The sequence below is a fragment of the Gammaproteobacteria bacterium genome, assembly GCA_019748175.1.
Classification (GTDB): domain Bacteria; phylum Pseudomonadota; class Gammaproteobacteria; order JAIEPX01; family JAIEPX01; genus JAIEPX01.
The window spans coordinates 1-57671 of sequence record JAIEPX010000016.1 but is presented as its reverse complement, the minus strand read 5'-3'; the positions used below and the strand labels follow the sequence as shown (position 1 = coordinate 57671).

Annotated in this window: 43 protein-coding genes and 5 tRNA genes (1 of these 48 running past the window's edge); 28 read left to right on the top strand and 20 right to left on the bottom strand. The window is 39.6% G+C overall.

Going from position 1 to position 57671, the window contains the following annotated elements:
* Together K2X50_08230 and K2X50_08225 are read right to left on the bottom strand one after the other, a co-directional pair.
* Nucleotides 1-117 carry the 5' portion of a mechanosensitive ion channel family protein gene (locus K2X50_08230; GenBank protein ID MBX9587229.1) on the bottom strand. 684 nt of this gene lie to the left of the window's left edge, so the window shows 117 of its 801 coding nt (coding positions 1-117); it begins with the start codon at nt 115-117; the stop codon falls past the left edge of the window.
* 4 nt (nt 118-121) lie between these two features.
* On the bottom strand, nt 122-445 hold the full coding sequence (locus K2X50_08225; protein ID MBX9587228.1) for a ferredoxin family protein: 324 nt from the start codon (nt 443-445) through the stop codon (nt 122-124).
* A gap of 214 nt (nt 446-659) precedes the next feature.
* Between K2X50_08225 and K2X50_08220 the strand changes: the two genes are divergently transcribed.
* Together K2X50_08220 and grxD are read left to right on the top strand one after the other, a co-directional pair.
* On the top strand, nt 660-1307 hold the full coding sequence (locus K2X50_08220) for a TRIC cation channel family protein (protein ID MBX9587227.1): 648 nt from the start codon (nt 660-662) through the stop codon (nt 1305-1307).
* Nucleotides 1308-1684: 377 nt separating this feature from the next.
* A complete protein-coding gene (grxD, locus tag K2X50_08215; protein ID MBX9587226.1) occupies nt 1685-1999 on the top strand; it encodes a Grx4 family monothiol glutaredoxin in 315 nt (104 codons plus the stop codon).
* A gap of 187 nt (nt 2000-2186) precedes the next feature.
* Here the strand turns inward: grxD and K2X50_08210 are convergent, their stop codons facing one another.
* A complete protein-coding gene (locus K2X50_08210) occupies nt 2187-2369 on the bottom strand; it encodes a hypothetical protein (protein ID MBX9587225.1) in 183 nt (60 codons plus the stop codon).
* 71 nt (nt 2370-2440) lie between these two features.
* On the opposite strand from K2X50_08210, the gene K2X50_08205 reads away from it, so the two are divergent.
* From K2X50_08205 to K2X50_08195, 3 genes are all read left to right on the top strand, one after another.
* A complete protein-coding gene (locus K2X50_08205; GenBank protein MBX9587224.1) occupies nt 2441-5926 on the top strand; it encodes an FAD-dependent oxidoreductase in 3486 nt (1161 codons plus the stop codon).
* A gap of 63 nt (nt 5927-5989) precedes the next feature.
* A complete protein-coding gene (locus K2X50_08200) occupies nt 5990-6937 on the top strand; it encodes a formate/nitrite transporter family protein (GenBank protein ID MBX9587223.1) in 948 nt (315 codons plus the stop codon).
* 68 nt (nt 6938-7005) lie between these two features.
* A complete protein-coding gene (locus tag K2X50_08195; protein MBX9587222.1) occupies nt 7006-7812 on the top strand; it encodes a DUF2797 domain-containing protein in 807 nt (268 codons plus the stop codon).
* On the opposite strand, the gene K2X50_08190 is transcribed toward K2X50_08195, so the two are convergent.
* Genes K2X50_08190 through K2X50_08175 form a run of 4 tightly spaced genes read right to left on the bottom strand, consistent with a single transcriptional unit; the run spans nt 7784 to nt 10337 of the window.
* The gene (locus tag K2X50_08190) at nt 7784-8245 is read right to left on the bottom strand and encodes a thioesterase family protein (GenBank protein ID MBX9587221.1); all 462 of its coding nucleotides are present in this window, start codon (nt 8243-8245) and stop codon (nt 7784-7786) included. The genes K2X50_08195 and K2X50_08190 overlap by 29 nt on opposite strands.
* Nucleotides 8242-9066: a LuxR family transcriptional regulator gene (locus K2X50_08185; GenBank protein MBX9587220.1), complete on the bottom strand. Its 825-nt coding sequence runs from the start codon at nt 9064-9066 to the stop codon at nt 8242-8244. The genes K2X50_08190 and K2X50_08185 overlap by 4 nt, the downstream gene beginning before the upstream one ends.
* Nucleotides 9067-9079: 13 nt before the next feature.
* Nucleotides 9080-10093, bottom strand: coding sequence for a ketoacyl-ACP synthase III (locus tag K2X50_08180; protein ID MBX9587219.1), 1014 nt, complete (start codon nt 10091-10093; stop codon nt 9080-9082).
* Nucleotides 10077-10337: an acyl carrier protein gene (locus tag K2X50_08175; GenBank protein MBX9587218.1), complete on the bottom strand. Its 261-nt coding sequence runs from the start codon at nt 10335-10337 to the stop codon at nt 10077-10079. Before K2X50_08175 ends, K2X50_08180 begins: the two co-directional genes overlap by 17 nt.
* 407 nt (nt 10338-10744) lie before the next feature.
* Here K2X50_08175 and K2X50_08170 point away from each other — a divergent pair, with 407 nt between their 5' ends.
* The 3 genes from K2X50_08170 (at nt 10745) to K2X50_08160 (ending at nt 15964) form a co-directional block, all read left to right on the top strand.
* Nucleotides 10745-11149 carry a hypothetical protein gene (locus K2X50_08170; protein ID MBX9587217.1) on the top strand — a complete coding sequence of 135 codons (405 nt, stop codon included), beginning with the start codon at nt 10745-10747 and terminating at the stop codon, nt 11147-11149.
* A 226-nt stretch (nt 11150-11375) separates the two neighbouring features.
* Nucleotides 11376-14960: a hypothetical protein gene (locus tag K2X50_08165; GenBank protein MBX9587216.1), complete on the top strand. Its 3585-nt coding sequence runs from the start codon at nt 11376-11378 to the stop codon at nt 14958-14960.
* 212 nt (nt 14961-15172) lie between these two features.
* The gene (locus tag K2X50_08160) at nt 15173-15964 is read left to right on the top strand and encodes a sulfite exporter TauE/SafE family protein (protein ID MBX9587215.1); all 792 of its coding nucleotides are present in this window, start codon (nt 15173-15175) and stop codon (nt 15962-15964) included.
* 14 nt (nt 15965-15978) lie between these two features.
* Here K2X50_08160 and K2X50_08155 read toward each other — a convergent pair whose 3' ends face one another.
* The 3 genes from K2X50_08155 to K2X50_08145 all read right to left on the bottom strand — a co-directional run bounded on the left by K2X50_08155 (nt 15979) and on the right by K2X50_08145 (nt 20528).
* On the bottom strand, nt 15979-18174 hold the full coding sequence (locus tag K2X50_08155; protein ID MBX9587214.1) for a hypothetical protein: 2196 nt from the start codon (nt 18172-18174) through the stop codon (nt 15979-15981).
* 285 nt (nt 18175-18459) lie between these two features.
* Nucleotides 18460-19863 (bottom strand): two-component sensor histidine kinase, encoded by a 1404-nt coding sequence (locus tag K2X50_08150; GenBank protein MBX9587213.1) that lies wholly within the window; start codon nt 19861-19863, stop codon nt 18460-18462.
* Complete coding sequence (locus K2X50_08145) at nt 19860-20528, bottom strand: response regulator transcription factor (protein MBX9587212.1); 669 nt, start codon at nt 20526-20528, stop codon at nt 19860-19862. Before K2X50_08145 ends, K2X50_08150 begins: the two co-directional genes overlap by 4 nt.
* Nucleotides 20529-20868: 340 nt before the next feature.
* Here K2X50_08145 and K2X50_08140 point away from each other — a divergent pair, with 340 nt between their 5' ends.
* The 3 genes from K2X50_08140 (at nt 20869) to K2X50_08130 (ending at nt 29029) form a co-directional block, all read left to right on the top strand.
* Nucleotides 20869-25728 (top strand): NAD-glutamate dehydrogenase, encoded by a 4860-nt coding sequence (locus tag K2X50_08140; GenBank protein MBX9587211.1) that lies wholly within the window; start codon nt 20869-20871, stop codon nt 25726-25728.
* 20 nt (nt 25729-25748) lie between these two features.
* Nucleotides 25749-26660 carry a haloalkane dehalogenase gene (locus K2X50_08135; GenBank protein ID MBX9587210.1) on the top strand — a complete coding sequence of 304 codons (912 nt, stop codon included), beginning with the start codon at nt 25749-25751 and terminating at the stop codon, nt 26658-26660.
* Between the two features lie 191 nt (nt 26661-26851).
* The gene (locus K2X50_08130) at nt 26852-29029 is read left to right on the top strand and encodes a TolC family outer membrane protein (protein ID MBX9587209.1); all 2178 of its coding nucleotides are present in this window, start codon (nt 26852-26854) and stop codon (nt 29027-29029) included.
* Nucleotides 29030-29075: 46 nt separating this feature from the next.
* Here K2X50_08130 and K2X50_08125 read toward each other — a convergent pair whose 3' ends face one another.
* The 3 genes from K2X50_08125 to K2X50_08115 form a co-directional block, all read right to left on the bottom strand.
* Complete coding sequence (locus K2X50_08125) at nt 29076-29732, bottom strand: murein L,D-transpeptidase catalytic domain family protein (GenBank protein ID MBX9587208.1); 657 nt, start codon at nt 29730-29732, stop codon at nt 29076-29078.
* Between the two features lie 238 nt (nt 29733-29970).
* A complete protein-coding gene (locus tag K2X50_08120; GenBank protein ID MBX9587207.1) occupies nt 29971-30912 on the bottom strand; it encodes a L,D-transpeptidase family protein in 942 nt (313 codons plus the stop codon).
* A 103-nt stretch (nt 30913-31015) separates the two neighbouring features.
* Complete coding sequence (locus K2X50_08115) at nt 31016-31687, bottom strand: Bax inhibitor-1/YccA family protein (GenBank protein MBX9587206.1); 672 nt, start codon at nt 31685-31687, stop codon at nt 31016-31018.
* Nucleotides 31688-31812: 125 nt separating this feature from the next.
* Between K2X50_08115 and K2X50_08110 the strand changes: the two genes are divergently transcribed.
* The 3 genes from K2X50_08110 to uvrC all read left to right on the top strand — a co-directional run bounded on the left by K2X50_08110 (nt 31813) and on the right by uvrC (nt 34743).
* Nucleotides 31813-31903 (top strand) — tRNA-Ser (locus K2X50_08110).
* 349 nt (nt 31904-32252) lie between these two features.
* Nucleotides 32253-32918 carry a UvrY/SirA/GacA family response regulator transcription factor gene (gene uvrY, locus K2X50_08105; GenBank protein MBX9587205.1) on the top strand — a complete coding sequence of 222 codons (666 nt, stop codon included), beginning with the start codon at nt 32253-32255 and terminating at the stop codon, nt 32916-32918.
* Between the two features lie 4 nt (nt 32919-32922).
* Nucleotides 32923-34743 (top strand): excinuclease ABC subunit UvrC, encoded by a 1821-nt coding sequence (uvrC, locus tag K2X50_08100; GenBank protein ID MBX9587204.1) that lies wholly within the window; start codon nt 32923-32925, stop codon nt 34741-34743.
* A gap of 108 nt (nt 34744-34851) precedes the next feature.
* On the opposite strand, the gene K2X50_08095 is transcribed toward uvrC, so the two are convergent.
* Nucleotides 34852-35568: a LuxR family transcriptional regulator gene (locus K2X50_08095; protein ID MBX9587203.1), complete on the bottom strand. Its 717-nt coding sequence runs from the start codon at nt 35566-35568 to the stop codon at nt 34852-34854.
* Between the two features lie 180 nt (nt 35569-35748).
* On the opposite strand from K2X50_08095, the gene K2X50_08090 reads away from it, so the two are divergent.
* The 13 genes from K2X50_08090 (at nt 35749) to lpxK (ending at nt 46379) form a co-directional block, all read left to right on the top strand.
* Nucleotides 35749-36318: a DUF2975 domain-containing protein gene (locus tag K2X50_08090; GenBank protein MBX9587202.1), complete on the top strand. Its 570-nt coding sequence runs from the start codon at nt 35749-35751 to the stop codon at nt 36316-36318.
* 9 nt (nt 36319-36327) lie between these two features.
* The gene (locus K2X50_08085; protein ID MBX9587201.1) at nt 36328-36540 is read left to right on the top strand and encodes a helix-turn-helix transcriptional regulator; all 213 of its coding nucleotides are present in this window, start codon (nt 36328-36330) and stop codon (nt 36538-36540) included.
* 158 nt (nt 36541-36698) lie between these two features.
* Nucleotides 36699-36977 carry a hypothetical protein gene (locus K2X50_08080; GenBank protein MBX9587200.1) on the top strand — a complete coding sequence of 93 codons (279 nt, stop codon included), beginning with the start codon at nt 36699-36701 and terminating at the stop codon, nt 36975-36977.
* Between the two features lie 142 nt (nt 36978-37119).
* On the top strand, nt 37120-37686 hold the full coding sequence (gene pgsA / locus K2X50_08075; protein MBX9587199.1) for a CDP-diacylglycerol--glycerol-3-phosphate 3-phosphatidyltransferase: 567 nt from the start codon (nt 37120-37122) through the stop codon (nt 37684-37686).
* A gap of 32 nt (nt 37687-37718) precedes the next feature.
* A tRNA-Gly gene (locus K2X50_08070) sits at nt 37719-37794 on the top strand.
* Between the two features lie 62 nt (nt 37795-37856).
* A tRNA-Cys gene (locus K2X50_08065) sits at nt 37857-37930 on the top strand.
* A gap of 5 nt (nt 37931-37935) precedes the next feature.
* Nucleotides 37936-38025 (top strand) — tRNA-Leu (locus K2X50_08060).
* 87 nt (nt 38026-38112) lie between these two features.
* Nucleotides 38113-39366: a lipoprotein-releasing ABC transporter permease subunit gene (locus K2X50_08055; GenBank protein ID MBX9587198.1), complete on the top strand. Its 1254-nt coding sequence runs from the start codon at nt 38113-38115 to the stop codon at nt 39364-39366.
* The gene (lolD, locus tag K2X50_08050; GenBank protein ID MBX9587197.1) at nt 39359-40096 is read left to right on the top strand and encodes a lipoprotein-releasing ABC transporter ATP-binding protein LolD; all 738 of its coding nucleotides are present in this window, start codon (nt 39359-39361) and stop codon (nt 40094-40096) included. Before K2X50_08055 ends, lolD begins: the two co-directional genes overlap by 8 nt.
* Before the next feature lie 239 nt (nt 40097-40335).
* Complete coding sequence (locus K2X50_08045) at nt 40336-40545, top strand: hypothetical protein (protein MBX9587196.1); 210 nt, start codon at nt 40336-40338, stop codon at nt 40543-40545.
* Between the two features lie 591 nt (nt 40546-41136).
* Complete coding sequence (locus K2X50_08040) at nt 41137-43521, top strand: DNA internalization-related competence protein ComEC/Rec2 (GenBank protein MBX9587195.1); 2385 nt, start codon at nt 41137-41139, stop codon at nt 43519-43521.
* Between the two features lie 69 nt (nt 43522-43590).
* Nucleotides 43591-45390 (top strand): lipid A export permease/ATP-binding protein MsbA, encoded by a 1800-nt coding sequence (gene msbA / locus K2X50_08035; GenBank protein ID MBX9587194.1) that lies wholly within the window; start codon nt 43591-43593, stop codon nt 45388-45390.
* The gene (gene lpxK / locus K2X50_08030) at nt 45390-46379 is read left to right on the top strand and encodes a tetraacyldisaccharide 4'-kinase (GenBank protein MBX9587193.1); all 990 of its coding nucleotides are present in this window, start codon (nt 45390-45392) and stop codon (nt 46377-46379) included. The genes msbA and lpxK overlap by 1 nt, the downstream gene beginning before the upstream one ends.
* Before the next feature lie 12 nt (nt 46380-46391).
* On the opposite strand, the gene K2X50_08025 is transcribed toward lpxK, so the two are convergent.
* The 4 genes from K2X50_08025 to K2X50_08010 all read right to left on the bottom strand — a co-directional run bounded on the left by K2X50_08025 (nt 46392) and on the right by K2X50_08010 (nt 53030).
* Nucleotides 46392-49808 carry a hypothetical protein gene (locus tag K2X50_08025; GenBank protein ID MBX9587192.1) on the bottom strand — a complete coding sequence of 1139 codons (3417 nt, stop codon included), beginning with the start codon at nt 49806-49808 and terminating at the stop codon, nt 46392-46394.
* Nucleotides 49809-49946: 138 nt separating this feature from the next.
* The gene (locus K2X50_08020) at nt 49947-51638 is read right to left on the bottom strand and encodes a hypothetical protein (GenBank protein ID MBX9587191.1); all 1692 of its coding nucleotides are present in this window, start codon (nt 51636-51638) and stop codon (nt 49947-49949) included.
* An 81-nt stretch (nt 51639-51719) separates the two neighbouring features.
* Nucleotides 51720-51795, bottom strand: a tRNA-Asn gene (locus K2X50_08015).
* Nucleotides 51796-51848: 53 nt separating this feature from the next.
* Nucleotides 51849-53030 carry a pyridoxal phosphate-dependent aminotransferase gene (locus K2X50_08010; protein MBX9587190.1) on the bottom strand — a complete coding sequence of 394 codons (1182 nt, stop codon included), beginning with the start codon at nt 53028-53030 and terminating at the stop codon, nt 51849-51851.
* Between the two features lie 194 nt (nt 53031-53224).
* On the opposite strand from K2X50_08010, the gene uvrB reads away from it, so the two are divergent.
* Entirely contained in the window at nt 53225-55234 is a 2010-nt protein-coding gene (uvrB, locus tag K2X50_08005; protein MBX9587189.1) for an excinuclease ABC subunit UvrB, read from the top strand.
* Nucleotides 55235-55247: 13 nt separating this feature from the next.
* Here uvrB and birA read toward each other — a convergent pair whose 3' ends face one another.
* The gene (gene birA, locus K2X50_08000; protein MBX9587188.1) at nt 55248-56231 is read right to left on the bottom strand and encodes a bifunctional biotin--[acetyl-CoA-carboxylase] ligase/biotin operon repressor BirA; all 984 of its coding nucleotides are present in this window, start codon (nt 56229-56231) and stop codon (nt 55248-55250) included.
* Nucleotides 56232-56462: 231 nt separating this feature from the next.
* Nucleotides 56463-57671 (bottom strand): FAD-dependent oxidoreductase (locus tag K2X50_07995; GenBank protein ID MBX9587187.1); only part of this gene is annotated, 1209 nt, incomplete at its 5' end.

Sequence of the window (57671 nt, the reverse complement as noted above, 5' to 3'; positions counted from 1 at the left end):
TTTTTCGCTTTTTCGAGCGAGGAGATTGGCTAAGTAGTACCCAATTACAAAGAGGATGATTGCTCTTAGAAAGGGGAGCAACCAGGCGAAATCAGAGATGGTTACGTATTTGTTCATGGGCTTATTCTTCTAGATGCTGAATTTTGTTGGGCACGTCTTTCCAATCGTCTGCATCGGCCGGAGGATCTTTTTTGACAGTGATCGCAGGCCAATTTTTGGCTAGCTTTGCGTTAAGTGCGATGAATTGTTTTTGGTCTTCTGGAACGTCGTCTTCTTCAAAGATAGCATTGACGGGGCATTCGGGTACGCAGAGGTTACAGTCGATGCATTCATCAGGATCAATGACGAGCATGTTGGGGCCTTCACGGAAGCAGTCAACGGGACACACTTCTACGCAGTCCATGTATTTGCAACGAATGCAATTATCGACGACAACAAATGTCATAGTTACGCCTCATCGTTATTGATCTGCGGCGGATTATATCTTATGAAAGGCGTCGCGTCTTTAGTTCTGAGAAGTTTTGTAACAGGTTGCGAAACAACTTCTTATGGGTATACAGCACCAAAAAATGCCTGTGTAGTTAATTACATTCTGGACTTGACCCCTTCATTCGTCAATAATATATGTAGTCTGCTACACAAAAGGTATAAAGACAATGATGCTTGACTGGAACAGCATTACATACACTATTTCAATGGCTGGCACGGTCGCGTTTGCTGTCACCGCAGTATTGGCTATTCGCCGTGAGAGCGGCATTGATATTGTTGGTGCTATTTTTCTCGGTCTGATTACTGCAACAGGCGGTGGAACTTTGCGTGACTTAATTCTAGGTGTGCCTGCATTTTGGTCTCAGGATATAGCCTATATTTGGGTAGCTGTATTGGCTTCGATTGCAGCACTTTATGGTCGCGGTTTTTTTTCCCACCGTTACCTTTTCGCTTTCATGCTGTATCTCGATGGTTTGGCCGTCGCGCTATTTAGCATTCAAAGCACGGGAAAAGCGTGGGCGCTCGGATTTGGGCTGCCGGTGGCGCCAATTATCTTAGGTGTAATAACCGCAATCGGCGGCGGAATTATACGCGATCTACTCGCCGGCCGTACTACTTTGGTGATGCGACATGAAATATATGCAACGCCAGTAATCCTGAGCAGTACCGCTTTTGTCATGGTGTTAAATTACTTCCCAGACTATAGAGTATTTGGTGGCTTCTTATGCATATTGTGCGCATTTACCCTACGAGCAACTGCCATTTACTGGAATCTCTCAATGCCTGCCTTCGCTATAAAAGCTCAGGATCAGAATTAAAAGTAAACTTTTAGTGAAGAATTCAATTTTTCCTGATACCCATTCACTATAGATTAAGAATAAATAATAGTTACGTTAGAGCGAAAAATACACCCCAGCACGTGCCGTTTTATCAGGAAATTTCTTGGCGATAGATAGGAAATTCAAGGATGATCCCCCAAAAGCACAAAAGAAGGATAAGGTATTATGAAGCCTTCTTAAGTTTTGTGCGTACTATCAGGCCTAAGTTTGACACACCGGTTTGTTGCGGTAAAAAAATTAATTATCCTGGGTGGAGTAGGCTAAGAATCTGTCTTTGGTAGCTCGAGAAGCCTGGGTGACAAAACAAGGGAGATAAAGGTATAATGCGAGTTTATGACTATAAATGAGGTACGCACATGACTATCCGACAAACCATTGAAAAGCAGCTATCTGAGAATCTCGTGGTTCTTTATATGAAAGGCACGGCGGCGTTTCCGCAGTGCGGGTTTTCGGGCAAAGCTGTTCACTTGTTGCGCCAGTGTGGGGTTGAGTTCATGACGGTTAACATTCTCGAAGATGATGAAATTCGTCAGGGAATAAAAGAGTACGGCAACTGGCCAACGATTCCTCAATTGTATGTGAAGGGGCAGCTGATTGGTGGCAGTGACATCATGCAAGAATTGTATGAGAACGGCGAATTGCATAAAATATTAGCTAAGGCAAACGTTTAAGAGAAGCCCGTAATATATTGTTTTCAAAGCGTTTTATTTGCCCCAATGGCATGGGGACAAAAGAAAAGAGGGTGGTTCTAAGTTTTGTGGATTCTAAATTTCAATCAGCATCACTGTTCGAAGTACCAGTTTTCCACTAGAGCCTGTCGGACTTAGATCTGACCCCTTTTCCTGAGACACATTTCTCTTAGAATTTTTCCCAGAGTCCATCTTCTTTCTTTTTCTCAACAGGCTCATCACGCAGTTTATAAATTCGCTCATACTTTTTAATTTCAGCCAGCTGTGACTCAGATTTAGGATAAGTCTGATCAAAAGTCGTTAGCATCTTATCGATTTCGCTAACGAATCCAACAATTTTACGACGAATCATAACTACATTCCTCTGTGGCAGTGAACCTTATTGTAGCGTAGAATACCGACTTTTATGTCAAAGATAAAGCAATGGCAGAAACGAGACTACAATTTTCAGGCTATGAATTTGCACAACTATTTGATGCAGCGCACTTAGCACGCCTTGACGCAGAATTCATTGCCTCACTAAAAGCGAAAGATAGCGCACTTTGTCAGCAATTGCAGGATTATAGAAGCCAATCTCAACCATTTACGCGAGAAGACACCAGTCAGCTATTAATCTCCGCTGCCGAACACCTTAGCGCGTTTTTAACAGCTTTCTTCAATATCGATCAACCCGTAGAAAACTTAAAATCGACTATTCTCAGAGACGCTGTTATCTTTCAATTTAAAGAAAATATTGTACTTCGAATGGCGAAACGAAAGGTTTCCAATCATAATATTAAGGTATCTTTTAATGATTTAAATCAGTGGGTTATGGATAATATTGAAAGTGATTTCGATATTGAATGGGGCGTTGCTGAATTTGCAGTGAACTTATTAAAAACGGAATCACCTGAGATTGAGCGACTCGTTGATTGGTGTGTGTTAGCACTCTCAACCGATGAAGGCCAACAAGCTGTCCAAGGGTGGGCGAGTTTTAAACTTCCCGCAAAACTCGACTATCAAAACCTCGTCAATTTAGATCCAGTCCCCGAAGATCCTTATCAACGAGTAGAGGGACCCGAATCTCATCAGCGTCAACGCGATGGATTTTCGCTGACTGATGAAGGCATGTCGCGACGAGAAGTGCTGAGCGAGGTTCATTATTGTGTGAACTGTCACACCAATGAGGGCGATTTTTGTTCGCAGGGCTTCCCAGTAAAAAAACGTGAACCAGAGTTAGGACTAAAGAAAAATCCTCTGGATGAATACATGACGGGTTGCCCACTCGAAGAAAAAATCTCCGAAATGCACGCACTTTATCGCGGTGGAGACGTGTTGGGCGCGTTGGCCATGGTGATGGTCGATAATCCCATGTGCCCTGCGACCGGCCATCGAATTTGTAATGATTGTATGAAAGCCTGTATTTATCAAAAACAAGATCCCGTCGATATTCCTCAGATTGAATCACGAGTGTTGAAGGATGTTTTATCACTGCCTTGGGGCGTCGAAATTTATGATTTATTGACTCGATGGAATCCTCTGCGAAAAACGCAATGGGTCATGAAGCCCTATAATGGACTAAAAATCATGGTGATGGGTATGGGTCCTGCAGGTTTTACTTTAGCTCATCATTTGACTATGGAAGGCTGTGCAGTGATTGGTGTTGAAGGATTAAAAATCGAACCGGTTGACAAAGACACGGTCACGCAACCCATACAAGATTTTGCCAGTATCAAAGAAGATCTTTCCGAAAGAATCCTGGCTGGATTTGGGGGTGTTGCTGAATATGGCATTACCGTACGTTGGGATAAGAATTTTCTCAAATTAATCTATTTGTGTTTATTACGACGACCTTATTTTTCAGTGTATGGCGGTGTTCGTTTTGGTGGGACATTCAACGTCGAAGACGTTTGGGAGTTAGGGTGTGATCATTTAGCCGTTGCTGTTGGGGCAGGGCTTCCAAGAGAGCTTAATATTCCAGGCAGTATGGCGACAGGTATGCGTCAAGCCAATGACTTTTTAATGGCGCTGCAACTGACGGGCGCTGCAAAAAAATCCAGTTTAGCGAACTTGCAAGTGCGAATGCCCGCAGTGATTATTGGGGGTGGTCTTACTGGTATTGATACTGCAACGGAAGTACAAGCTTATTACATTACTCAGGTCGAAAAAATTCTCGCTCGTTATGAAATTCTTGTTCAAAAATCGGGACGAGAAGTAGTGGATCAACATTTTCCTGAGGTGGACGCAACAATTTTACAAGAATTTCTAGCTCACGGACGTGAAGTTAGAGCTGAACGAGAAAAAGCCAATCAAGAGGGGCGTGCGCCCGATTTTATTCGTTTACTGCGTGAGTGGGGCGGTGTGACCATTGTTTATCGTCGTAAACTTCATGATTCTCCTGCTTATCGACGTAATCATGAAGAAGTCGAAAAAGCGCTGGAAGAAGGCATTTTTTATGCTGAATCCTTAAATCCCGTTGCCGCTCGCTTAGATTCGCAGGGGCATGTAACTGCCCTCGTGTGTGAGCGTGTTGACGAAAATTCCAATGAAGTGGTACTACCCGCCCGTGCAATTTTAGTTGCCACTGGGGCTAAGCCGAATATTGCTTATGAATTCGAACACCGAGGTACTTTTCATCGCGAGGGTATGGAGTATCGAGCGTACTCTGAAAATGAAAACGGGCACTTGCACGATGCAGGTCCACCCTCCCAAGAGCATGTTAAAACAAAAGAATTTGGGGCGTTTACCAGTTATCAACAGGAGGGATATCGTGTTTCATTTTTAGGTGATACGCATCCGGTTTTTCATGGTAGTGTGGTCAAGGCGATCGCTTCGGCGGGTAGGATTTATCCTAAAATAATCAAGTCGTTACAAGTTAAAGATAAGAATATACATGATATTTCTGACTACGAGAATTTTGAGAAAAAAATACAGAATTTATTCACTGCGACTGTGACGAAAGTGAAACGCCATACGGCTACTGTTATTGAAGTTGACATCTATGCACCCATGGCAGCTCGCAATTTTAAACCGGGGCAGTTCTACCGTGTTCAAAATTATGAAACTACTGCGCCTCTCGTAGGAGGGACGCGATTGCAATCCGAAGCGATGGCGATGATCGGAGCGAAAGTAGATAAAGAAACAGGAAAAATCGCCTTAATGGTTTTTGAACAGGGTGCGAGTTCGCGATTATTTGCTATGTTTAAACCGGGTGATCCTATTTCGATTATGGGGCCCACGGGTGTTCGCACAGAAATTCCTAAAGATCGTGGAACCGTCATGGTGATCGGGGGTCGAATGGGCGCTGCGCATATCCAAGCGGTAGGTCCTGCTCTCAAGGCGGCCGGTCATCGTGTTATTTATATCGCGGGTTTTCGCAATCATGAAGAAGTGTACTGTCAAGATGAATTGGAATCTGCGGCTGATGCGATATTTTGGATTACTGAACAGGGTGAGCCTGTGCCCTCGCGTCGACCTGTTGATGTCAGTGCAACAGGTGATTTTTTAACCTTACTTGTTCAATATGCGAATGGAGAATTGATTCCTAAAAAACCTTTAGGGATTGGTTTTGATGAGGTCAATCGAGTATTAGTAATAGGTACGAAAAAATTAGTTAAAATAATTCAAACTGCTAGGAGTAATGAGTTAAAAACATTTTTTAGGGCGGATACGCAATTTATTGCTTCAATTTATGGTCCTATGCAGTGTATGCTTAAAGGGGTTTGCGCCCAATGTTTACAGTGGCAAGTGAATCCGTTGACGGGGCAAAGAACCAAAGCCGTTTATGCGTGCTCATGGCAGGATCAACCATTGGATATTGTTGATCTGGATAATTTGAGTGAACGATTGGCTCAAAACAGCACGCAAGAAATTTTATCGAACCTTTGGTTGGATTATTTGTTTGCCGAATATAACGTCGAACGAGTGTAATTATCTTTCAGTGTAATTCCAAATAGGAAGGAATAGCTGATTAACTTTTTAAGGAAGGACTTTATGCAATCTTCACAAAATAGAGGCAATTCTCCGCGTAGAAATCCGAATGATCGTGGTGAGCGAGGCGAGAGAGGTGATCGAAATACGTCGCACAGACCACAAGGAGGTTCTGGTCGACCACCTTATCGTCGTCACAATCGACCCAGTAATAATATTGCTTATGAAATTATTCAAAGTGGAACACGCCGTATAGGTGGTGGTTCATACATTCTGCAATTACTGTTATCACTATTAGGTGGTGGATTAATGGCGGTCGCAGCAGTAGTGGCGCTTCAATTAGCCGGAACTGCAGAAAATCCAGTATGGCAGCAAGTTGCGCTATCGTTTGGTTTTACTGCCGGATTATTTTTAGTATTGGCAAGCAACAGTATTTTGTTTACCGAAGTGAATATTCTGGTCCCTTCTAATTTATACGGCGTGAAAGTGGGATCGGGTTTTATTCGGTTATTTGTATTTTGGATATTGGCTTGGATTGGAAATTATTTCGGTGTGTTACTTGGAGTAACGCTACTAATAATCGCAGGGACTCATTTTACTCCGAGTGCTGCGAGTGTAGCGGTGGTCAAATCAATCGCCAGTCTACGATTATTGTCTGAGCCCAACGGCCCTATGTTCGGAATGATTCCATTATTCGTCTCAGGTATATTGGCGAATTGGGTAATGGGGATTGCGACATTTTTTGCGACCTATAATCGTGTCGCGATGGGTAAAATCTTGTGCTTACTTTTTGGTGTGGCGGTCATTACGCTCGCGAACTTGCAATATTTCCCCATTAACGTGGCCTTACTTGCAGTCGCACAAATGTCAGATCCTTCGCTTAATATGTGGCACATTGTGATTAATCATTTAGTGCCAATCAGCTTGGGTAATTTAGTGGGCGGTGCATTTTTAGTTTCCATACCACTTTTAATGCAAATTCGACGTCCTAACCCTAAAGCTTCATCGTAAGATGTTAAGATTTTCTTTTCGCAATGAGGGGTATTAGAGGTGATGCTGTGAAAGGTAAATTACATAAAATGCGCACGGTCTATGAACAGCCCGTGCGCTACGAGCTTCTTCTTGATGATGAGTCCATCATTCTCAATGATTTTTTGGGTCATCATGTGCATTTATCCCATACAGGAAACATTTTTTGTGTACAATGTGGACGTAAAACGAAAAAAAGTTTTCAACAAGGCTATTGTTTTCCGTGCTTTCGTCGCTTAAACGAATGCAATCTATGTATGATACATCCTGAGAAGTGCCGTCATGATCAAAGCATTTGTGATCCCAATGATTGGGTGCACGCGAGCTGTTTTGTTCCACATGTGGTTTATCTAGCCAATTCATCAGGATTAAAAGTAGGGATCACTCGACAATCACAAGTGCCCACACGATGGATAGACCAGGGGGCCATTCAAGCTTTACCGATTTTTTCTACTAAAAACCGTTATCAAGCGGGTGTGTTGGAAGTAGCCTTTAAAAAATTTGTTGCTGACAAAACTAACTGGCGTACCATGCTCACTCAAGATAATTTAAAAATTGAATTAATGGCCGAGCGCGATCGCTTACTCAAAGAAGCAGCGAGCTCTATAGAAAACATTCAAGCCAAATTTCCCGTTGGCGATATTCAATTATTAATAGATGAGACCGTCCAAGAATTTCTATATCCCGTCATCGAATATCCCGAAAAACTTCGCGTCTTCAATTTAGATTCCAATGCCATTGTCAGCGGGCATCTTCAAGGCATTAAGGGTCAATACCTTATTTTCGAAGAAGGCGTCATCAATGTTCGCAAATACAGTGGCTATGAAGTCATGCTAGGTGAGAGCTGTTGTGGTTAATGCTCGACCCCGATTCTTTATGAGTGTCTAGCACAGCCTTTTTAAAACCCTCAGGTACTTTAGTTGTTTTTCTTTCATCATAGTTATAGTAACAATATTTGTCCTTTACTAAGGAGGCTGTTTTATTAATGTGCATATTTTTAACTTTATATTCGAATGAACAAAAATATTCATGTTCAAAAACAATAGAAACCTCAACTAATAGCTTGTCGCCCAAAAGGCATTGGTTTCGAATTTTTGCTTCAGTGTTGACTAAAATTAACCCCGTATTATTTCCATCCAAACTTTTCTCAGTTAAGCCAAGTGCATTTAATGTTTTTTTTCTAATGTCTCCCAATAACACCACAAGAGAAATAAAACTTAAGTGATCACCATCGTTTATGTGAGATTGCTGCACTTCTAGCGTGTAGTGAAAAGGCTGAAATAATTTCATAACAATGCCTTACTAAGCGCGGCGCGTAAAGAGCGCCTAGAATTGCATTGGAGTTTTTGCATAACAGATTCGATATGTGTCTGCACCGTTCTAAAAGACATGCCGTGTGACAAAGCAATTTCTTTTGAAGAAAAACCGCATATATAATCACGTGCACAAACATATTCTTTGTTAGTTAAGTAGTTTTTTTCATCTGGAGCGCCTAAATAATATTTTTTTACTTTCATATTCAATAAATAGCTTTCAACTATTTTTCTGTTGTAACAATAGTTATCCATATCAAACGGATTATTTTCATCTTTGCTAAGATTATTTGGCAATATTATTTTATCATCATTGGCTTCTTTAATTATATCTCTTCCTTGTTCCTTGAAGTAATAAATAAATGATCTGAGCAGGTCTAGATTGTTAATAAAGAAATTTAAAATCAATGGGTTGTTCTTATAGCCAGCGAAAGAATAATAGTCATTGTGCGTTTCGTTATATTCAATAATTATAATGCCATGATCGTAACCATAATATTCGCGTAGATTTTGTATAAGCCTGTTCTCCGGAAAAGAAGCCCATAAAATGTAGCTAAAGCCATCTAATTGTTCGAATAAATTCTCATTATATAGGAATTTGTTTTTGTAATCTTCGCTATAGAAAAAATTTGCCCAGTCCCCATCACTCGATAACGACGTGTGAGAGAAATCCTTATTAAATCTACTATAATTGAAATATGAAACACCAAATCGTTTAAATAAATCTGAACAAATCTCCTGAATGAAACTTGAAGAATTAATTGCCACATGTTTTTTTTGAATGATGAGATTTCCCATTGCTCAGTCCCATCTATTGTGTATGGAAAACAGTGCTGGTAAGAATATCGGTAAAACAATCAAATGCTAGCACTCCCCATGAATGTCCTGCGCCAAAACCAACTAAAATTAGTCTCTTTCCGGATGCGTTATTGTTAATTAACGGCGTCAACTTTTCTGTAATCGTCAAAGGTATTGATGCTGAACTCGTGTTTCCATACTCTTCATAACTCGTTATTACTTTACTTGACGGTATACCAATTTTTTCAACTATTGAATCAATAACTAAAGCGCTTGCTTGATGAAAAAGCCAGAAATCTACTGAATCGATACTCCAATTTAATTTATTTAAAATAGAAGACACTAATTTTGGCACTTTTTGTAATGCAAATAAAAAAATATTTGGCCCATTCATTTTTAAAAAGAAATCATTTTTATTATCGCTGACATATTTTCTAGACCCTCCTGCTGGAATGTGCAACGATGCAAACCCATTTCCATCTGTGCCAAGAATAAAATGCAGCGGCAATGCTTTTGGAGTATATTCAAGAGCGGTTGCGCAAACGGCATCACCAAAGAGACTATTTACAGATTGATCATCTTTTGATATCAACTTGCTTGAGGTGTCGCCAGTGAGCAGCAATACTCGTTTTAACCCATTTTTTCGAATTAATGATGATGATAAATAAAGACCATACAAATATCCAGAGCAACCTAAATTCACATCAAAAGCAATACAATTTTCTGATAAACCCAGCCTTGATTGCAATAAACAAGCCGTCGCGGGTATTAGATAATCAGGGGTTTGTGTCACAAAAATTATACAATCGATGCTCTCTTTTTTCCATTCTAATTTTTCAAGCAAATCTTGGCTCGCAAGTAACGCCAAATCAGATGCACATACATCGTCACTTGCTATGTATGCTTTTTTCACACCTGTGGGATTTTTCGATCGTGTTCTATTTTCATTGTGAGAAAACTCAACAATATTTTTAGGCAGTGCGGTACTAATACCAGCTATAGACACTGAGTTAATTTTGTTTAACACCACCTAATTCCTTCTCGATTACATTAAATAATTCTTTGATTGTTGTGCAAAAGGAAAATTTGTCAGGGCTTAACAGGTCACCGTAAAGCTTATGGATAATGGTTAAGATTCGAATGAAAGCTAGTGAATCCCATAGGCCATTAGTATCCAAAAGATAATCATCAACTAATGCGTCGGTGTTTTCTTCTAATACGTTCCCCAGCTCAGCAATAATCTCTTCTCTATTTTTTTTACTAATTGTCATTTGCTTCTCCATTGGCGTTATAAAAATAAATTGCAATTGAAAAATATGTAAATATAGCAAGCTAAGTAACTGCAGTTCCAAAAGGTAATTATATTAAGGTGTGAGTATTCGGTAATATTTATATTAAAATGGCAAAATATTTTATATTACCTTCCCTGTTCACCTATTGGTGAAAATAATACCACGAGTTTTAGCTAAAGTAAAAAGCGGTGTCGCGTCTTGAGTTGTGAGAGGTTTGAAAAAATAGCAGTTAAACTCGATAGAAACCAAGAGTAAACCTATTAAATACAGTAAATAAGTCAGTCTAACAATTAAAGATACGACATCGTAGATCTCGATCCTTAAGATTATGTTAATAATTAAAAGGTAAGAATAGAACTTCCTTAGTCAATTAGTGGAGAAATCAAATGAAGAACGTATTAAAATCAATACTAATTCTGTCTTTAGGTAGTGTTTTCAATACCGCTTTTGCTACAGATCATGGTGGATATCCAGCTAATTATTGGTCTTTGCATAATCATTGCGTAAATCCTGTGTTATTTGTGATTAAGAATGAAGCTGGGCAAATTGAGTTAGAAAAGCTTTTAAAGGGTGGTGAAGGCTATCATCAACAAATGGATCATGGGCATACCATGTTTGAAACAGAGTATAAAATGACTTATGAAACATACCTTGTGGGCAATAAAAACACTTTAACACCCATAGATAATTTGTATTCAAATTCTTGGGATGGTTTCGTAGGTACAATCCACGTAAATGCTCCGTATTTCTATTATAATAAATCGCTCGACAATACGGGTTGTATGCCATAATTTACGAGTCCTATAAGCAGTTGGCGTGTCAATAAATTTACTGCCATTGGCACACCCTCTGCTTTTTACTCGTGGCTGTAATGCTTTACATAAGCTAGGTCGTAGTATCATTAATTGTTAGAGTGCTTCAATATCAGACCCTTAAAAAACAATAAAATACTTGCAAATTATAGCCTATAATGGTATATATGAGGTCAATTATAATGAACTCAGTGTGGCCTAGCCTATGAAAGTGAAAGAAACCGTCGAAAAGGCTCAAAATCCTCCTAAAGGACCAGCTCAACGTTGTGCTGCCTCTGTAGTTGCCGTCCGAGTTAATAAGCATAACTGGGTCCTGCAGTTCTCTCATGCGCACTTTGCCGAAGCACTTTTTGATCTGTTGATACAAAGACTACCGCTTCTCAACACTGAATATCCAAAAATTAATTATAATGAAGTGGAATTGACCGGCGAACAATATTTATTCTATCAACGCCAGATTATGCAGGAAGATGGAGAAATCACTACCCGCTATTTAGATGAGAGTTTGTTAAAAACACTGCGAGCGGATGAATTTGATTTTAGTCTAGATTTTATGCGCGGAATTATTCCTGGAGAAAAGGGCGCACGACGTTACCAGAATCTACGACCAACACCTCGTTCACAATATATTATCAGACCTAACGGTAATGTTTCTTTGAGACATCATAAAAAATCGATGTATACACCAGAAGAAAAGAAGTGTTTTTCTCAAATTCAGTCTAGCACGTTAATCGATGAATATGCGTTAACTGGGGCTTTTGGCATTCTCAGAGACAAAAGGGCCCATAAAGTTTATGGATTGATGACGCACATAGCCGATGTTCGTATTAGTCGCGCCTTGCTTAATGATGGCGGTACAGTCGTACGCCCATTTGAATCTCGTTACCTTACGTTTGCAGAAACACTTAGCACTAACTTACAATGCTATTCAGATGAAAAATTCATTGAATTTAAAGTAGCCAATATCAGAGAAAGACAAACGCGCAAGTTTTTTCAGAGAACCAATGAAGTATTAGCTCGCTTATCCTTTAATCCGCATAGAAGCGTAGTATGTATTTGTTCTGACACGCTTGAGGCTCGTTTACTAGCGTATGATTTTTCACTTGAATTACTGGAACATTATGCTATTTATGCAGAGAGCACTGGTCGAAAATTAAATCCACACTTCAAAATACCCATTATTTTTTATGTTTCCAAAAACACCAAAACAGACCAGCCAAATGAAGCCAAACATGATTTGTGGTTCTATACGGATGAAATGCTCAAAAAGGATCAAGTTGAAGCATTGGAAATATTCCAAGACGAAGCGCGAAGAGCAGAGCACTACCGCCAACACAATTACGAATTTTTATTGGGACTGCCTGAGATCACTCGAGATATATTGTTAGATGAATGCCTAGGTGAGCCCCTCGCTTTCGCTATGCTCAAAGCAGGCTATACACGTATATTGTTGCGATTATTACGCCCCACACATGCGAAATCAACTCTACGCGGAGAACTATTTGATGCACTGATTGCTTCTCCAGCTCATTACTTTCAACGAAATGATCCCATTATTGCAAAACTAATCTTACTGGAAGCTTTCGATTTGGCTGACAAACTGCTTCTTGCTACTAGCTCAAAAAAAGAGGAGGTTAGAGTTTCTCATGATGGCATTATATTCAACGGTGAATTATTAGCAGATTTCCTTATTAAAAATGGCAACCCTCGCCAGCTCAATTACATGGGCCTGGAGAATATGCTTATTAAAGCTGCCGAAAAAGGCTTCTGGGTTACTGTTAAACTTTGTTTGAAAGAATATTCGCTAACTAATAAATCAATTTTAGATCAATTGTTGCACTTCGCACAAAAGCAGAAGCAGCACTCAGAAAGTACGTTTATCATGACAGTAGGATTAGTGACATCGGTAAACGATAATGTTGTAGTCAGGGAAGCCGCAGATAGAGAAGATTGGTTGCAAGTCCGTTTACTGATTCAGAATCCTAATATCGTCATCCACAAATCAATGTACGACTATCTTTTGATTGAAGCTGTTAGTTGCGGCGAGGAAGTACTGGCTCGTTCATTATTACAAGCTGGGGCCGAACCTAGCTGGCGCTATGATGACCCTAAATATTATTTGTGCGGCACACTCTATTATGCTGTCAGCCATAACTTAATTAAGCTACTTCCGTTGCTCATTGAATATGAAAAGCAATGCCAAGATGAATATTCTGCAGATCGAAATTTATTCGCTCTCGATGTGGCTCGTTGTAAGCAAAGTAAAGCAGTTGATCTACTTGAAAAAAACATAAACACCGCTGCAGTCTTCGATCCTGCAAATCCCGAAAAAAGTATTTGCAGACTGGTATTACAAGCGCTTTCAGTAGAAAAGTTCGGCATTGCTGAGTGGCAACTACTTAAGTATTGTCATCAGTTCCAGCTACTGCCCGAAAATAATGATAATTTTGCAGATGCTTTACGAATAATAATGAAGCATTTTATTGAGATTATGAAATCAATGCCGTTTTTGAATTTCGAAAATATTATTATTTATATCGTAAAAGAATTTCTTTATAATGGAGAGGTCTGCGCATTCGCTTCCTTGGTGAGCTCACCCGCTTTTAACGATAGTCATCCTAGTCGGATTTATATAGAAACTCTTACTTATAAAATCATACTAGAGCAACTGAACTACTCTAATAACATTCCTCTGATCAGAAAAATTAGCGAGCATTTATGTGCCCTTCCTGTTGATCAAAATACCTGTTCACATAAGTTATTATGGGGTGAAGCGCTTTCAAAAGCGTTCAAAGAAGAGATTGAGAGATTGCCGGGCAGTGAAAATAGAGCTATTTGTCTTATAGAGCTTGGTGTCTTTTTGTCGGGTTGGGAGCTAGCTAGCGCTTTTAGTAAAGCATTAGCGACTAATGCTAATAAACTGGCTAGGTATATTGTAGAGGATTGTGTACTAGATAATATCGATAAAAAACCGTATCTACTAAACATCTTGATGAGCCGAGCAGAGCATATTGAAACATTTTATCCGCACCTTGGGCAAAGTATTACGCTCAGTCATTTGGATCTATTTGTACAAAATTCTCGACAGTCTAAGGAAGTATTAATAAAGCTACTGCAGAGTATTGATCAAAAACAATATTGCAATAATTCTCATCTGTGGGTTTACTATAAAGTTTTTAAATTTGGCTTTTTTAGTGATGATTTTCAAGTTCAGCAACAATTAATGAGCATGTTAAGTCCTTCGCTGATAAGACATATGATGCTAATTTTTCTGTTGGAAAGTTATTGTAAGAGAGGGATTGTAGGCAATGCTTCTATCGTCAAAACAAGACCTAATATCTCACAAGCAATAGCATCCAAATATGATCTTTATCAGTTTTATCCTGCAGATGATAAATTCACGCAAAAGGATTTTGAAATTCTCGATATTCTTGAAAGCTATTTTGTGAATATAGACGAACCATCGGAAGAATCAATAATAAATAATACTTTTACAAAAGTTCTAAGAATCCTCGAAAGTACATTGGGGTCGTCTACTTATATCTTGCGTTTATTTGGAGCAAAGAGCTCAAATGATGCGGCAAGATGTCAATATATGCAGAAAATTGACCAGGAATTAAGCAAAGTGGAAAAAAATCGACATCATCAAGAATTTCTATCAGAGCTTATTTCTGCAGAAGTGTTCCCTACAAATGATTATTTTAGGTTATATCTCACTGCCATTATAGCTTTATTAGTTGTAACCGCAGTCACGTACTCATCCATCAACTCGTACTCTCCGAAAATATAAATGGGTATAAGGCGTCGCGTCTTGAGTTGGGAAAAGACTTAGTTGTATATAAATATCTAAATACAACAGAATATTTGCGGTTTTGATCTCAATAAATCATGAATTTGGCAAAGCCGATAACAACTCAAGACGCGACGGCGTTTCTACGATTTGCTTCGTTATCACCATTGCCTTATGATTCAACTTAATTTTGAAAACGGATTATTTCAATGCTGGAAAATATACTTTTGTTTGCTGTCATAGGTTTCTTAGCTCAGATTGTTGATGGCGCTATTGGTATGGCCTATGGGGTGATCAGTACCACAGTATTATTAAGTATCGGAATACCTCCTGCCGTTGCGAGTGCTGCAGTGCATACTTCTGAAATTGTAACAACGGGAATTTCAGGATTTTCACATGCGATGTTTAAAAATATAGATTACGCACTTTTTCGCCGCTTAGTTCTACCTGGGATTATCGGCAGTATTTTAGGCGCTTATATTCTCACCAAAATACCCTTGCAAATCGCAAAACCTGTTATTGCAAGCTATTTACTTATCATGGGGCTTGTTATTTTGTATAAAGCAATGAAAGGTGAAAAATTTTTACAATTTATCCAATCTGTAATTTCAACGAAAGTATTAAAAAACCGATTGCCATCTGAACATGCTATTGGATTAACGCCGCTTGCGTTAACAGGTGGATTTTTCGATGCAGCGGGTGGTGGAGGCTGGGGACCCATCGTTACATCATCATTGCTTGCTCAAGGCACAGCGCCGCATTATACGATCGGCTCTGTTAATTTGACTGAATTCTTAATAGCAGTCAGCTCTTCAGCCACATTTTTTTTGACCATCAACATTATTCATTGGAATATTATACTAGGATTGATATTGGGTGGATCAGTTGCTGCACCCATTGCTGCGTATATGGCGAGACGAATTCATCCTAAATTAATTATGTTGTTAGCAGGAAGCACAATTATTCTTCTCAGTTTAAGAACTTTAATTATCATGCGCGGATAAAAATATTCACGTTTTTAACAAACAAAATCGCGAGGTGCTGGCACAAAAGTGTCATCTCGTTGTACCTCAATAGCTTCAGCTTTAATCCACTGAAGTGGACGGCGAGATTTTGAAAGGTCATTTGCAGGAGTCCAGGAAGGATCTTTGATAAATCCGTTTGATTCGGGTAGAGGAGTGTGCTTATTTTGTTCGATGATGCTCTTTGCCCGCTCGTGGGCATTTTTTGTTTCAACACGGCAATCCCAGAGAGATTCTTTGTCGGCTATAGATTTACCAGCGCTTTCGATAGTGGCTAAATGTTCATTTCTGTAGCCTTTAATGAGATGTCGGATGGCAACCTTCATCGCGACACCAGCGAGTGATGTGATTCCAACAATCAGCGCAGCTTCGGTGGCCACGATAGAAGTAATTCCAAGGATAAGAAATATTGTGAGTGAAAGACCGAAACCAAACGCAATACCTTGGACCACATCTTTAAAATTAATCGCGATGAAATTAATAACGGGAGAAATAAAATTGTATACTTTGTTATTGAAGGTAATGATTTTTCCTGAAGAAGAGGTAATCACAGGACTATATAAAGCTGTATGGGCTAGTGATAGTGTAAGCTCTTTACTATTCAGGCTATCGGCTTGAGCACTAAAAAGAGAGAGTAGTTCCATATGAATTTTTTTTAATTCGTTTGATGTGTGTTGGTTCCTAGCATTTGATTCTTCAAAAGATCTCAGTAGCTGCTTGAAGTCTTCGTAATCACTATTCAGGTCGTCTAAAATTTGAGAGGTCGTTTTTTCTTTTAGTTCAGATTCTAAGTCTTTTATAGTCGGAAATTTTGTTTGCCAGTAATGAACCTTTTCAGCCGATATGCTGAGATTAAGGTCATTAATAGTTTGAGTTTCACTTTGATGTTTTACCCAATTATTCCAAATTTTGAAAGCAATATGAAAGAATAAAAAACACCCGCCTATAACAAAGACTGGGTATAACGGTAAAACTAATCCAGCAAAACCAATACCTGCAAAAAGGCTTGATATCGCTGCGAAACCTCCGCGTGCTAATAGCAATGTGGGAAAAATAAAATCTGAAGCTCGACGAATCTTATGTGATTGTTGTTTTAATTGTGCGACTTCGCAATAATCTTTTTCTGATAAAGTTGGTTTCTCTAATTGAGCAGGTGGTTGTTGATCAACTTCAGACTTAGCTTCTGATGTAGATTCATTCGATAGTTCCTCAAGTTCATTGAGCGTCATAATTGTGCTACGAAATATTTCGGCAACTCGGTGCTGATTTTTAAGTGTTAAATGCGAGCTTGCTGCTGTTCTAAGGTTGTTTTTGTGTTTTCGTTTTCGATCAAAATATTTATCGATTTTATAGCCAACAATTGCGCCAATAACTGTTATAAACGAAATTCCAATTAAACTCCAAGGAAAAAGTGCGGTGACCGTTGCAGTTGTTAATGCTGTTGTCAAAATGAAAATGGTTACACCACCGGCTGTTGCGGCACCTGATAGTGCTGATTTATAATATTTTCGAAGATTACTTAAGAAGCTTTGCCATCTTGTCGGCTGAATATCATGAACCGGAGTGAAAAACTCTTTTTTACAGGCTTCGTTTAAAATTTGAACTAAGCCGGGATTTTTAAATTGACTGACTTCAGAGGTATATTTTAAATCGAGTGATTCTAATAGCTCAGAACATTTTCTTGGGTGTAACTCTGAGGTTTGCTTCGCTTTTTCTTGCGCGCGCTGATAGTAATGACCTAGGCATTGTGAAATTTCTTCAACTTTATGTGTTTGCAATAGGGTAGTAATGTCGATTACTTTGTTGTCTTCTTCGAAGCCAGGTAGTGTGAAAGACAGGTACGTAAAGTAGTTGTCGGTGATCATTTTACGTTCTAATTCTAATAGTCGACGTCGTTGAAGTTCGACGTCATTGACTGTAGACCTGATTTCAATGAGAAGGTAGCTCACGCCTACAAAAATACCTACCAGGTAAACCGGTACGAGAGGTATTCTGAGACCGTAGGCTGCAGCGGCAGCAATATTACTGAAGCCAACACCGAAGCCTTCGTACGTTACCGATATAAAGGCGAGTGAAAATGCTGGATCGCGATAATTGCCATCGAGGTTTTTTTCTAAGGTCTCTAGCTCTATGTGCCTACTCTTTTGCATTATAACCAAACCATCATTATCAGAATCGAATAATCCTAGCATAGAAAATGTTCATTCACCACAGTTCAGTCACCGTCGATAACATCCTTATCCACAGTTTCTACTATTATTTAGTACAGAGGGCTGCGAGATTAATGATTGAGGCTAATTTGGGGTGTGGGCCAATGTAACTCATTGATTTTATTTAGAAAATAACACTGTTCAAAATTTGACCAATTTGTTCAGAAGCCTGAGACTTTGAGAGGATAACCGACTTATTCTTGCCTTATCCACAAAGTTATCCACAGGTTCTGTGAGTAACTTTGGTTTGTATTTAGAAACAACTACTTAGAGAACGACTTCTATAGGGAACTTAACAGTGACCACTAAACCTGATCCTTCCTCAGGCTTTCCAAGAACGATTTCGGCGTTATGTAATTCAACAATTTGGGCCACAATTCCAAGCCCCAAACCACTACCTTGTGCTTTGCTACCCAATACCCTAAAGAATCGCTCAAATACCCTTTCACGTAGTTCAGGTGGGATACCTGGGCCATTGTCAGACACGACTAAATTAGCCGTATGGGCGTCGATATTAACGTAGACTTTTATCATGCTGCCTTCAGGGCAATACCGAATCGCGTTATCAACAAGATTTCTGATCAATATGCTGATTGCAGGGGCATTACCCGGAATTGTGATGGGCTCTACCTCGGCTATGAGCTCTATGTCGATATTTTTTTCTATAGCATGAGGTACCATTTCAGCAATTTGAGTACGTGCTTCTAAAACTAAATCAACTTTATCAAATTGCTGTAGAGTGGCTTGAGGGACCATACGGCTCATCGTCAGAAGTTGTTGAACCACATGTGAGCTGCGGTCAACACCCATCAAAATTTTATCTAATGCATTGCGTAGTTCAATTGGATCTTGAATATTAATAGCGACCTGAGTTTGAGTTTTTAAAGCGGCGAGCGGAGTGCGTAATTCATGAGCAGCATCTGCGGCAAAACGTTTTTCACGTTCAAAGGCATCACGTAATCGGCCAAATAATTTATTCAACTCATCTATCAGAGGTTTGATTTCAGCCGGGATAGCTTCGATATTTACTGCCTCAAGTGAACTCGGTGTTTTTTGTCGGACTTCGTTTGTAACTTGACGAATACTATCGAGTCCTCTACCCACAATAATCCAAATTAAAATCCCGAGAAAAGGATAAGTAATGAGCATAATAAAAATAGAGTCTTGAGTTACACGTCCTTCTAATTCTTCTCTAAAATCACTTCGTTCACCCACATCGATTCTCATTCCTGTTTCAACATCAACATTCGTAAAAACATGCCATAGCTGTCCATCTACCCAATTCGTGCTGAATCCTGAAATATTTTTAGCCAGTGGAACGAGTGGAGCAGAATGAGATTTCAATAACAGCTTCCCTTCTTTATCCCAAATTTGAAATTGAATTAATTCATACGATTTACCGTACATTTTTGTTTTTGTTCGTTGATAATAATCGCGAGCAACATCCGGTAAACGATCGATTTTTTTTTGAATTTTTTCAATGTTCTGAGTGCTCGATCCATCGCCCGTAAAAGATTGAATTGTTAAAGCTGCAAACGTTAACTGTGCATTTAAATGACGTTGGAGATCTTTGTGTTCGAGAAAAAGATTACCGATAATAGCTAAAGAGGTAATCAAGGTAATGCTCAACAATAAATTGATGAGCAAAAATGTCCGAATTGAAGGGGTCATTTCGGTTTATCAACCATATATCCAACGCCTCGGATTGTGCGAATAAGGTGACTACCAAATTTTTTGCGTAAATTATGAATGTGCACTTCGAGCGCATTACTATCAATTTCATCACCCCAACCATAGAGCGAGGAGGTCAAATGTTCTCGAGATAAAACGCGTCCTGCATTTTCTATTAATTTTAAAAGTAGGACAAATTCACGACGAGAAAGTTTAATATCTTGGTCATTGAATGTCACTGTATGGGCAGCAGGATCAATAATGATATTTTCATGTTCAATTTTGGGTGCTGCTCGTGATGTCGTTCGACGTTGTAAAGCCCGCATACGTGCACATAATTCATCAAGGTCAAAAGGTTTAACAATATAATCATCGGCTCCAGCATCAAGACCTTTTACGCGATCTTCAATTGTTTCACGCGCTGTTAATACAACTACTGGGGTTGCAATATTTTTTGAGCGAACTGTTTTGAGTACTTCAAGCCCCGATTTTCGTGGTAAACCGATATCCAAAACGACGATATCGAAAGTCTCACCTTCAGTGAGTAAGGCCTGTTGTGCAGACTGACCATCTTTGACCCAATCGACAGTGTAACCGTATTGTGTTAAACCATTTCGTACGACCTCACCCAACATCTCGTCATCTTCAACCAATAGTACTCGCATATTTTATCCTAAATGTTAGAAATACACACTATATTATATCCCGCATCTCTAATTCTGGCTACATTAACCTAGGTTCTGTACTTGAAATCTACTGCGAGGCCCGAATGCACTGAGTCTAAAGGCTTTTTGAAGTATGATATCCAAACATCACGTTATATCAATAAATAGCGAAAAAAAATTTATAATTAGAATAATTAGGCACGATACGAAGGTGAGCGATTAGGGCGTGAAAATTGAGGCGATCTACGCTATGCTTATCACTAGAGAGAGTCAGTCGTGAGCAACGATATTCGTTGATTTCTGACCTAGGGGAATATATTTAATAGATGAAGGAAATACGATGACAGCTGAGAGTGCGCGAAATCGCCAAAATATTATTGATGCCATTATTAAATCCGCAAAAAAGCAATTTCCAGCGAAGAAATTGTCACTTCTAACGACGTTTGTTCAACAATTTTTTTCAAATGTACCTCTAGAAGATTTAGAGGCCAGAAAGATCGAGAGTTTATACAGTATGGTTATTTCCCAATGGGATACGATCTATCAGCGGGAAGTAGAAGAATGTAAAATACGTGTTTTTAATCCTACAGAAATAACAGACGGCTGGTCTTCGAGCTTTACAGTCATTCAAATAAATCAATTAGATATGCCATTTCTTGTCGATTCATTACGAATGGAGTTGATTCGATTAGGGTACAGTACGAACTTGATTATCCAATTAGGTGGAATGCAAATACGTCGTAATGCTAATCATCAAATTGTTGAATTACTGCCTTTCGATTCAAAAGGTGAAGAGGTTCATTTCGAAGCTGCAATCTATATCGAAATCGAAAAAGAACACGAACCTGAAAAATTAAAATTTATCGAAGAAAATCTCCACCGAGTTCTCAATGATGTAGCTCTTGCTGTTAAAGATTGGGAAGCAATGCGTACACGCTTATACGATGCAATTGCTGAACTTGATAAAGAAGAAATCCCACTGGATCACGAAGAAATTGATGAAGCTAAGGCTTTCTTACATTGGTTGGTGAATGATCATTTTACCATGTTAGGTTATAGAGATTACAGCTTAACCGTACGTGGTAAAGAAACAATGCTTGAAATTGTTCCGAATTCTGGACTTGGTGTGTTGAGAGACGAAAGTAAAAGTAAAAAAAGCCGTAAATTATCTGAATTACCTACCGCAGCTCGTCAACAAGCACTATCAAAAGATATTTTGATTATTTCTAAAACGAACACTCGATCAACAGTACATCGTCCTGTTCATACAGACTATGTGGGTGTTAAACGTTTTAACAATAAAGGTGAAATTATTGGAGAAAGACGTTTTATTGGTCTTTATACCAAAGACGCTTATCACGATAACCCTCAGGAAATTCCTCTCCTTCGTCGAAAAGTGGCTTTAATTCTGAAAAAATCCGGTGTGCTGCATCTTGGGCATTCTGCAAAAGACATGATGAATATTTTAGAAACTTTTCCTCGTGATGATTTATTCCAAGGGTCGATTGAAGACCTCAGCGAGATGGCATTAGGAATCTCGCAACTGCAAGAACGCCGACGTTTGCGGTTATTTTTACGCAAAGATGCTTATAATCGCTATGTTTCGTGCCTTGTGTATTTGCCTAAGGAAAAATTTAACACTAGTCTTATTAGTCGAATGCAAGATGTATTAATGGAACAATTGGAAGGTACTGAAATCAGTTATTCCACTTTTTTCCCAGAATCTATTTTAACGCGAATTCATTTTGTGGTACGAACTGACCCGAAGAAAAAATTATCCATCAATACTAAATCGATAGAAGAAAAATTAGTTCAAGTGACTCAATCATGGTATGACAGAGTCAAAGTGCGAATGATAGATAAATTTGGTGAAGAAGACGGTGAAAAACTATTTCATCTATATAGTCACGCATTTCCGGCAGGGTATCGTGAATCCTTCAAAGCAAGTTCTGTCTTGTATGATATTAGTCATATTGAACAATTACGCCAAAATATCGATTTGGCTATGACATTTTATCGCCCAAAAAATACAGATCCTGGTGTATTTCGTCTTAAAACGTTCCGATACGATGAAAATATCCCACTTTCAGATGTGATACCAATGTTGGAAAATATGGGATTACGTGTTCTGAGTGAGCAGCCATATCAACTTCTAGTCGAAAATCGATCTGTTTGGCTTAATGATTTTCTTATGTACTATCCTGAAACGCATCCTATTGATGTTGAAAAAGTTAAAGATCGTTTTCAAGAGGCATTTTACGCTATTTGGCTCGGATTATCAGGCAACGACAGTTTTAATCGATTAGTTTTAGCCGCAGAATTAACGTGGCGTGAAGTTATAGTTCTTCGCGCGTATGCAAAATATTTACATCAAGCTCGATTTCTATTTAGTCAACATTATATTGAGCAAGCCTTTACGAATAATCCTGGCATTGCGCGATTAATAGTTGAATTTTTTCATGAACATTTCGATCCTAGTTTGGAAAAAGGACGGGCAAGTCGCATCATTCAACTTGAAAAAGGTATTTTGCATGCTCTGGATCATGTCACAAGTCTCGATGAAGAAAGAATTTTTAGTCGTTATATAGCCTTAATTAAAGCAACATTGCGCACGAATTATTATCAGCTCACCACTGCGGGTAAAAATAAAGATTATTTATCATTTAAACTTGATCCTAAGAACGTCCCAGATTTACCACACCCTTTACCGATGTTTGAAACCTTTGTTTATTCTGTCCGATTTGAGGGCGTTCATTTAAGAGGCTCAAAAGTTGCTCGTGGTGGAATTCGTTGGTCAGATCGACGAGAGGATTATCGCACGGAAGTATTGGGGTTAATGAAAGCTCAATCAGTTAAAAATGCTATTATTGTTCCTTATGGTGCTAAAGGAGGATTCTATCCCAAAACCTTACCCGCTGATGCGACTCGTGAAGAAATTATGCAAGAAGGTATCCTTTGTTACCAAAATTTCATTCGTGGATTGTTAGATTTAGTGGATAATCTTGATGATGGAAAAATAACTACTCCCGCAAATACTGTTCGTTACGATGAAGACGACCCATATCTTGTTGTTGCAGCTGATAAAGGAACTGCAACGTTTTCAGATATCGCTAATTCAATTTCTGCAGAATATAGTTTTTGGTTGGGTGATGCTTTTGCATCAGGTGGTTCGGCCGGATATGACCATAAAAAAATGGGTATTACAGCCAAAGGTGCTTGGGAATCTGTTAAAAATCATTTTCAGGAGTTGGGTGTTGATACGCAGAAGGAAGATTTTACCTGCGTTGGGATTGGTGATATGTCAGGTGACGTGTTCGGAAACGGCATGTTACTGTCTGAGCATATTAAATTAATCGGTGCTTTTAATCATCTGCATATTTTCCTGGATCCAAATCCTGATCCGGCAGTGAGTTTTAAAGAACGTAGTCGATTATTCAATTTACCTCGCTCGCAATGGTCAGATTACAATAGCGAATTAATTTCTAAGGGTGGAGGTGTATTTGTACGTAGCGCGAAAGCTATCAAATTATCATCTCAAGTACAAAAAATGCTAGACACGGATAAAGATACCATCGAACCGAATGAGCTGATTCGACTATTATTAAAGGCAAAATACGATTTGTTATGGAATGGTGGTATTGGTACGTATGTTAAAGCAAGCATTGAGACCGATGCACAAGTGGGTGATCGTACCAATGACGCATTAAGAATTAATGGTAGTGATTTACGTTGTAAAGTCGTTGCAGAAGGTGGAAATCTCGGTTTTACACAATTAGCACGCATTGAATACGAATTAGCGGGTGGTCGAATTAATACTGATTTTATCGATAATTCTGGTGGTGTTGATTGTTCTGACCATGAAGTCAATATTAAAATACTTTTGGATCGTATTGTTGCCGCTGGGAAGCTTACACTCGATCAACGGAACAAATTGTTGTCTAGCATGACGGATGAAGTGTCAAAAATTGTTTTGTTTGATAATTATTCTCAAGCTCGCGCGATCACGATGGCAGTTAAACAATCCGCAGAATACTTAGAATTATATAGACAATACATGGATTTTTATGAACAGAGTGGTCGCTTGCCACGTGCTCTTGAATTCTTGCCGGATGATAAAATGTTAGCCGATCGGAAAGCTGATGGTCTTGCGCTTACAAGACCCGAAATTGCTGTTTTAATGGCCTACAGTAAAATGATTCTTAAAGAACAGATTTTAGCGTCAGATTTGCCTAAAGATCCAATTTTATTGCCTTATCTGGAATCGGCTTTTCCAAAACCGTTGTCAACAAAATACCTTGATGAAATGAAGCAGCATCGATTGTTCCGTGAAATCATCGCTACACAATTAAGTAATGATTTAGTGACCAGTTTAGGGATCACTTTTACCTTTCAAATGCAGGATGAAACAGGTGGTTCAGCTGAAAGTGTCGTTCGCGCCTATGTGACAGCAAAAGAAATTTTCGGCATGAGTGATTATCTCAAAGCCATACAGTCACTAGAATATAAAGTGGGAGCTGATGTTTTATACGATATGTCACTGAATGTTACTCAATTAATTCGTCGAGCAACTCGATGGTTTTTAAGAAATCGACACGGCCACTATAATATCCAAGAAACCGTAAATCAGTTTAAAAAACCCTTGCAACAACTTTCAGAATCACTACCAGAACTCCGAAGCGGTAAAGCAAAAACACATTATAATGATAAATTGCAAAATTTAACAAAATCAGGTGTCCCTCGAGAGATCGCACGACTGTTTGCTTCCTCAGGAGATATCTTATCTTTATTAAATATTGTTGATGCGGTGTCAGGCAGTAAGGCTGACCTCATAACGGCAGCTGGGCTACACTTTATGTTGATTGAGCATCTTGATCTACGTTGGTTCCGTGAGCAAATTAACTCATATCCAATTACGAATCATTGGGGTGTTTTAGCTCGCGCTGCTTATAAAGCGGATTTAGATTCACTTCAAAGGGCAATTTTGATGAGCGCTATTTCGACTTATTCAAAAGGTACTAATCTCCAACAGCATGTTAAATCGTGGCTGAATAAGAAATCTGGGCACGTAAAACGTTGGGAAGCAATGGTTATTGATTTGCGTAATAGTTCAATCTATGAATTTTCGATGTTGACTGTCGCTATGCGTGAATTAGTCGAATTGGCCCGTTCGAACGATAATGCTAATGAAAAGGCTAAATAATCGGCGGAGGGAGGCATTCAATGCAAAAGACTCAACTAACAAATGAATTTGTATTTCAATCCCACTTTAAAGACATTGAAGGACAGAAAATTCACTATGTCGATGAGGGTAGTGGTGACCCTATAATCTTTTTACACGGAATTCCAACGTGGAGTTATTTGTGGCGCAATGTAATTCCTGTTATCTCTCAAAAATACCGATGTATTGCACCCGATTTAATCGGTATGGGTCTGTCTGATAAACCGGATATTCAATATACCGTATTTGATCATATACATTGTATGACTCAATTTCTTGATTCCTTTGATTTTGAGAAGTTCACATTAGTCATGCACGGGTGGGGATCCGTGATTGGTTTTCATTACGCCATGCAACATGAAAAACGAATTAAAGGTTTAGCTTTTTTAGAAGCGCATATTCGGCCCGTGACACATTGGGACGCATTGTCATTGCCTGTTCAACAATTTTTGTCGCTGATTCGTGATGAAGAACACGGTAAAGTCGAAGTTCTTGAAAATAATTATTTGATCGAAACCATTTTGCCTTCCGGAGTCTTAACTCCTTTGAGTGAAGATATTATGGCTCAATATCGAAAACCTTTTCCCAATGTCGCTTCACGCAAGCCGCTTCTGCAATATATTCATGATTTTCCAAAAGGTAACGGCGAGCCTGTTGATGTAGTGGCCTTGATCCGAGAATATTCTAATCGTTTGAAAAATTCTGATGTGCATAAGCTAATGTTTTATGGCGTTCCCGGTTTCATGACGAATATCGAGGATGCTCAGTGGGCTAAAGAAAATTTCTCGAACCTTGAGCTCATTGATTTAGGTGAAGTGATGCATTTCGCACAAGAATGTTCCCCCCTAACAATGGCGAATGAATTTTTGGAATGGTACGAAAATATTCCTGTCAAAATCGAGGCTCAATCTTAATCAGATTGCTGTTTGTTAACTTATTGATTTTAAAGAAACTTTCCTGCCCCATTGGAATAGTTTAATACATTATCTATGTCATCAATTTTGCCCTTGTAATGCTGATGTTTTCGTTCAGCAATAAAGCTTGACTCACCCATAAAAATGTGTAACATCGTTGCGAGTTTCACAACTAAAAAGGGATTTTCTGCATGAAAAGTATTTCATCAAAAGCATTATTGCTTACTGCCGCTTTCACCTTAGCCACTTCTTTTTCTTTGTCAGTTCACGCTATAACTCTTCGAGATACTGTTCAAGAAACCGTTATGTCGAACCCCGATGTACAAGTTTCTATGAAGGTTAAAAGAGCTTCGAATGAGCAGGTGAATCAAGCTAGAGCAGGTTATCTTCCTACTCTTAACGTGAACGCAGCCTACGGACGTGAAAGATCAGAAAACCAACAAAATAGAGTAAACGGACCTAATATTAAGACGAACTTATGGCGCAGAGAGCTTGGTGTGGAATTGCGGCAAAATCTTTTCCGTGGATTCGATACATGGTATGAAATGAAACGTACCAAAGCGAAAACAGATGCCGATAGTTATTTAGTTTGCGCAGCCGCTGAAGATCAAGCACTTCTTGCAACTCAAGCCTATATCAATGTTCTAAGAGATCGCGAACTTGTACAAGTGGCACGACGAAATCTACGTGCTCATGAAGGCTATCATTCAATGATTTCTCAGCGTGGTAGATCGGGTGTCGGTCGTGAAGCGGATAATCATGAAGTGAGTGGTCGATTGGCTCTTGCTAGATCCAATTTATTCGCCGTTGAAAACGATTTGGCAAATTCTGAAGCATTCTTTTTCAGAGTGACAGGCATGCACCCAGCCCAGCTATCATTACCTACAACACCCGGAAGACCATTAATTCCAAGTTCATTGGATGAAGCAGCAACCATTGCATTACGTTACCATCCGAAAATGCGCAGTGCTGTGGTTGATGTTGAAGAAGCCCGTGCACAGCATAATGTATCTCATCGAACGGCATTCCCAGTGGTCGATATTGTTGCAGCCGCTGAAAATAATCGGGATGTCGATGGAGTAGAAGGACCTGATAAATCCTTCCGCGTAATGGGTGAATTCCATTATAATTTATTTAATGGCGGAGCTGATGTAGCACGTCAACGTGAAACAGCGTATTTAACACAAGAAGCTGCTGACATTCGCAATCGTACTTGCAGGCAAGTGATTGAGAACTTACGATTATCGTGGAACGCCATGTTAACGTCTGAAGACCGATTGCCTTCTTTAAGAGAGCATTCGTTAGCGTCTAAAAGATCCTTGGGTTCTTACAACGAGCAATTTAAATTAGGCAAACGTGAATTGCTGGATGTACTTGATACAGAAAATGAAAATTTTGCCGCAGATTCTAATTTTATTCGTGGTTGTTACGATGCATTATATTCTCGGTATCGAGTGCTCGATGCTATGGGGCAATTGGTAAACTATTTACATGTTAATTTACCTACTGAAGCTCATGAGCTGTATCACACCTATCAAGAAATTGCGAGCCCAGCACGTTCTGGTCGCCAATATGATGCTGGTTTAGAACAACAAGATTTTCCATCGAAGTATTATCATAAACAAGAACCTATTCATCGTAATCAACCCTGTAATACTTTAAGTTGTGCTGGTGTTATTACTCGTCGATTTACTGGTAAACGGCTTGATGGCGCATTTGGTTATAAAGACGGTTTGCATTCTGTAGTGATGCATGAGGAAAAGAAAAAAAATCAAAAAGAGCCTAAAAAACTTAAAGCAAAAGCTCATCGAAAACATCATGATGCTCATGTAAAAGAAAATGCATTGCAATCAGTTGCACCTGAAAAAGAGATTCAAAATTTGCCTGTGAATGAGTCTAAAGAAGCGGAGAAAAGTACGGCAGCACCGGTTGAGCCAACCAGTAATGTGGTTGTGAGCCCGAGTGCAGAAAAGAAAGAAGTTAAAGCAAATGAAAATAACGTTCCTGAGTCAACAACAGTAACGTCTCAGCCCGAACCTACTGTTCAAACAGAAGCTGAGAAACCTGTTGCTAAAGAGGAACAGCCTAAACGTGCTGAGGCTGCAGCAGATAAACATGCTAAAGCTAAGAAATCTTGGGCGGTTAAAGTAGGTACTTATACTTCTGATAAAGAAGTAGAGAAGTCTATCGAAAAACTTCAAGACAAAGGTTTTGATGGTTTCGTAAAAGAAATCAAAACGCCTGACAATACAACAACAGAAGTTTATGTAGGACCCACGAAGCAAAAAAGCTCAGCGGAAAATCTCTATCATAAACTAATGCAATCGAATATTTCTGGATCTGTTGTTCCTGTCGAAGACAGCGAATAAGACTTTAGGAGTTATCGGGAAAGGGGTCAGGTGACCCCTTTCTTTTTTATGCTCTTAGAAACTGAGAATGACTTAGCCAATTATGATCTGGATAATACGCAACTAATACTGAACCACCTTTGATAGTGTTAATCACATATTTTGCCAATCGCGCTGGAACAGCAGGGCAGCCCCAACTTCGTCCAATATGATGTGCGCCTTCATTAACATACCAAGCACCGTGCATGACGATGGAACGGCTATAAGCATTAGCATTAAATCCACGCTCTAACCCTTTGAGTCTTAGAGAAAAACCATTATGCCCATCATAGGTGGTATCAGTCACATACACCCCTAAACTCGACTTGTGGGTACCGGGCTGGTCTGAGAAGCTTCTAGCATACAGATCGCCTGTTTGAGCCCCATGACTCACAACTGTGTTCAATAGCAGTTTATTGTGCTGAAGGTCTAGCACCCACAATCGGCGACTCGTTGAAGGCATGGAATAGTCAATAATCGTTAAGATATCGGAATGTGTGAGGCCGCGTAGCTTAGCTTTTAAATGGGCATTATAGGCCAATGTAGCGACATTACTGTTAAGACCAGTAGGTCGGCTGCTGGTCAGTATGCTGGGTTTGGAATGGAATTGAACGGCTGAATAGCTAGCAGGAGACGTAAGGGCACAAATTGTTAAAAAAATGGCAAAAAATAACTTATTAACCATAGGATTTTACCTTTAATAGAGTTTAGTTTATTTATTTGACACTCTGGGGGTGAAAAACCCCTAAAAACAGCGTTTTTAGCGAGAGCCATCCTGTTTAGAGAGGGGCATATCTGGCCTTCTCTATTATTTTATCCGGAGACCATTTTACCAGATCTGGCGAGGATTGCAACCCTTTAAGCCATGCTAAACCCTTGATAACTTTTATAAGGCAGCTATCAAGGGAGGGCTAAGAAATTTGCTAATTATTAGTAGCTATATCGTTATGTGATTTTTCACTAATAGCAACCGGAACTCCGAGCTGATGCTGAATTGCTTGTTCGACGAGATCCCAATTAACCTTGACATCATGACCTTTCACAGCGTCTCGAATCGCGTCGTCTGCAGAAATAATATTAAAATGACTGATAGGGTCTGAAATATTGACGGGGACATGTGCTTCAATGTAGAGCTTTCCATCATTCCAACCTATTTTATACGGATAGTGAATGATACGCACTTTTTGGCCAATATTGACGTTGTTAAAGAGTTCTTCAATATCAGGAGACATGAGTCTAATACAGCCAGAACTAACGAGCTTGCCAACGCTCCATGGTTGATTGGTGCCATGAATCAAGTAGCCGGCTTTTTGCATATAAATAGCGTACTGACCTAATGGATTGTCAGGCCCTGGGCCCATATATTCAGGGAGTTCTTTACCTGTTTGTTCGAATACAAAATCGCGAATAGAGTTCGGAACAAACCAGGTGGGATCTTTTTTTTTGTTCACTACGACACTATCCACAATAGGAGTTCGCCATTCACGACGACCTAAACCGACAGGATAAGTGTAAACATATTTTTTATCGGGGCTAAAATAATAGAGGCGGAGTTCTGCTAGATTGATCACAATACCATCACGAAACGGAGGAAGAACGTAAGCAGTTGGGATGACGATGCGTTCACCTCGGTGTATACGTTGAGGGTTAACATCAGGATTGGCTTCCATAATTTCGTGCCAACCAATATTGTAATCGTTCGCTATTTTTAGGAGCGTATCACCAGATTCAGCTTCAACAGTAATGACTTGCCCAATAACATCTGATCCTTTGGGTGGCATCGGATAGGTTGTGGCTGAACTTCCTGTGGTCCACAACAAGCTAAATAATACTAATGTTACAATCTTTGAAGACCACTTGTGCATAACGGTTATTCCTTATTCCAATAAAGAGTCAGGTAATCAATGTGAGATCGCTCCCACATTGATTACAGATAACCTTCAATAGAGTAAAATCGAGCGCTAGAAATTAATCCCTTCTTCCAGCAAAGAAACTGAGAATCTGCAACAAACTAATGAACAAATTAAAGAGAGAAACAAATAATGACACGGTAGCCATTATGTAATTTCGTTCACCACCTTGAATGATCAAGCTCGTCGTAAATAGTATATATCCTGATGAAATTACGGCAAATGCACCCGAGACAATGAGTTGGAGCATAGGAAGATTGAAAAATATATTGGCGATTCCTGCTAAAAATGCAGCAGTTACTGCAATAAATAAAAACCCACCCATAAAGGTAAAATTACGGCGACTTGTAATGACGTACGCTGATAAAGCAAGAAAAATAAGACCCGTAGAGCCTAGAGAGGTCATGATTAATTGGGCACCATTAGAGTATCCATGTATGGTCATGTTAAGAACGGGACCTATTGTGTAACCCATAAATCCTGTGAATGCGAAGCAGCTAACAATTCCCCATACTGAGTTTTGCAAACGAGTTGTTAGATAAAGTAAACCGAACATGCCAACCAGAGTTAATATAAAGTTAGGCTGTGAATTAATGCTCATTGAAAAATAGGCAGTAATTGCACTGAATAGCATTGTCATACCTAATAGCATATAGGTATTTTTTAAGACGCGGTTGATAGACACATCCGACGCTTGAATCGTTGCCATTGGTTGAAATTGTGGGTTCATTGTCGTCTCCTTAAGATTGAGAAACTATTATAGCATAACAAAATGTAAAAAAGAAATTGAGTCATGGACACGATGTATGATAGATTGCCTTGGTGAATTTGCCTGAGTATACTATCTGGTTGACGGGAGAGGTGGCTGAGCGGTTGAAAGCGGCGGTCTTGAAAACCGTTGAGGGGTATCCCCCCTCCCAGGGTTCGAATCCCTGCCTCTCCGCCATTTTGTAAGGTCTCAACTCACGTTGAGATCTTACAAAATGGGAGATGTAGGGCTCGAACCTGCTTAGAAAGGGGTTCGGCAAAATTGTAGGAACAATTTTGCAAGAGCGAAGCGAGCCCGAAGGGTGAAGATCAGGATGATCTGAATAATCCCTGCCTCTTCGCCATTTAGAAAAGTGTCAACATAGTCGATACTTTTCTAAATGCAGAAGGGCGGGAAGAGAACCCGCTAGAAGGGGTTAAAATTGTTTGTGAAGCAATTTTGACTCTATTTTTAAGAATGCTGTGTATGAATCCTTATAGAGGGTTTATTTAAATAGGTTGTTGTACTTACGTCTCGGAGAAATCACTTGATAAGAACACTAATCGTTGACGATCATAACTTGGTTCGTCATGGCATACAAAGTATGCTTAATGGGGTGGAAGGAATTAAGGTTGTTGGTGAAGCGCTAAATGGCGAAGACGCAGTAAAACTCGCAAGAGAAGTTCGTCCAGATGTTGTTCTGATGGACCTGAAAATGCCCGGAATTGGCGGTCTAGAAGCAACACGTAAACTACTTCGTATCGATCCTGATATCAAAGTTCTCGTTGTGACAGTGTGTGATGATGACATTTTCCCTGCTCGTTTATTACAGGCTGGCGCTTCAGGGTATTTAACTAAAGGCGCTAAAAAAGACGAGCTTATCCAAGCAATTCGAGCTGTACATTCTGGCCAACGTTATATTAGTCCTGCAATTGCACAACAATTAGCATTTAAGCATCTGACAGATGCGGATGATTCTCCAATAGAATCACTCTCTGAGCGAGAATTGCAAGTGATGTTGATGATCGTTAATGGGCTGCGTCCTGCAGAAATTTCAGAGAAATTATGCTTAAGCCCTAAGACTGTGAATAGTTATCGATATCGTTTATTCGATAAACTGAAAGTGAAAAATGATGTTGAGTTAACACTTTTAGCTATTCGACATGGCTTGATGGATTCTCAAGACGTAAAAACGACAGACGACGAAAGCTAGGTTCATGACGGAGTTTGATCCGAAAGCACTGCTTAAAAATCTTGCTTCGGCTCCTGGTGTTTATCAAATGTTTGATAAAGCTGGTGATGTTATCTACGTTGGTAAAGCTAGAAATCTCAAGAAACGTGTTTCGAGTTATTTTTCTCGTACACTCCAAGATCTTAAAACTCAATCACTCGTTGCAGCTATTACCAATATTGAAGTCACGTTAACTCGAACTGAAAACGAAGCATTACTGCTAGAAAGTAATCTCATTAAAAAATACTTGCCCCGCTATAATGTTCTTTTGCGTGATGATAAATCTTATCCGTATTTATTTTTATCTGCCCATTCAGAATTTCCTCGTCTTGATTTTCATCGAGGCGCAAAAAAAGCCAAAGGAAAATATTACGGACCTTATCCGCATGGTGGTTCAGTGCGTGAAACGTTGTCTTTGCTGCAAAAACTGTTTAAATTACGACAATGTTCAGATGCTTTTTTTCAAAATAGATCTAGACCTTGTTTGCAATATCAAATTAAACGATGTACCGCACCCTGTGTCAATTATGTAACTCCAGATGATTATCAAGAACAAGTTCGACATGTGCAATTATTTTTAAGAGGAAAAAGAGATCAAATAATTGATGAATTAATTGAAAAAATGCATCACGCTTCAAAGTCTCATGAATATGAAAACGCAGCAAAATTTCGTGATCAAGTCGCAACATTACGACGTCTACAAGAAAAACAATATGTCGTCGGTGATAAAGGTGATATTGATGTGCTGGGGGCATTTTTAGAAATGGGTGTTGTGTGCATTCATGTGATGACAATTAGAGCAGGGCGATTACTCGGTGGTAAAGCGTATTTTCCGCGTGCACCCAAAGGCGTGACGCTTGAAGAAAGTCTAAGCAGTTTTATGAGTCAGTATTATTTGAATATGGTGCGCAGTGAAACAATGCCAAAAAGAATTGTGCTCGGTATTTCGTTTGAAGATCAGGAGTGGTTAGCCTCTGCATTATCCGAACAATTAGAGTCTGATATTAAAATTGTGACAAAAGTGCGAGGGTTACAAGCTCGTTGGTTGGAGATGGCTAATACGAATGCGCAATATGCATTAACACAACATTTAGCGAATAAAATGAGCTCTTTTAAAAGGATGGAAGCTTTACAACATGCATTACATCTTTCAGAGATACCCCAAGAAATTGAATGTTATGATGTGAGTCACACGCAAGGTGATGCCACGGTTGCTTCGTGTGTTGTATTTAATTGTGAGGGTGCAAAAAAATCAGATTATCGACGTTTTAATATTCATGATGTAACGCCGGGTGATGATTATGCAGCATTAGAACAAGCGCTCAAAAGACGTTATACAAAATTGAAAAAGGCCAATGATAAATGTGCCGATATTATTTTAATTGACGGTGGAAAAGGGCAGTTGCATGTTGCTGAACGGGTTATGGAAGAATTGCAAGTGAGTGGAGTTTTATTAATTGCTATTGCAAAAGGACGTTCTCGTAAACCAGGAATGGAAGTATTAATCGTGTCTGGGCGCGATCAAGAATTACGTCTTGCAGCTGATTCTCTCGCCATGCATTTACTGCAACAAATTCGTGATGAAGCGCACCGTTTTGCCATTACTGCGCATCGTGGTCAACGTAATAAAGCTCAGCAGCATTCTTCTCTTGAAGATATTCCAGGCATTGGTGCAAAACGACGTCGCGCAATACTTCAGCATTTTGGTGGGCTTCAGGAGGTTCGTCGTGCTGGGGTGGAAGCCATCGCTAAAGTTTCAGGTATTAGTTTAGAACTTGCGCAAAAGATCCATGATGCACTGCGATAGTTTTATATTATTACAATGGTTTCATTGGAGCAGTAAAGTACATAAAAATATTTTACCTTTCTAAGTTTGAGAGTGTGTATCAAACTAGTGTAGATTCAAATCAGTTAATTACTCTTTTAACGTATCGGCAAGATTTTTGTGAAACAAACTGGTCGGAATATCGTATAAAAATCCTACACTTATGGCTTTAGCTGTTAACTCTGATTTTGAGTTGCTCCGAAATTTCAGTTTCAATGTACTGACATGCACCTCGACTGTACGATGGGAAATATCTAAAATCCGTCCTATTTCTTTACAGCTTTTCCCACGAAGAAAATAAAACAATACTTCTCTTTCGCGTTTAGTCAAATAAATCTCATCATTTCCTTTACCTACTGTAAAGTGTTCAAGAGTGGCGTTGTTGATTTCAGTATTAATTAAATTACTAAGCTCAAGGTGTTTTCTATCTTGTAATATATAAGTATGTGTCAAGACGCCATCTAGCTCACCAAAATCATTAGTAACAATAGCTCTATGACAAATAAATAATGTCTCAACACCTTGATAATCACAACCCGGATACAATGCTACGTAATTTTTACCTTCCAAAGTATCTTGTTCATGTCTCAGATAAAGTGGAGCAAATTGTTCCCACCGAAAATCAAAATCTGTTTTTTCTTGAATTTCATAAAGAGATGTACTGCCAACAAAATTGCGCATGGCATTATTAGCATAAATGATTTTAAGTTCTTCTGGTTCTTTGAATGTCACGATATAAGGAGCATCTTCGTATATCTTTTTGTAATGCTTTAACTTATCCCCACTATCTTCATTCCCTCTAGACATATTATCTCCTGCACGAAGTATATACTCATATTAATGCTCTAGTCCTATGGGCGGCAAGTCTTTAAAATACACTGCTTGTCAAGTTCGGGCAAATATTTTATTTTTTATTGATTAGTTATTGCATATCGATAATTAATTAATTATTATGACCTCCTCATTGAACAAACATACGGAGATCTGATGAATAAGATTCAACGCACTAGCCGGTATTTACGCTGGCTTTTCACCGCTTTAATGGTACTGACTCCCTTGATGTATATCGCGTCCTGGTTTTTTCTGCCCGATATTGTTAAGAAAGATAGTTTTTTTATGGGGTTTGATATGATACCTAGGGATCTTGCAGCTATGATTCCCGGTGATGTGATTGTGCAACATCCTTTGACAACAATGATGCGTTTATTAGGCCTCACGATTAGTCTTGTGCCGATGACAGTGACTCTGTTGATATACTCAAATTTAGTCACATTATTTTTAATGTACGAGCGACTGAGTTTTTTTAATATTCAAAATGTAGCGATCATTAGAAGAATTGGAATTTATTTGCTGCTCGGTGAAGTCTTACGTCCATTTATAGAATTGGCAACGACGGCTTTATTGACTTGGCAGAATGGTCCTGGTCATCGTCTCGCTGTGGTGTCATTTAAAGGCAGTAACCTTGGTCTTATTATCACAGGGATCATGATAATCTTAATCTCGTGGATCATCGCAGAAGGTCACCGATTAAGTGAAGAACAACGATTGACTATTTAGGGGCACAGTATGGCGATTATTACCAACCTCGATGTGATGTTAGCAAAACGCAAAATCCGTTCAAAGGAATTGGCGGAAGCGATTGGTGTTACCGAACAAAATTTATCGGTGCTCAAAACTGGAAAAGCAAAAGCAATCCGTCTGACGACTTTAAATGCAATTTGTGATTATTTGCAGTGCCAGCCAGGTGATATTTTGGAATATCAGCAGGAAGAGCAATAAATAACAAATAAGCCAAGCAAAGATCTGAGCTCTTTTCTTAACATAACCTGGTCGCTATTCAAAAATACAAAGATAGTTGTTATTATTCGTTTGCTGTTATAGTAAGCACTAACATTTGATTATGTTAGATAATTTTTTATAAAAAAGCGGAGGAAAGTATGCATTTTAGTCTGGAAGAAGAGGGTAATAAAGACACCCCAAATGAAGACAAAATCAATCTTGAAAAAACACCAACAAAACGCTCATCGAGTGCTACAGATTGTCGACGTGAAGCCGTGCCGCATGAACCTGAATTAACAATGGCATATTCTTATAATTCCAGCGTTAGTTGGGATAAAAAAAATGAGGCTGTGCGAAAAATGACTGAAGCATTTAAAAAATCTCAAGAAAAAGCATCTGGCGATAATAATTCAGTGCCTGCAAAGTTGAATTTCTAAATTGCGGGTGTCGATTGCTTAAGCCAAAGAGATAGGTCTATGTGATAGGTACGAACCCATCAAACTTGGATCTGACCCCTTCACAATACACAATAGCCTGTTAACACTTGACCCCATAATGATTTTTATAGATGATGCATCTATGAACAGAAATATTCCTAATACATTGACCTGGGTGCGCATCGCAATCGTGCCGTTGTTTGTATTGCTTTATTATTTACCGTGGAGTTGGGGACATTTCTTTGCAGCGTTATTATTTTCTATCGCTGCGATTACAGATTGGTTAGATGGCTATATCGCACGCCATTGGCAATTATCTTCACGCTTTGGGGCTTTTTTAGATCCTGTTGCGGACAAATTAATGGTTGCTGTGGCATTGGTATTGGTAGTCGGAGAAGTGCCCATGCCATTTTTGACAATTCCGGCGGCGATTATCGTCGGACGAGAAATTATCGTTTCAGCGTTGCGTGAGTGGATGGCTGAAATTGGGAAGCGAACGAGTGTGGCAGTCAGTATCATTGGAAAAATAAAAACGACATGCCAGATGATTGCATTGATAGCTTTATTATTATACAGGCCTGAATCACCCTTTATTTTAGCGGTTTTAGGTACAGTTATGCTTTATGTGGCAGGAGCCTTGACAATTTACTCTATGATTATTTATATAAAATCTTCGTGGCGTGACTTGACTTTAGCTCCCGAGAAGTAATAATACCACGTTGGCGTTTTTCAGTGTTGTAAGCGGGAATAGCTCAGTTGGTAGAGCACAACCTTGCCAAGGTTGGGGTCGCGAGTTCGAGTCTCGTTTCCCGCTCCAAGTTAGGTTTCATCGTAGCAATCTTCGATTGCTGTATTATCAAGGCAATGATTAGGTTTATTGGCTGGGTGGCAGAATGGTTATGCAGCGGCCTGCAAAGCCGTGGATGCCGGTTCGATTCCGACCCCAGCCTCCAAAATTGCCCGGGTGGCGAAATAGGTAGACGCAAGGGACTTAAAATCCCTCGGGATTAAACCTCCCATGCCGGTTCGATTCCGGCCCCGGGCACCAACGATTGAACTGAATGTTCAGATTTTGAGTCTTAGTTGAAGTTTGCGCTGTTAATGAATCTTTCTTTAAGAGAGGTAATTTTTTACAATGTTTCGTCCCGTATCTCTTTTTGTCGGATTGCGTTATACACGTGCAAAGCGTCGTAATCATTTTATTTCCTTTATTTCATTAGCATCCATGCTAGGCATTGGACTCGGTGTAACGGTATTGATTACTGTTCTTTCCGTGATGAATGGATTTGATCATGAAATTCGTGAACGAATATTTAGCATGGCAAACCAAGTTTCGATTAATAGCTATCAACCGGGTGGAATTAGTGATTGGCAGAATTTGTCTGACCGGGTCAAAAACTTAAAAGATGTTCGGGGGATTGCGCCCTATGTACAAGGCCAGGGAATGTTGTCAAATATGGGAACCGTACAACCAGTGTTGGTGAGCGGTATTTTACCTGAAAGAGAAAAACAAGTATCTCAATTGTATATCAATATGATCGCAGGTTCTTTTAATGACTTGAAAAATGGCGCTAATGGGATTGTTTTAGGAAAAACATTAGCCACTAATTTAGGTTTGGATCTAGGCGATAAAGTCAATGTCATTATCCCCGAAGCCAGTGTCACGCCTTTAGGCATTATTCCTCGTTATAAGCGATACACATTGGTAGGAATATTTGAAGCCGGTGGTGGATTTAAATACGATGTTTCGATGGCCTATATTTATCTGGGCGATGCTCAAAAATTGTATAAGCTGGGTGATAATGTTTCTGGATTACGTCTAAAAGTCAGTGAGTTATACGCAGCTCCTCGAGTAACAGATGAGCTTATTGATAAACTATCTAACAAATATTACATCACGAACTGGACCGATGAATACGGTAGTTTTTTTCAAGCCATTCGCATGGAAAAAACAATGATGTTTGTGATTTTAGTATTGATTATTGCGGTTGCTGCTTTTAATTTAGTCTCGTCATTAGTCATGGTGGTGACGGATAAACGCGCTGAAATTGCGATACTGAGAACGTTGGGTGCAAGTCCCGGAACTATTATGGCGACTTTTATGGTTCAAGGCTGTGTCGTTGGAGTCGTGGGTACTTTGATGGGTTTAGCAGGGGGAGTGGCGTTAGCGTTTAACGTAACGTATTTAGTCGAAAAACTTCAGCAATTGCTGCAGACACAATTTATCAATTCGAATATTTATTTCATTAATTATTTGCCCTCACGGCTAGAGTGGGGTGATGTCACCGAGATCGCACTCATTGCGCTTGCCATGGCATTAGTAGCGACAATTTATCCAGCATGGACTGCGGCACGAACTCAACCAGCGGAGGCGTTGCGTTATGAGTAGTGTCACAGTAGAACCTTCTTTGCATGTTAAACAAGCCAGTAAGTCGGATGATCGTAAAGCGGTGGTGCGATGTGAAGGCCTTGTGAAAACCTTTAATGACGGCAGTTTGAATGTCGAAGTATTAAAAAATATTAACATGAATGTTCGTGAAGGCGAAATGCTTGCAATTTTAGGCTCTTCAGGATCGGGTAAAAGTACATTACTTCAATTACTGGGCGGTTTGGATAAGCCTACTGCGGGTCGAATTTGGGTTAATGAAACTGAAATTAATACACTGAATCAGCGTGAACGTGGATTTTTAAGAAATCAGTTTTTGGGGTTTGTGTACCAGTTTCATCATCTCTTAACAGAGTTTAATGCGCTTGAAAATATTTGTATGCCCCTGTTAATTCGAGGGGTAAAACCTTCGATAGCCTCAGAGAAGGCCTATGATTTAATGGAAAAAGTGGGTGTTGCGCACCGGGCTAAACATCGAGTCGGTGAGCTTTCAGGTGGGGAAAGGCAACGAGTGGCGATTGCCAGAGCGTTGGTGACGAATCCATTGTGTGTACTGGCTGATGAGCCTACCGGTAATTTGGATAATGTTACCGCTCAGCATGTTATTGAATTAATGCTGAATTTAAATAGTACTCTTAAGACAAGTTTTGTTATTGTTACCCATGATTTGAAGCTGGCGCATCGCCTAGATAGGCGCTTGACGCTTGTGGGTGGAAGTCTTCAATCTGAGTGACTTTTCGCTACTTGATGGAAACGCCCCTATCTCGCCCACTCAAACTTCTAACTCTTTGATATCTATTCTAATCTTCTGAAATCTGACGCATTGTGAGCATATGCTTACGAGATTTAGGTAAATTCTCCCCTTTCTTCTTTCCATGAAATATGGTGAAATTCATTGTAAAATATTTTAATAAGATATTTATATAAAATAGATAGTTTGAGAATGGTGTTAATTGAGATGGGGGTTGGCGAATGATTCCGTTAAAATCAGATGAGTTGTTATATAAAATAATGAAGGATAATGAGTTTAGTGTGTCGGCCGTGGCAGCGAAGCTTAGGGTGAGTCGGAGGTCGGTGCATAGGCTGTTGAGTGGGGAGAAGGCGTCGGGGAAGCTTGTTGTTGCTTTAATCCGATTGTATCTTGAGCTTAATCCTGAATGTCGTGGTGCTGGTGACAGTTAGGGTGTCAATTGCGTAGTACTACGTTTGTTCCTTAGGATAAGATTTTCTATCAAAATTCGTTAGGTTTTTAAAATCGGCGTGAGAATCCGACTGCTTTTACGCCTAAATTACTGAAGACGAAGATATGAAGAGATTCTAAGGAGTTTGACTGGGCAAGACGACCTTTTCAAGACCGCCGTAAATACATCCCTGTAGGCTTCGTTTGGACATCCATGTCCTCAACGATCTTGAAAAGGTAGATCTTGCCCAGTCTTCTCAACACCGTGCTAAATTTTTATTTCGCTGGCTCTGGATAGTTTTCGTAAAAAAGAGAACAGATTCTATTAGCTTTGCTGGTGGCAATAAAATTTAACTATCCTGAGTCGCGTAGGCGAAGAATCCGACTTTCTTGGAGAAAAATAAAGCGCAGCGAGGGGGACCCGAGCGAGCCATTTTCGGAAAGACAGTCGGATTGTAACGCCGACTATAAGAACGCAACGAATTTGTACGAGATGATTGTGTTCTTGAAAAGGACGTCTTGCCCAGTCCAACTCGTAACTATTTTTTAAAACCCCTGTTTTTTGTTAGGCAAAATTATTAGGTGAAAATGAGATGTATTCAATAGGATTTTTGGTCGGATGTTGGAGTCTGATGCAGTTGTCTGCTATTCCAAAATTGTGGGTTTTGGTTGTGGGTGCAGGAATTTGTTTTGTGTTAGGAGGCTTGTATAGAAATTCGGAGTACACCAGTAAGGTTTGGGTATTTGTAGGTTGTTGTTTTTTAGGGTTGTTTTGGCAAGGCTGGCATTGTGCTGGATTGTTAGGTAAGCAGTTAAGGGTTGGTGAGGAAGGTAAGGAGATGGTTGTTGTTGGGAAGGTGAGTGATATTCCAGTGTGTGATAAAGAGCATTGTAGTTTTAGTTTTGTAGTTGATTCCGATGGTAGGAAATTTCGGTTGAGCTGGTATGGTTTGGTGAAGGCGGTGCACGTAGGAGAATCGTGGAAGTTGTTTGTGAGGCTGAAGCGAGCTCACGGGAATTTGAACCCAGGAGGTTTTGATTCTGAGGCGTGGAGTTGGCAGCAGCATTTTAGTGGAAAAGGGTATGTGGTTAATAAAGCAACGAATGAGTATTTAGGTGTAAGTAGCGGGTATGGTTTTTTGCGATGGCGCGAGAGGTTGTTAGCGAATTGTAAAAAGGTTTTAGGTGATGATCCTTTAGCTGGAATTGTGACAGCACTCAATTTGGGATGGACGCGGGACATTCCTTATTTTCAAAAAGTGATTGCACAACGAACAGGGACTGCGCATTTATTAGCAATTTCTGGTTTGCATGTTGGTATGGTGGCAGCTTTGGTCTTTTGGTTAACGTGTGGATTGTGGTCTAAGATTCATCGGGTCACTGAATTGATTCCTTCGCCGATGATTGGAGCTTTATTCGCAATTTTTGCCGCGATTATTTACAGCGAAATGGCAGGTTTTGCGTGCAGTACTCAACGTGCGTGTGTGATGTGTGCTATTTTATTATTACCTAAATTTGCACATCGACATATGACCGTAAAAACAGCACTATTTCGTGCAGTTTGGGTTGTATTGCTATGGGATCCGTGTGTGGTAATGAGTAGCGGATTTTGGCTATCGTTTGGAGCGGTTTTTGTATTGATATACGCACAATATTACTCACCCAAATGCCCTAAAAGTAATAGTGATTGTTCTGCGGGGTCTTTTGATCTTAATAATCTCTTGTTAATTGTTCAAAAAGTGGCACATAAAAAAATTAAAGAATTTATTCAGCTACTGCAAACACAATGGATTTGCTTAATAGGCTTATTGCCTTTATCGTGTTGGTACTTTCACCAAGTGTCGTTGGTGAGCCTAGTATCTAACTTAATCGCAATACCCTTAATGGGGGTGCTTATTTTACCTTTAGTATTATTAGGTACGGCATTGGTCAATACGAATGTTTATTTAGCCAAATTATTTTTTTCGTGCGCGACATATTTATTGGCACTATTAGGTGTGTCACTGCAGTGGTTGAGCCAACAACAATGGGCGGTATGGAATTATAGTTTTACTCATGTCTGGGAAATTGTAGTGGTATTCAGTGGTTGTGCATTGTTGGTTTTTACACAAAAAAATTGGCGTTGGGTTGGGTTAGTCGGACTTGTGCCACTAGCACTCCCTAATACTTTTCCTGTGCAAGTTGGACAATTTAAGCTCAGTGTTTTGGATGTGGGCCAGGGATTAGCAACGGTTGTTACAACCCGAAATCACGCTGTCATTTATGATACTGGTGCGAAATTTTCACCACAGCTTGATTGTGGTCAACAGATTGTGGTTCCTTATTTAATTAATGAAAAAATACATCAAATTGATGCTCTAATATTGAGTCATGGCGATAATGATCACGCGGGTGGAGCTTCGGCAGTAGTGAGATCATTCACAGTAAAAAAAATCTATACCAGTGCGGTCGATAAAATCAATCAGCAACTTAATGAACAAGCAAGTGCTGTTAAAATATCAGAATGTATCAGAGGTATTACGTGGAAGTGGGATGGTGTGAGATTTGAATTTTTACATCCTGATTCGAATGTAGAGGGTAAAGCCAACGATAAAAGTTGCGTACTCAAAGTAAGTAGTGATTATGGTTCTGTTTTATTCACCGGTGATATTGAAAAGACTGCAGAGCGCTGGCTAACTCAGCAGCACGCAGAACAATTATCTAGTAGTATTTTGATTGCTCCACATCATGGTAGCAAAACCTCGTCTACCTCTGATTTTCTTGCGGCAGTTCATCCAACAGTGGCCATCCTGTCCTATGGCTACCGTAATCGTTATAGGCATCCTAATAAGGAAGTGGTTGAACGCTATCTTAAGAAGGGAACTCAGTTGTTTGATACGGTGACCTCCGGTGCGATAAGCTATACCATCGGTGGGGATAGGCAATGGCGGCATTATAGAGCAAGCCATAGCGAGTTTTGGAGGCCATCCGGGATATGAAAGCCAACTAAGGGCTGGTATAATGGACGGCTTGGATATCAAGATATAGCTAAGTTGTGGAATACAGATATGAGCGTTAATGTAGTTAAAATTTTTAAAGATCAAGCAGCATTGGAAACCTATAGACGTTTATTGCATTCCATTATGCCTTACTGGAAGCTTTTCACTCTGGGAATTATCGCAACCATTATTGGTGCGTTGGTTGACGCAAGTTTAGCGTGGATGATAAAACCTGTTATCAATAGAGGCTTTATTGATCGAGATATGGCTTTTATTCATTGGTTGCCATTAGGAGTGATTGCATTATTCGTGGTACGAGGCATCACAAATCTCTCGTCGAATTATCATATTTCTAAAGTAGGACGTTTTGTCGTTCGCGATTTTCGTCAAAATATATTTAATCACCTTTTGCGATTACCCGCGAAATTTTTTGATGAACATAGCTCTGGTCAATTGTTATCGCTCATAACTTATAATACTGAACAAGTTTCTGAAGCAGCAACGTACGCATTTATCACCTTAATTCAAGAAGGGTGTTTATTTTTTGGTCTATTAGCCGTGATGTTTATTATCAGCTGGCAGCTTTCATTATTGTTTTTAATTATGGCACCTCTGATTGCATTTTCTGTAAAATACAGCAGTTTAAGATTGAGAAAGTTAAGTTTAGGCGTACAAGAATCCATGGGAAGTGTCGCTCATGTCGCGGAAGAAACGATCGAAGGGTACCGTGTAGTGCGTACCTTTGGAGGAGAGCAATACGAGCGTGATAAATTTACCCGTGTGATTAATAGCAATCAGCGACGTGAATTAAAGATGGTGGTTGCAGACACATTGGGCTCTTCAGTCGTACAATTATTAGCAGCTATCCCCATTGCGCTGACACTCTATCTTGCTACAGCACCGGGTAGCCAAGTCAGTGCAGGAAGTTTTGCTGCTATGGTAGCAGCAATGTTATCGCTATTGCGTCCATTACGACGAATGTCACGCATCAATACCATGATTCAAAAAGGTGTGGCGGGTGCAGCAAGTGTATTTAATTTATTGGATTTAGAGCCTGAACCCGATAACGGTCGAATTCCATTAGCTCGGGCACGTGGACATATTCAATTTAAAGAGGTTAATTTTCGCTATTCACAATCTGAGCATGATGTTTTATCCAGCATTAATTTAGAAATTAAACCAGGCGAAACAGTTGCGCTGGTGGGACGTTCGGGTGCAGGAAAATCGAGCTTAGTCAGTTTATTACCCCGGTTTTATGAAATACAATCCGGTAACATTTTACTCGATGGTTTAGACCTCCGAGAATATCGATTATCTGATTTGCGACGACAATTTGCTTTAGTATCTCAAAAAGTGAATTTATTTAACGACACCATTGCAGCGAATATTTGTTACGGAGCAGGGCGAGTCGTTGAAGAAGAGGAATTACGCCATATCGCCAAAATTGCGCACGCGTTGGAATTTATCGAACAACTGCCTAAAGGATTTCAAAGCATCATTGGTGAAGATGGTGTGTTGTTATCGGGTGGGCAACGACAACGTATTGCGATCGCTCGCGCACTATTAAAAGACGCGCCGATATTAATTTTGGACGAAGCAACTTCTGCTTTAGATACAGAATCAGAACGTCATATTCAAGCTGCCCTGCAGGCGTTGATGCGACAACGAACAACCTTGGTGATTGCTCACCGTTTATCGACGATTGAATCTGCAGATCGAATTTGTGTTTTTGAGCACGGTCAAATTATTGAATCGGGAACCCATGAACAATTACTTGCACTGAATGGTCAATACGCTAATTTATATCGTTTGCAGTTCCAGGATGTTGCAGCAGAAACGGTTGAATTACCGATGGAAGCCATCCACTAATGAGGTGGTATGAAAAAATTTGGTATGGAAAAGATGATACCACGCTGGTTTCAATTTTACTGCCCCTGAGTTACGTCTATAAAGGCATTATCGATTTTCGACAGTGGCTATACCGAAAAAAACGTTTAAAAATTCATAGATTATCTGTTCCTGTTATTGTCGTTGGAAATCTTACTGTGGGCGGTACTGGTAAAACGCCTTTAGTTATTGCATTGGCCAATTGGTTAATTGAGCGCGGTGAGCGACCCGGTATTATTTCTCGAGGGTACAGTGGTCGCAGTAAAAACTATCCTTTGCGCGTATCAGAAAATTCACTTGCTTCAGAAGCGGGTGATGAGGCATTGGTCATTGCTCATAGAACTCAGTGTCCTGTCATAGTGGATCCCAATCGAGTGAGGGGTGCGCAATTATTGGTGAATGAATTAAATTGCAGCATTATCATCAGTGATGACGGGTTGCAACATACCGCTTTAGGACGTGATATTGAAATCCTTGTGATTGATGGACAGCGAGGCTTTGGAAATGGTCATTTATTTCCAGCCGGCCCCTTGCGAGAAACTGCAGATCGAGCACAAAATGTTGATTTGATTGTGAGCAATGGAACAGAAATACCCAACGGATTCTGTATGGAATTCGATTATGGTGCTGTAAAAAATCTTATTAATCCTTCGATCATATTAGAAAAAGAAAAAGTCTCAGAAGAAGTTTTTGCTTTTGCAGGCATTGGAAACCCGCAACGATTTTTTGACTACTTGGATCAACAAGGTTTTAAATCACGAAAGCATTCTTTTCCAGATCATTATGAATTTGATGCTACTGATTTTGCTTTTACGGATGTGACACCCATTATCATGACTGAAAAAGATGCAGTGAAATGTCAGCGTTTTGCACGGTCTAACTGGTGGTATTTGCCCATCTCGGCCAGACTCCCCGAAGCGTTTTGGGAGAGTCTAGCCCTAAGATTGAATAACATCAAACATGAGTCATAATATTAATAGTAGTTAATTATTATCAAATCCAGAATCTTCGTCACTACTATCTCCATTTTGAGCTTCCTCTTCTTCCTTAAGTTTTCGCAAGCTAGCAAACTTGTTAAAGAGTGCATTAGCGACAAGATTGTTAGAACCTCCTAGAACAGTCGCGGGTTTCTCTTTAACCTCTACATGACGAAGTGAGGCACCGGATTGTTGTCTTAAAGCAAATTCTTCTGCAAGTGATAATGGTTTTTTTTCTTTAGTAGCAGAAGGTTGATCTTCAGGATTAGGAGGTTGAGCAAAAAATGCAGAAGTGTTACTAGTTGTAGTACTTTTTCGGTACGGAGTAGCGGGAGTTGAATTTACTCCTGGAGGAGGAGGTGGCGCAGGAGCGGCAGCAGGTGGAGGAGGCGGTGGTGTGGGAGCAGCATTGGTGGCCGAATGAGTTTCATCAGAGTTAGTACTGGATACATTAGCAGCTTTGAGGGCTGCAAGTTGGTCTTTGAGTTTATCAAACTCTGTTTGCAGTGATTTAAATTGTTCCAGGGGTACAGTAGGGCTCAAGTCAGTTATTGCCGGCTGAGCGCTTAATATAGGGGCTACAACAGTCTGTGTTGTGTCTAATGCTTTACTTTTGACTGTATCAAGTTCCGCGCGCAGTAACGTGGTTTGTTCTTTTTCTGTCGCTAATTCTTGCTCTAGCTGACGTATACGTTCAACCTCTTTTAATGTTGATTGAGAAATCGCTTCATCAAATTCTGGTGGCAGAGGTGGAGCATCGTCTTCATCATTCTCAACACGAACAGGGGGTGGTGGAGGAAGATCTGCTTTTGCTTCAATCTCAACAATCAAATTACTCGGGATCAGGTGCTGAGTAGCAACTTCTTTAGATTTAGAGATCAGTGTCAGTTGCTCAGCAATTTGTCTCCTAAGCGAGTCGTTTTCTGATTTAGCGTGTAATAAATCTTTTTCAAGCTCGATATCTCGCTCTAATGTTCTATCGACTGAGTCATCATAGACAATTTCGTTTGATGCAGTTGCTATAAGTTGGTCCGCTAGATTGAATGCAGTTGCTAGAGCATTATCACTTGTAAAAAATTCTCCTACAATTTCTTCAGCAGTTTTAGATGTACCCGGAACTATTGAGTCTACGGTTAAATTATAAGCATCCCCTTGTTTTGCACCGATCTGTTTACGAGCGGCATCTCTTAACGGTTTGCCATCTAAATCAGCGAGATTTACTACAATATTTTCTTTGGCTACGGCTGCGACTTCCCCTCCTTTTTTACCTAGGCTACCGAAGAATGTTCCTATTTTTTTAGTGCCTTTTTCGGCTTTGGCCTCTTCAGAAGAAGAGTCTTTAGCACCCTTATTTTTTCCGAAACCTAAGCCACTTTTTCGTTTTTCATCTTTTATAACGCCCTGTGTAGAAGACTCGGGAGATGTTTTTGATTTTGCAGCGGGTTTAGCTGTTACCTTTTTATCAACGATGGCTTTTCTAAAATACATTGCAGCGGATTGAAACATCGTTGAAAGTGAATCTACGACGTTATTGGCGATGGATTGAAACTGAGTAAATTTTTCTTTTAGCTCTGTAATAATAGTTTGGAGTGATTGAATCTTTTTGCTTTGAGCATTAATTTTTTCGCCTTGAGTAAGATTTTCTTTTTTCAGAGTTTGATTTGCCTCTATTAGTTTTTTGTTTTCAGCATTGGATTGCTCCAATTTTTCTTGTAGTGCTCCTTGTTCTTTTAGAGCTGAAGATAGCAGATCTTTAGTCTGAGTAAGTTCATTTCTAGATTGTTGAAGCACTCCAATTTGTTCTTCTAATTGCTTTGCTTTTTGTTCTAGTGTGTTATCGAATTCTTTACTTGCAGCCGTTAATACTTGATTTAATTCTTGTTGATCTACCAATTGAGATTCTAAATCTTGGGCTCGCTTAGCATGAGCCTGTTTTTCTTCTTCTAAGGTGCGTATTTTTGCTTGAGTCTGTTCTAGAAGGCCTGATTGATCAGTACTAGTTCTGAGAGTAGATAACTGATCTTCCAAGCTTTTAATTTGCAATTCAGAGGCAGTATATGCTCCACGGAGTCCTGGAAGCTCTTGAGTCTGAGCTGTTAACTGAGCGACTTGTTCAACAAGTGCGTGTTTTTCTTGTTCAGATGTATTGAGTTTAGCTGAAGTTTCTTCAGCTGCTTTGATTTTTGCTTCAAATTCTTTAGCCTTTTCTAAAAGAACGTGTTTTTCTCTTTCAGCAGAGTCTAATTTTCCTTGTGTTTCGGCAAGTGTTTGTTTAAGCATAATGAGATCATTCTCATTATGAGTAACAACGACTGGAACTTGTGTTGATGCTACAGCTGCTAAGGCTGAAGTCGATGATGAAGTTGCAGGGGATTTTGGTGGTCCAGGCGGTAATGCGCGTTTTACCGGTGGAGCTTGTTTTGGAGCTGCTACTTTAATAGTTTCAGGCTGAATAGGTTCAGCTCTTTTTGCCTTAAGTTCCTCCAGCTTTTGTTTCATTCGTTGTTTTGCAGTAGTTAATTCTAGAGTGTATGCATCTTTTTCAGTTTGATGCTGTTCTTTCGAATCTGAAAGTTCTTTAGTTTTAGTTTGTAAGTCTCTAGCTTTTTGTTCGAGCTGTTGTTTTGCAGTTTCCAATTCTTGAGCGAGCGCTTGCAATTGTGTATCTTTTTGCGATCCACTTTGTTTTTTCAAATCTGTGAGCTCTTGAGTCTTGGTTTGTAGTTCTCCTGCTTTTTGCTCGAATTGTTTTCTCGCTTCAGTCAATTCCTGCGTAAGCTGCTGAATTTGAGGATCTTTATTTGTTTCAATAAGTTTTTTTAACTCTGCAAGTTCGGACGCTTTATTTTCTAGTTCGCTATTTTTTTTTCTAAGCTGTTTTGTGACTGCCTTTAGCTGTTTAGTAAATTCGTCGATTCTCTCTTGAAATTCAGTCTTATCTTCGGTCTGACTATCATCATCAGTAATAGAGTCTGATAAGCTATCAGAGTTTTTTCTTTGAGCTGATGAAGATGATTTGTCTTGCAGTTTATCGGAGAAAAGTTTCAAGTCGTGGTCAATTGTTTTAGTATCGTGTTTATCAGTAAATGATTCTACAACATCTCGCATGTAGCCTCGGAGCGGGCTGAACCAGGCGAACCAGAAATGATCATTATCACCATCAATATAGTCTATGATTTTCTCGGCAAGATCTGTCGTAGTACTTGATTCATTGATAATTTTATTCAGTGCATTAACATCCTCAATCCGTTCGTGAGTCCACTTAGGATTTTTTTTCTGATAATCCACGCGTTCTTTGTGGTACCAAGCTTTTGAATACTCTTTTAGAGCAGTAGTGAGTTTCTGTTTAAATTTGTCCCGTTTTCGCTGTGCTTCGTCAAAAAAATCTTTCGCTACATTTTCTTCGATATGCAGTTTAGTCATATACTTGCCTCACAATACTGATTAGAAAGTCTTATGGTAACCATAGAGTTGTCATAAATCAAGCGTGATTTTTAATTATTTTTACTGTAACGATAGGGGTGAATTCGCCTAATTCTATTAAATTATTCGATATTCTAGCTAAAAAGAGTTGTCAATACTTGAATTCAGATCTTTATCGCCTCTAGAATTGACAGGAGTAGTAGGCGTTTTTTGTGAAGGCGATTTCTTAGGGGATATGCCGTAAACACCACGAAATCTATTGGCTAGTGCAGCACTTAACAGCGGATCTTGTTGATGTGTTCCGTATATTTGTTTTTTGGTAGGAGTAAATTTAATACCGGTTTTCGTCAATCTCGCTTTTACCTTCGAGTTAAGTTCATCTTTAAAACCGGTAGCAACATCGGTAGGAGCAGTAGCAGAATCTGTTGGAGTACTTGGCCCGCGAGCATTATCGGGTCTAGGTAAACCTGGAGCAGCTTCTTCTCCTTCTTTTTTCTTTCGAAAGAATCGGAGGGGTGCAGCAATGCCGGCCTTAGCTTCTGGAGGAGGCGGTGGACCAGGTGGCGGGGGTGGAGGAGGAGCCGCATTGTCAGAATGTGCGTCAGAAGATGATGGATTTTGTTGAGCTAACTGTTGTTCAGCTTGTTGTAATTTTATTCGAAGTTGTTCATTTTCTAATGCTAACTCCTCGCAACGCTGCACAGCAGTTTGAAGATCCGCGTCTAACTCCTCTTTTTGTTCTATTTGCTCTGTTACGGCTGCTTCCATACCAGAGCGATAATCTAAATATTCATAGGTCATATCAGGATTGTAAACATTGGAAGCATTTAGCACACCAGCAGAACCCTCAGCTGTAAAAATAGCGTGATTTAAATCACTGGAAGCCGCTTCAAAATCATCAATATTTTTTACACCCACCTCATTCAGCCAAAGGGGCAGAGCATTTTGCCAATTTTTACCTTGTCTATCAACAGTGCTAGGCGTAGCTATACTAGATTCTGAGTTTTCTGATCTTTTAGGGGTACTAGGAGTGCTAACTTCATGATCTAAATATTCAAGATCATTGACTAAACTCGACTTTGTATTTTGATTTTCACGTTCACTTTTTAAATTAAAATATTCTCCAATTTGAGCTAAAATATCACCAAATGTTCCAATAACAGAATGTGCTACTTCTCTGAATGTAGTAATTTGAATCAGTAATTCTGAAATAATATCTCTGAGTAATTTTATCAATGATTCTTGATCTTGAATGATGGCTTCTTGTTCTCTAGCTTTTTGTTCAAGTTCTTGATTTTTTTCTTTAGTCGATTTGATTATTTTGTGCAATACGGCGCTGTTATTATTTAAGACTTCATTTACAGAGGTTTGATCGATTGGTATTTTACGTGATTCTTCTGTTTCACCTAGTGATGATTTTGAATCGACCATAACAAAAAATTTCATATCAGCATCATAGGATTGAAGATCTGAATAAGAATAATCCTCAACCGCATAGCGTACGTAGTCTCTTAACGGACTAAACCATGCCCAACTAAAATTATCATTTGAACCATCAACATATTCAACAAGGTCATCGGCAAGCTTAGTAGCTTCAGTTGATTTAGAAATAATGCTTTTAAGTTGAGTTACATTTTGAACGCGTGGATGAGTATATGTTGGATTTACACGTTGATATTCTGCATGTGACGATAAATGCCATTGATAATACCAAGCGCTTTCGTATTCTCCAATAGCTTCTGTAATGTGTGTTTTGAAAGCTTCAAATTGATGTCGGGCTTTTTTCTCACGCTTTTCTACTTCCGATGTATTAATCGTCCGTTTTAACATTTTATCTCCAATTATGATGCGTACGGATCAGCGTTTTTTAACTCAACCAAAAAAGCCGACATTGCTGCCGGCTAAAACATTTGGCTCCTCGGGACGGACTCGAACCGCCGACCAAGTGATTAACAGTCACCTGCTCTACCGACTGAGCTACCGAGGAATGTAGCATAAACGAGTATCTTACTTTTAATGTGAAAATCGGTCAAGGGCTCTTTACCCTAGAGCTGCCTTAAATCGTTTCACTGCTTCGTGAATATTATCGTCACTTGTCGCGTACGACAATCGAATATAGCCTGGCGTTCCAAAAGCAGAGCCTGGAACAACAGCAACTTTGGCTTCGACGAGTAGAAATTCGGAAAATTCAACATCGGTTTTGAAGTTTTTGGCTTTCATGGCCTCACGTACATCGGGGTAGGCATAGAAAGTGCCATCAACAGGAATGGCTCGTACACCCGGTAATTCGTTGAGACCTGCGATGAGAATGTCATGTCTGCGTTTAAACGCAACAACCATTTCCGTAATGCAGGCTGTTCCAGATTCAAGGCCTACAGCAGCAGCGACTTGTGAAATCGAACAAGGGTTTGAAGTGCTTTGAGATTGAATCATTTCCATGGCGGCGATGAGAGAGGCGGGGCCTGCAGCATAACCTATACGCCAGCCGGTCATTGCATAGGCTTTAGATGCGCCATTCACTACCATCGTTCTGTCTTTGAGTTCAGGTGTTACATTGAGAAGTGTGTAGAATGTATTGCCGGGCCATAGGATGTGTTCATAAATATCATCGGTAGCAATAACAATTTGTGGATGTTTTTTGAGAACTTCGCCTAAGGCAGCTAACTCATCAGCAGAATAGGCCATGCCAGAGGGATTCGAAGGACTGTTAATGATAAATAATCGCGTTTTTGGTGTGATGGCTTTTTCTAATTGTTCAGGCGTTATCTTAAATTGCGCATCGATATCCGTATCAATAATCACAGGTTTGGCCTTAGCCAAATAAGCCATATCGGGATACGAAACCCAATAAGGCGCAGGAATAATTACTTCATCGCCTGGATTTAATAAGGCTTGGAAAAGATTGTAAAGCACTTGTTTAGCACCGGCTGAAACGATAATTTCTTTTAGCTCGTAATTTAAGCGGTTTTCATTCGCGAATTTTGCTTGAATCGCTTTTTTCAATCGAGGCATACCATCGACAGCGGTGTATTTCGTAAATCCGTCTTGAATGGCCTTAATGGCTGCTTGTTTAATATGCTCCGGCGTATCGAAATCAGGCTCGCCTACGCTCATAGAGATGATATTTTGACCTTCGGCGCGCAAAGCAGCAGCGCGAGCAGTGATCGCTAGCGTAGGTGATGGTTTTACCAATGCTAATGTATCTGAAAGTTGTATTGCCATAATCTATAACCTTATTAAGTATCATGAACGAAATAAGCGGGAATCCTAGCATAGGGGATAGGGTCAGGTCTAACATTGAAACTATCGGCAAAAACTGCTAAAGATAGGGTGCAAGTCTCCAATTGCCCCTTTCTTTGTTTATAAAGCGAGGGGCAATTGGAGACTTGCACCCTTAACAGCGGAACCAGAGTACGATGAGCAAACAATTTTCTCTTCAAGCAAAATTCAGACCAGCCGGTGATCAGCCTCAAGCCATTGTAAAATTGGTTGAAGGATTGAATGATGGTTTAGCCAAACAAACGCTGTTGGGTGTGACGGGATCGGGTAAAACATTCACTGTCGCCAATGTGATTGAAGCTGTCCAAAGACCGGCAATTGTTATTGCTCCCAATAAAACATTAGCAGCGCAATTATACAGTGAACTACGTGATTTTTTTCCAAAAAACGCGATCGAATATTTTGTTTCCTACTATGATTATTATCAGCCCGAAGCTTACGTACCTTCCTCCGATACGTTTATTGAAAAAGATGCCAGCATTAATGAACAAATTGAACAAATGCGATTATCAGCAACTAAAGCCCTCCTCGAACGTCGAGATACCATTATCGTTGCGACTGTCTCTGCAATTTACGGTTTAGGAGATCCTAAATCCTATTTGAAAATGATGTTGCATGTTAGCCTCGGAGATAAATTAGATCAACGTGGTGTATTGCAGCGACTAGCGAGTATGCAATATACGCGTAATGATATTGAATTTCATCGAGGTACTTTTAGAGTGCGCGGTGATGTTATTGATATATTTCCTGCCGAATCAGAAAGCGAAGCTTTGCGAATTGGATTATTTGATGAAGAAGTTGAAAGTTTAAACGTTTTTGATCCTTTGACAGGTGAGATTTTACGTGACGTTCCGCGTTATACCGTTTTTCCTAAAACACATTACGTCACTTCTCGTGAAACGATATTAAAGGCTATAGAAGAGATTAAAATCGAATTAAAAGAGCGACTAGAATTTTTTAGAAGCAATAATAAATTACTTGAAGCACAACGGCTTGAGGAACGCACACGATTTGATTTAGAAATGCTAACTGAAATGGGATATTGCAGTGGCATTGAAAATTATTCTCGCTATTTATCAGGCGCTGCCCCTGGCGAACCACCACCCACGTTAATTGATTATTTGCCTGAAGGCTCACTCGTTTTTATTGATGAATCACATGTTACTGTCTCTCAATTGGGAGCTATGTATAAAGGTGATCGTTCGCGCAAAGAGACCTTAGTTGAATACGGCTTTAGACTTCCGTCTGCGTTGGATAACCGGCCTTTGCGCAGCGATGAATTTTGGCGTCTTGTACCCCAAACTGTTTTTATTTCAGCGACACCAGGCCCTTTTGAAGAAGAAAAATCGGATCAAGTTGTTGAACTTGTGGTTCGTCCTACAGGATTAATAGATCCCGAAGTTGAAATTCGACCTGTTTTACATCAAGTGGACGATTTACTCTCCGAAATTCGCTTACGTATGGCTAACAACGAACGAGTATTGGTGACAACTTTAACAAAGCGTATGTCAGAAGACCTAACGGACTATTATCACGATGCGGGTATTCGAGTTCGTTATTTACATTCTGATATTGCAACCGTCGAACGTGTTGAAATAATTCGCGATTTACGTTTAGGTGCGTTTGATGTTTTGGTCGGCATCAATTTATTACGCGAAGGTTTGGATATTCCAGAAGTTTCTTTGGTCGGTATTTTAGATGCTGATAAAGAAGGGTTTTTGCGATCGACTCGTTCTTTGATTCAAACGTCGGGACGTGCCGCTCGAAATTTGCATGGAAAAGTGATTATGTATGCTGATCGCATGACAGGCTCTATGAAAGCAGCGATTGATGAAATGTCTAGGCGTCGAAAAGTCCAGATGGAATATAATATTCAGCATAATATTACGCCTGTGGGAATAGAAAAAGCGGTAAAAGAAATTTTAGATACTGATTATTCAAATCGACCCGAAACGATCAGGCGAAACATAGAAATTGCTGAAGAAGCCGCCGAATATCTTGCATTACCACCTAAAAAATTCGCCGCTCAAATTAAAGCGTTGGAAGTAAAAATGTATGAACATGCGGAAAATTTAGAATTTGAAGAAGCGGCAGCGCTTCGTGATAAACTAAAACATTTGAAAGAAATCACATTGACCAGTGGATGAGATTTAACTTAGTCTAACCTTTCTCATTATTGCGAATCTTCACTGAGCCATTTAAGAAAGGCACAATACCTTCAGATGTTTCAATTAATAATTCACCGAAAGATCCAACACCTCTAGCGATACCTTCAATAGTCTGTTGACCATTACTTGCAATAATTGCGTTATTCGCTAAACAATCATTTTCAGACCAACGTTTTGCGAAAGGCTCGAATCCCTTTTGTGCAAATACTTGAATATCAGAGTAAATAGAATCTAGTAATGTAGAAGTAATTTTATTGCGATCAGGAAATCGATCAGTAATGGTGTGTATATCAGTCCATGGTTGATCAATGACATCGTCTTTTGTATGCATGCTAATATTCAAGCTAACACCAATGACGGTATCGGTTGCGCTATGTGATTCAGCGATCATATCTACCAGAACACCGGCGAGTTTTTTATCATTATGATAAATATCGTTAGGCCATTTCAAGCAGAGACCGGTAACATTGTTTTGTTCTAGAGCTGTTACTACTGAGGTAGTAATTACCTGGCTGAGTCCACTTATTTCGGTAGTATCTCTATCGAAATGCCAATATAACGCTAAGTAAATATTTGCCGCGTAAGGTGAGTGCCATGTACGGCCTAATCGACCTCTACCGGCTGTTTGATGTTCTGAAATCACAAGACTGCCCGAAGGTTTTGCTTGTTTTAATTTTTGTAGCATATAATTGTTTGTTGAATCGAGGGTATCAACAAGATCGAATTGAGGAATTAGTTTTTGTGCCTCAGGTGAGAGGCTTGACCATATTAAATCTTTATCGAGCATTTGAACGGGGCGAGTAAAACGATAGCCTTTTCCTTGGTGGCGTTCAACTGGGATACCTAGCTCGCTCAGCTTATGCATGATTTTCCAAACAGCGCTGCGAGTAATGTTCAATAAATCGCCAATCTCTTGTCCTGAACGGCTCTTTCCGTCAGCGAGTAGAGCGATAATTTCATAAATATTGTTATTCATAGTATGAAAAATGCTTATGTTAAGTGTCAGTAAAATCCATCTCCGCGATTCACTATTGGGGTTACAATGTGAAACATGGTTAATATATACCAGATATTATGCATAACACAAGAGATTATTTTTCTTAACGGCCCGTATTATTTACCGATTCGGAATAGGGTTTAATCATGTTATCATCAAACGCGGCGGGGCATTTAGCAATTTTTAATTCAATATCGAGATTAATATTTTTTAAGATAAATTCGAAAGCCACCGGGCGATTCGGTCACCTGACTCGGCAGCGGCTTCCATGGTGCCGACAAATTCGAGTAGAGTAGTATGTTCCCCTATAAAACAGAGACCGTCGGCTGTGGGTTTGAAAAGGGTTTTGAAATTTTCACCGTTGTCTTCAATTTTTTCGTCGAGTTCGCAAGAAAGTGTGGTGGAGTAGCCAGAATATGATCCTAGGGAGTAGGGATGATCGATCCAAGAATAGGTAATTGTGTTGGAGTAGTATTGATCAATTTCATCCGCAGCTTTTGTGACAATGAGAGGATCAATTCTAGTAGAGATTTGATATCCCTGTCGCACGAGTTCTATCTCATTCTGTAGATCGTTAATGAGTTTATTAGAATACAGTATAGCAACGCTTTGATCCTGAGTAAAAAATGAGATCGTATCTTTTGTGATGATGGTACGGGTGGGAAGTTCTCCGCTTAAATCGAGTGGACATAATGTTTTGTAGTTTTCTCCTACGCCTACGGATTGCATTTTTTTCCACCGATCATGCACGAGAATATTTTCAGAGAGAGTAATGTTTTTATACGTAGAGCAGGGTACCGCTAAAATAACATAATCATACACAGCAGAGGTTGTATCCTGAAAAAACAAATGAAATTGTTTCTCAATTTTTTCGATGTGCTCGAGTACTTTATTGAGTTGTAAACGAGGTTCTAAAAATCTAGCCATTTTAATGGGCAATTGTGCGTTTCCGCCTTGAACACTTTGTATGGTGATTTGTTTTTCTTCATGAGTATAAAAATCTTGTGATTTTGAAAGCCCACCTTCGAGTGCGCATACCAGGGTATCAAGATTATGATAAATGGATTGATGTTGTACAGGGACCCCTTCGTAGGCTGTCATTCTTGTCAAGAGCGCAGATCGTAAAATAGGGTTGTCTTTGCATATCAGAGAAATCAGTTCTTCTATTGTTTGGCATTGTTTAGCTAACGATTCGATGGAGTCTAAAATGTTGGGTTGTTGTTTGAATAAGCTTTCAAGTTGTTCGTCAAAATCGTAGTATTTTCCTTCGTAAACTATTCGAGAAGTTAATTCGACTTGTTCTGCTTTAATAATAAGTCCCATTTCCTTAGCGAGATCAAAAAAAACGCCTTTGTCTCCGCCATCAGTAATGCTCTGGCCACCTAATTCAATAACACTGTAATCTCCGTGATAATTTTT

Excerpts from the sequence above, each read along its gene's own strand:
- K2X50_08225 (MBX9587228.1), bottom strand. The coding sequence starts at position 445 with ATGACATTTGTTGTCGTCGATAATTGCATTCGTTGCAAATACATGGAC.
- K2X50_08220 (MBX9587227.1), top strand. The coding sequence starts at position 660 with ATGCTTGACTGGAACAGCATTACATACACTATTTCAATGGCTGGCACG.
- grxD (MBX9587226.1), top strand. The coding sequence starts at position 1,685 with ATGACTATCCGACAAACCATTGAAAAGCAGCTATCTGAGAATCTCGTG.
- K2X50_08210 (MBX9587225.1), bottom strand. The coding sequence starts at position 2,369 with ATGATTCGTCGTAAAATTGTTGGATTCGTTAGCGAAATCGATAAGATG.
- K2X50_08205 (MBX9587224.1), top strand. The coding sequence starts at position 2,441 with ATGGCAGAAACGAGACTACAATTTTCAGGCTATGAATTTGCACAACTA.
- K2X50_08200 (MBX9587223.1), top strand. The coding sequence starts at position 5,990 with ATGCAATCTTCACAAAATAGAGGCAATTCTCCGCGTAGAAATCCGAAT.
- K2X50_08195 (MBX9587222.1), top strand. The coding sequence starts at position 7,006 with ATGCGCACGGTCTATGAACAGCCCGTGCGCTACGAGCTTCTTCTTGAT.
- K2X50_08190 (MBX9587221.1), bottom strand. The coding sequence starts at position 8,245 with ATGAAATTATTTCAGCCTTTTCACTACACGCTAGAAGTGCAGCAATCT.
- K2X50_08185 (MBX9587220.1), bottom strand. The coding sequence starts at position 9,066 with ATGGGAAATCTCATCATTCAAAAAAAACATGTGGCAATTAATTCTTCA.
- K2X50_08175 (MBX9587218.1), bottom strand. The coding sequence starts at position 10,337 with ATGACAATTAGTAAAAAAAATAGAGAAGAGATTATTGCTGAGCTGGGG.
- K2X50_08170 (MBX9587217.1), top strand. The coding sequence starts at position 10,745 with ATGAAGAACGTATTAAAATCAATACTAATTCTGTCTTTAGGTAGTGTT.
- K2X50_08165 (MBX9587216.1), top strand. The coding sequence starts at position 11,376 with ATGAAAGTGAAAGAAACCGTCGAAAAGGCTCAAAATCCTCCTAAAGGA.
- K2X50_08155 (MBX9587214.1), bottom strand. The coding sequence starts at position 18,174 with ATGCTAGGATTATTCGATTCTGATAATGATGGTTTGGTTATAATGCAA.
- K2X50_08150 (MBX9587213.1), bottom strand. The coding sequence starts at position 19,863 with ATGACCCCTTCAATTCGGACATTTTTGCTCATCAATTTATTGTTGAGC.
- K2X50_08145 (MBX9587212.1), bottom strand. The coding sequence starts at position 20,528 with ATGCGAGTACTATTGGTTGAAGATGACGAGATGTTGGGTGAGGTCGTA.
- K2X50_08140 (MBX9587211.1), top strand. The coding sequence starts at position 20,869 with ATGACAGCTGAGAGTGCGCGAAATCGCCAAAATATTATTGATGCCATT.
- K2X50_08135 (MBX9587210.1), top strand. The coding sequence starts at position 25,749 with ATGCAAAAGACTCAACTAACAAATGAATTTGTATTTCAATCCCACTTT.
- K2X50_08130 (MBX9587209.1), top strand. The coding sequence starts at position 26,852 with ATGAAAAGTATTTCATCAAAAGCATTATTGCTTACTGCCGCTTTCACC.
- K2X50_08125 (MBX9587208.1), bottom strand. The coding sequence starts at position 29,732 with ATGGTTAATAAGTTATTTTTTGCCATTTTTTTAACAATTTGTGCCCTT.
- K2X50_08120 (MBX9587207.1), bottom strand. The coding sequence starts at position 30,912 with ATGCACAAGTGGTCTTCAAAGATTGTAACATTAGTATTATTTAGCTTG.
- K2X50_08115 (MBX9587206.1), bottom strand. The coding sequence starts at position 31,687 with ATGAACCCACAATTTCAACCAATGGCAACGATTCAAGCGTCGGATGTG.
- uvrC (MBX9587204.1), top strand. The coding sequence starts at position 32,923 with ATGACGGAGTTTGATCCGAAAGCACTGCTTAAAAATCTTGCTTCGGCT.
- K2X50_08095 (MBX9587203.1), bottom strand. The coding sequence starts at position 35,568 with ATGTCTAGAGGGAATGAAGATAGTGGGGATAAGTTAAAGCATTACAAA.
- K2X50_08090 (MBX9587202.1), top strand. The coding sequence starts at position 35,749 with ATGAATAAGATTCAACGCACTAGCCGGTATTTACGCTGGCTTTTCACC.
- K2X50_08085 (MBX9587201.1), top strand. The coding sequence starts at position 36,328 with ATGGCGATTATTACCAACCTCGATGTGATGTTAGCAAAACGCAAAATC.
- K2X50_08080 (MBX9587200.1), top strand. The coding sequence starts at position 36,699 with ATGCATTTTAGTCTGGAAGAAGAGGGTAATAAAGACACCCCAAATGAA.
- pgsA (MBX9587199.1), top strand. The coding sequence starts at position 37,120 with ATGAACAGAAATATTCCTAATACATTGACCTGGGTGCGCATCGCAATC.
- K2X50_08055 (MBX9587198.1), top strand. The coding sequence starts at position 38,113 with ATGTTTCGTCCCGTATCTCTTTTTGTCGGATTGCGTTATACACGTGCA.
- lolD (MBX9587197.1), top strand. The coding sequence starts at position 39,359 with ATGAGTAGTGTCACAGTAGAACCTTCTTTGCATGTTAAACAAGCCAGT.
- K2X50_08045 (MBX9587196.1), top strand. The coding sequence starts at position 40,336 with ATGATTCCGTTAAAATCAGATGAGTTGTTATATAAAATAATGAAGGAT.
- K2X50_08040 (MBX9587195.1), top strand. The coding sequence starts at position 41,137 with ATGTATTCAATAGGATTTTTGGTCGGATGTTGGAGTCTGATGCAGTTG.
- msbA (MBX9587194.1), top strand. The coding sequence starts at position 43,591 with ATGAGCGTTAATGTAGTTAAAATTTTTAAAGATCAAGCAGCATTGGAA.
- lpxK (MBX9587193.1), top strand. The coding sequence starts at position 45,390 with ATGAGGTGGTATGAAAAAATTTGGTATGGAAAAGATGATACCACGCTG.
- K2X50_08025 (MBX9587192.1), bottom strand. The coding sequence starts at position 49,808 with ATGACTAAACTGCATATCGAAGAAAATGTAGCGAAAGATTTTTTTGAC.
- K2X50_08020 (MBX9587191.1), bottom strand. The coding sequence starts at position 51,638 with ATGTTAAAACGGACGATTAATACATCGGAAGTAGAAAAGCGTGAGAAA.
- K2X50_08010 (MBX9587190.1), bottom strand. The coding sequence starts at position 53,030 with ATGGCAATACAACTTTCAGATACATTAGCATTGGTAAAACCATCACCT.
- uvrB (MBX9587189.1), top strand. The coding sequence starts at position 53,225 with ATGAGCAAACAATTTTCTCTTCAAGCAAAATTCAGACCAGCCGGTGAT.
- birA (MBX9587188.1), bottom strand. The coding sequence starts at position 56,231 with ATGAATAACAATATTTATGAAATTATCGCTCTACTCGCTGACGGAAAG.